Raw genomic sequence first — 57,671 nt, 5'->3', positions numbered from 1 at the left:
CTGCTCCTCGGTCCCGAAGCGGTAGACCGGCATGGCGCCGAGTGAGACACCGGCCTCCAGGGTGATCGCCACGGAGGAGTCGACCCGGGCCAGCTCCTCCAGGGCGATCCCGAGGGCGAGATAGTCGCCGCCCATGCCGCCGTACTCCTCCGGGAAGGGCAGGCCGAACAGGCCCATCCGTCCCATCTCCCGCACGATCTCGTACGGGAACTCGTGGCGTTCGTAGAAGTCGCCGATCTTCGGGGCGATCACCTCGTGAGCGAACTCCTCGACGGTGCGGCGCAGTTCCTCATGCTCGGCGGTCAGCCGGTGGTCAAGGGACATGGGTGCTTCACTCCTTGTGGGACAGCGCGCGGACGGTACGGGAGGGGCTCGGACGGCCCAGCTGTTCGGCCATCCACACGCTCGTGGCGGTGAGTGCGCCGAGATCGACCCCGGTGTCGACACCGAGGCCGTCGAGCATCCACACGAGATCCTCGGTGGCGAGATTTCCGGTCGCGCTCTTCGCGTACGGGCAGCCGCCGAGGCCTCCCGCCGAGGCGTCCACCGTCGTCACACCGTGCTGGAGCGCGGCCAGGGTGTTGGAGAGCGCCTGACCGTACGTGTCGTGGAAGTGCACCCCGATCGCGCCGGTGGCGACCCCGGCCTCGTTCAGCGCGGCCAGCAGCGCCGTCACGTGGCCCGGGGTGGCCACGCCGATCGTGTCGCCGAGGGAGAGTTCGTCGCAGCCGAGGCCCATGAGCGCCTTCGCGACCCCGACGACCTGCGGGACGGGCACGGCGCCCTCCCACGGGTCACCGAAGCACATCGACAGATAGCCGCGCACGTGGACCCCGCCGCCCTTGGCCCGGGCCACGACCGGCTCGAACATGGCGAGCGACTCGGCCACCGTGCGGTTGAGGTTGCGGGCGGCGAACGTCTCGGTGGCCGAGCCGAACACGGCGATCCCGCGGGCGCCGAGCGCGAGTGCCCGGTCCAGGCCGCGCTCGTTCGGCACGAGGACGGGCAGTGCCACGTCCCCGACATCCGCGATGTCCCCGAGCATCGGGAACAGCTGCTCGGCGTCGGCCAGTTGAGGAACCCACCTCGGGGGCACGAAGCTTGTCGCCTCGATCGTGGAGAGCCCGGCCTCCGCGAGCCGGCGCACGAACTCCGCCTTCACCTCGGTCGGAACGACGGTCTTCTCGTTCTGCAGTCCGTCGCGGGCGCCGACCTCATGGATACGGACCCGGGCGGGCAGCCCCCGCGCGGGCACCGTCATGGGCAGACCGGTATCGGTCACGACTCCTCCCTCGGGGCCACCACGGCCAGAATCTGGTCCATGGCGACCGTGGCACCGGCGGTGACGTCCAGCTCGGTGACGAATCCGGCGTGCGGGGCGGAGATGACGTGCTCCATCTTCATCGCCTCGACGACCAGCAGGCTCTGCCCGGCCACGACCTCGTCGCCGACCGCCACCTTCACCACCGTGACGGTCCCGGGCATCGGCGCGGCGAGCGTGTCCGCACCCGAACGTGAGGCGCTGCTGAGCGAGGCCTCCACCGGGTCGTGGTTCTGGACGTGCCAGGCGTCGCCGTCCCGGCCGAACCAGACCCCGTCCGGGGACGACGCCCTGCTGAACGTGTGGGTAAGCCCGTCGAGTTCGACGACGACGCGCCGCCCGGACGCTTCGACGAGCCGGGACCGCTCCGCTCCCGGCAGGGACGGCACCGGGCCGCACGCGTCCGCGGGTTCCTCGCGGTCCCCGGCGTGGCCGAACGTCAGCGCGGCCGTGCCCGCCACCCCCGGACGCAGCCCCACACGCACCGGGTCGTGGCCCGGGACACGGAAGTGGTGGAAGGTCTCGGCGGGGGTCCCGCCCAGCCGCCAGCCGCTGGGCACCGAGAACGGGTCGACCCAGCCGGCGGCGCGTTCGGGGGGCGACTGCCGCAGCAGTGCCGCCGCCGCGTACACCTCGACCGGCACCCCGTCCGGCACCAGGCCGTCCGCCTCGCGCTCCACCAGACCGGTGTCCAGGGCGCCCGCGGCCACCGCCGGATGGGCCAGCAGTCGGCGCAGGAAGCCCGCATTGGTCAAAACGCCCAGGACCACCGTGTCCGCGAGCGCCGCGCGGAGCCGGCGCAGCGCCGTGGGCCGGTCGGGGCCGTACGCGATGACCTTCGAGAGCATCGGGTCGTACGTACTGCCGACCGCCACGCCCTCGCTGAGCCCCGAATCCGTTCGTACCCCGTCGCCCTGCGGCTCGTGCAGCGCCAGCACCGTGCCGCCGGACGGCAGGAAGCCGCGGGCCGGGTCCTCCGCGCACACCCGGGCCTCGACGGCGTGCCCGGTGAGCGTGATGTCCGCCTGTGCACGGAGCAGTTGCTCACCCGATGCGATCCGGAGCTGCCACTCCACCAGGTCGAGGCCGGTGACCAGCTCCGTGACCGGGTGCTCGACCTGGAGGCGGGTGTTCATCTCCATGAAGTAGTACGAGGAGGGGTCGCCGCCCGGGACGATGAATTCGACCGTCCCCGCGCCGGCATACCCGCAGGACCGGGCGGCCTGCACGGCCGCCTCACCCATCGCCGCACGAATCCGCCCGTCGAGCAGGACCGAGGGCGCCTCTTCGATGATCTTCTGGTGGCGGCGCTGGAGCGAGCACTCGCGCTCGCCGAGGTGCACGACATTGCCGTGGCCGTCGGCCAGGACCTGGATCTCGATGTGGCGCGGGCGGTCGATCCACCGCTCCACGAGGAGGGTCTCGTCGCCGAACGAGGCGCGCGCCTCGCGCCGGGCCGCCGCGATCTCGTCTGCCAGCAGCGCCTCCTCGCGCACCAGCCGCATGCCCTTGCCGCCACCGCCCGCCGACGGCTTCAACAGGACGGGCATTCCGATCTCCCGGGCGGCCGCGCCCAGCTGGGCGTCGGTGAGCCCGCTCCCGGAGGAACCGGGCACTACCGGAACCCCGGCCGCGGCGACGGTCTCCTTGGCGCGGATCTTGTCGCCCATCAGGGAGATCGCCGAAGCGGGCGGGCCGATGAAGACCAGCCCCGCCTCCGCGCACGCCTGGGCGAAGCCCGCGTTCTCGGCGAGGAAGCCGTATCCGGGGTGGACCGCCTCGGCGCCCGTGCGGCGGGCGGCCTCCAGCAGCCGCTCCACCGACAGATAGCTCTCGGCGGCGGGCGCGGGCCCGATCCGTACCGCCGTATCGGCCTCCCGTACGTGCCGGGCGTCCGCGTCGGCGTCGCTGAAGACGGCGACCGACCGTACGCCGAGCTCGCGCAGGGTGCGGATGACCCGGACCGCGATCTCGCCACGGTTGGCGACCAGAACAGTGCTGAACATGGAAGTCCTCACATCACATCCGGAAAACGCCGAAACTGGGCTCGCCCAGCGGGGCGTTGGCACACGCGGTCAGGGCGAGCCCCAGCACCTGCCGGGTCTCCATCGGGTCGATCACACCGTCGTCCCAGAGCCGGGCGGTGGCGTAATAGGCGTTGCCCTGCTGCTCGTACTGCGCGCGGACCGGATCCTTGAAGGCCTCTTCGTCCTCGGTGGGCCATTCCTCGCCGCGCCCCTCGATCTGGTCGCGCTTGACGGTGGCCAGCACGGAGGCGGCCTGCTCGCCGCCCATGACCGAGATCTTGGCGTTCGGCCACATCCACAGGAAGCGCGGCCCGTACGCCCGGCCGCACATGGAGTAGTTACCGGCGCCGTACGACCCGCCGACCACGACCGTCAGCTTCGGCACCCTGGTGCACGCCACGGCCGTCACCATCTTGGCACCGTGCTTGGCGATACCCCCCGCCTCGTAGTCCCGGCCGACCATGAAGCCGGAGATGTTCTGCAGGAAGAGGAGCGGGATGCCGCGCTGGTCGCACAGCTCGATGAAGTGCGCGCCCTTCTGGGCGGACTCCGAGAACAGGATCCCGTTGTTGGCGACGACGCCCACGGGATGGCCGTGGATGCGGGCGAAGCCGGTGATCAGCGTCTGGCCGTACTCCGCCTTGAACTCGGCGAAGCGTGAGCCGTCCACCACCCGGGCGATGACCTCGCGCACGTCGTAGGGCGTGCGCGAATCGACGGGCACGGCGCCGTACAGCCCGGCGGGATCCGCCTTCGGCTCCTCGGCGGACTCCACGGACCAGGGGAGCGGGGCGCGCTCAGGGAGTGTCGCGACGATGTTCCGCACGATCCGCAGCGCGTGCGCGTCGTCCTCGGCGAGGTGGTCGGTGACCCCGGACGTACGGGAGTGCACCTCGCCGCCGCCCAGCTCCTCCGCGGTGACGACCTCACCGGTGGCGGCCTTCACGAGCGGGGGCCCGCCCAGGAAGATCGTGCCCTGGTTCCGGACGATGACGGCCTCGTCGCTCATGGCCGGGACATACGCCCCGCCTGCCGTGCAGGAACCGAGGACCGCGGCGATCTGCGGGATACCTGCGCCCGACATCCGGGCCTGGTTGTAGAAGATCCGCCCGAAGTGGTCCCGGTCGGGGAACACCTCGTCCTGCATCGGGAGGAAGGCGCCCCCCGAATCCACGAGATACAGGCACGGCAGCCTGTTCTCCAGGGCCACCTCCTGGGCGCGGAGGTGTTTCTTCACCGTCATCGGGTAGTACGTGCCGCCCTTGACGGTCGCGTCATTGGCGACGATCACGCACTCCCGGCCGCTGACCCGCCCGATCCCGGCGATCACTCCGGCCGCCGGCGCCGCGCCCCCGTAGAGCCCCTCGGCCGCGAGCGGCGCCAGCTCCAGGAAGGGCGAGCCCGGATCGAGCAGTGTGTCCACCCGCTCACGGGGCAGCAGCTTGCCGCGCGCCACATGCCTGGCGCGAGCCTTCTCACCCCCGCCGAGCCGTGCCGTGGCGAGCCGCGTGCGCAGCTCCTCGGCGAGCGCGTGATGCGCCGCCTCGTTGACCTGCCAGGCCTCCGAGGCGGGATCGGCCGCGCTCACCAGGACCGGTGCCTGCTGCATCCTGTCGAGCCCCCTTGCCCGTAACGCGTCAGTCCGATGAAAGTTAATGGGCGTTAACGCCGGTACTCAGGTTAACGAGCGCTAACCCCCCTGTCTAGAATGAATCCCCATGAGCACCCATGCCGCCGCCCGTGTCGCGGCTCCCACCCGCCGCGAGCAGATCCTCAGAGAGGCAGCCCGCCTCTTCGCCGAGCGCGGCTTCCACGGTGTCGGGGTCGACGAGATAGGGGCGGCGGTCGGTATCAGCGGCCCGGGCCTCTACCGTCACTTCCCCGGCAAGGACGCGATGCTCGCGGAGCTGCTCGTCGGCATCAGCGAGCGCCTGCTGGCCGGCGGCAGGCTGCGCGTCGCTGAGGACGGCGCCTCCCGGGACGGTTCCCCGGCGGCCCTCCTGGACGCGCTCATCGAGGGCCACATCGACTTCGCCCTCGACGACCGCCCCCTGATCACCCTCCACGACCGCGAACTGGACCGCCTGCGCGACACCGACCGCAAGCGGGTGCGCCAGCTCCAGCGGCAGTACGTGGAGGTCTGGGTCGAGGTCGTCCGCGGCCTCTACCCGTCCCTCGCCGAGAACGAGGCCCGGGTCACCGTCCACGCGGTGTTCGGCCTGCTCAACTCCACCCCCCACCTGACCCGCCCCGAAGCCCTCCCCGACCGCACGGCCACGGCGGCGCTGCTCCACCGGCTGGCACGGGGAGCCTTCGAGGCGGCGTCCGGCTGAGGCGGCCCCGCCCCGCCCGGTGCTGTCCCGCCTCCGCACCTGGGATACTCCGCCGACGACTTGGCAGCGGTGTGCGCGGGGGATGCGGGATGACGCAACAGGAGATACCGGGCACGGGCGGACTCACCCGCCCGACGGGCCGCCACCGGATCCTGGAGGTCGACGCGCTGCGCGGATTCGCGCTCGGCGGGATCTTCCTCTCCAACGTCCTGGTGATGGCCGGGATCGACGGACAGCGGGCGGGCGGCCCGCAGACAAGTGGCATCGACCTCGTAGCCGTATGGCTGGTCACCGTGCTGGTGCAGTCGAAGTTCTACCTGCTCTTCTCCTTCCTCTTCGGATACAGCTTCACGCTGCAGATGACGTCGGCGGCGCGCGCCGGTGCCCGCTTCGCCCCGAGGATGCTGCGCAGGCTGCTGGGCCTGTTCGTGCTGGGGCTCCTGCACGCCGCGCTGCTCTACACGGGCGACATCCTGACGACGTACGCCGTGCTGGGCCTGGTCCTCCTCGCCTGCCGGAACACCGCCCCCGAACGCGCCCTGCGCGCCGCCCTCGGGGTGTACGGGGTCGTCGCCGTGCTGTTCCTGCTGCTCGGGGCGGCCGGGGCGATGTTCCCGGCCACCGACGGCGAGCTGCAGGCGCAGACAGCGGATCTCACCGCCGCGTACCACGGGGACGCCGCCGACGCGATCACAGCCAACATCGCGGCCTGGCCGGACGTCATCGGCGGCCTCTTCGTAGGCGGCGGGCCCGTGGTCGTCGCGTTCCTGACCGGCTTCGCCGCAGGGAAACGGAACCTGGTCGCAGACGTGGCCCGGCGTCCCGGCCTGCTGCGCAAGCTCTGCGTGTACGGCTTCGCCATCGGCCTGCCCGGTTCCCTCTTCATGGCGGCCGGCCTCCTCGGGCCGCTGTCGCACCGCTGGGAGACGCTGGGCCTCGTCGTCGGCATACTGACCGCGCCTGCGCTGTCCGCCGCGTACGTGAGCGGGCTCCTGCTGTGGTTCGGCCGGGAGCGCGGCGCCGCGACCGCCGCCCGGCTCGCACCCGCCGGGCGCGTAGCGCTCACCCACTACCTGCTGCAGTCCCTCGCCATGGCGCTGGTCTTCACCGGCTACGGACTACGGCTGTACGGGCACCCCGGAGCCGCCGCCGTACTGGGCGGAGCCCTGGCCCTCTACGCGCTCCAGATCGCCGTCAGCGCCCCGTTCCTGCGGCGGTTCCGGGCCGGTCCCGCCGAGTGGCTGCTGCGCGCGCTGACCGTGGCCGGCGGGCCGGCGGCGGCAGCCGTGGCCGACGGGGCGTCCGTCGTACAGGACACCCGGCACGCTGCGGGTCCCTGACGGCACAATGGGTGCATGCCGATACCCAGCCGCGCCGCCCTCATCGAGCACCTCGTCCGTACCCGTATCGCGGGAGACGTCGCAACTCCCCGGGACAACAACCTCTCCCACTACCGCCAGCTCGCCAACGGCAACCGCCATTTCTGGCTGGGGCTGGAGCTCGGCGACCGCTGGAGTGACGAGCAGGACGTGCTGGCCGTGATGGCCGAGAGATGCGGGGTCAACGACGACCCGGAGCACCGGGTGGGGCAGGACACCATCGACCCCGAGCTGACGGTCGACGCCCTGGACCGGATGGCCGCCCGGCTGCGGAAGGCCGCGGCGGACGGCGAGCGGGTTCTGTTCGCGACCGGCCACCCGGGCGGGCTGCTGGATGTGCACCGGCAGACCGCGAACGCCCTGCGGGCCGCCGGATGCGAGATCGTACGGATCCCCGGCGGCCTGATGGCCGACGAGGGCATGGTCTTCCAGTTCGCCGACGTCGCGGTGCTGGAGCGCGGGGCGACCCTGTGGCACACCCACTCCCCGGTCCCGATGGCCGCCATCCTGGACGGCTTGGAGCGCGAGGGACGGCCGCGGCCCGACCTGGTGGTGGCCGACCACGGCTGGGCCGGGTGCGCGGGGCAGCGCGGGATCGACTCCATCGGCTACGCGGACTGCAACGACCCCGCGCTGTTCCTGGGCGAGGCGGAGGGCACCCTCCAGGTCACCGTGCCGCTGGACGACCACGTCGTGGACCCGCGCTACTACGACCCGATGACCGACTACCTGCTGGACGCGGCGGGGCTGCTCCCCGCCGTCGGCCAGGGGTAGCGCACCGTCAGTGCCTGGGGCGCAGGCGTACGGGCAGTGACCGGTGGCCGTTGCTGATCAGCGAGGCCACCGGCCGCAGGTCCCCTCCCCCGGGCGCGAGTTCGGCGTCCGGGAAACGTGCGAAGAAGGCGCTCAGCGCGGCCTCCGCCTCCATCCTGGCCAGCGCCGCGCCGAGGCAGAAGTGGATCCCGTGGCCGAAGGCGAGGTGGTCCTTGGTGATCCGGGTGACGTCGAAGGTGTGCGGGTCGTCGTGCCAGCCGGGGTGCCGGTTGGCCGCCGCGTAGGAAGCGAGGATGGCCTCCCCCTTGGCGATGGTCCGCCCGTCGGGCAGCGGGATGTCCGTCACGGCGAACCGCAGCGGGAGGTGCTTGACCGGAGGGGAGTGACGCAGGGTCTCCTCCACGACGTCCAGCCACGACGCACGGCCCTCCCGGATGTGGGCGAGCTGGTCCGGACCGGTGAGCAGGGCCGTGATGGCCTGGTCGATCAGGTTGCCGGTGGTCTCGTAGCCGGCGTTGATCATCAGGAGCAGCGTGTCGCGCAGTTCCTCCTCCGCCAGCCCCTCCCCGTCGACGCCCTCCTCGCCCAGGGCGATCAGCACGGACGCCGTGTCCTCACCCGGCTCGGCCCGCTTGGCGGCGATGAGGGCGTCGAGCATGCCGTACAGCCGCGCGGTGTTGGCGGCGGCCTCGTCGGGAGACAGGGTGGTGGCGAACACATCGTTGACGAGGACACGGAACTCGCCGGCCCGGTCCGCGGGGACACCCAGCAGCCCGCCGATGACCGCGATGGGCAGCGGGTAGGCGAACAGGTCGCGGAGGTCGACGACTTCCCCGGGAGGCGTGGCCTCCAGGGCATCCAGGAGCCCTTCCACGATGCCGTCGACGGTCGGCTCCAGTGCCGCGATGCGCCGGGCGCTGAACGCCGGGGCGACGATGCGGCGCAGGCGGCGGTGATCGCCCCCGTAGGCGGTGAACATGTTCGTGGCGGCGACCCACAGGGCCAGCGGCCAGGTCTGCAACGCCTCCTCGAATCCGGGCCAGTGCCGGCGCGGGTCCTTGGACACGTCCGGGCTGGTCAGCAGCTCCTTGAGCAGGGCCGGGTCGGACACCGACCAGGCCTCCACCCCGAGGATGTCGATACGCGTCGCGGGGCCCCGGGCGCGTAGAAGCTCGTGCTCGGCGTCCGCGTCGTGGGCGACGGGGTCCAGGACGATGGGGGTGGGGTGCTCGGTCACGGCCGGTTCTCCTCGCTGGGGAAAGAGATCGGCGGAGTTCTACCCGTCCCCAGGAGGCCGCGACCCGGCCTTCGGTAGCACTCCCCGCGTTCCGGCGTGCGACCGGCTCACGCGTGACCGTCCGCGCGCGGCTCAGCGGCCGGCGCGCGCTGCCAGCCCCTGTGCGCGCCCCGGTGTCGGGTCCAGGTACACCCGCTGGATCGACGGGTAGCGCTCCCGCAGCTGCTGCTCCGCCTCCTCGCACGCCCACTCGATCTGCGCGGCCGTCGACGCGTCCCGGAAGTCGATCTTCGCGGCGACCAGCAGCTCCGAAGGGCCCTGGATCAGCGTGGTCAGCTCCACCACCTCCAGGATGTGCGGCACGGACAGCAGCTCCTCACGCACCCCGGACCGCATCCCGGCCGGGAGCGGGCGGCCGATCAGCAGCTGGGCGTTGGACCGGCAGAGCACCCACGCCACGTACACCAGCAGGACGCCGATGAGGACCGAGGCGATGCCGTCCCAGACCCCGGATCCGGTGAGCTGCCCGCCGAGCAGGCCACCGGCCGCCAGCAGCAGCCCGGCCAGCGCCGCCGAGTCCTCCATCACCACGGCCTTGACCGCCGTGTCCGGGGTCCGGCGCAGATAGTACGGCGCGGGCATCCGGAGCCGGGCGGCCTCACCGCGCACCTGCCGGAGCCCCGTGCGCAGCGAGAAGCCCTCCAGCAGGAACGCGACCGCGAGCACGAGGTACGAGACGAGCGGATCGCCGAGCTCCTCGCCGCGCAGCAGGGTGTGGATACCGTCGTACAGGGAGAACACCGCCCCGCCGACGAACGTCGCGACGGCGGCCAGCATCGCCCAGATGTAGCGCTCGGGGCCGTAGCCCAGCGGATGGTCCTCGTCGGCGGGTCTCCCGCTGCGCCTGAGCGCGGTGAGGAGCATGACCTCGGTGACCGTGTCGGCGACCGAGTGGGCGGCCTCCGAGAGCATCGCGCTCGAACCGCTGATCAGCCCCGCCACCAGCTTCGCCACCGCGATACCCAGGTTGGCGGCCGCCGCGACGACGACGGTGGACGTGGACTCGCCGCCACCGGTCTGCTCGTCATTCCTGGCGTCACTCGTGGCGTCACTCATGAGGGGCAGTATGTCCGAATGTGCGGCTTCAGTCCCTCGGGACGCGGACCAGGCCCTCCTGGATGACCGTGATGGCAAGCTTCCCGTCCGCCGTGTAGATCCTGGCCTGGCCGAGACCGCGCCCGCCGGACGCGGAGGGCGACTCCTGGTCGTACAGCAGCCACTCGTCCGCCCGGAAGGGGCGGTGGAACCACATCGCGTGGTCCAGGCTGGCGCCCACCACGTCGCCGACCGACCAGCCGCCGCGCCCGTGCGCGAGCAGCACCGAGTCGAGCAGCGTCATGTCGGAGACGTACGTCGCCATGCAGACGTGCAGCAACGGGTCGTCGGCCAGCTTGCCGTGCGTGCGGAACCAGACCTGGGAGCGCGGCTCGCGCGGTTCACCCGCCGTGGCGAACGGCGGGGCGTCGACATAGCGCAGGTCGACCGCGGCCCGGGCCTCCAGCAGCCGGTCCACCATGCGCGGGTCGGTGAAGCGGTCCGCGTACCGGGGCAGCATCTGGGCGGCCGTCGGCAGGGCCTCCGGATCCGGGGCCGAGGGCATGGCCGCCTGATGGTCCAAGCCGTCCTCGTGTACCTGGAACGAAGCCGACAGGTGGAAGATCGGCTTGCCGTGCTGGACGGCGACGACCCGGCGGGTGGTGAAGGACCGCCCGTCGCGGATCCGGTCCACGCTGTAGACGATCGGCGCGCCCGGGTCACCGGGGCGCAGGAAGTACGCGTGCAGGGAGTGCGCGCCCCGGTCGTCGGGGACCGTACGTCCGGCGGCGACCAGGGCCTGAGCCGCGACCTGGCCGCCGAAGACGCGGGGCACGACCGCCGAACGGCTCGTGCCCCGGAAGATGTCCTGCTCGATCTGCTCCAGGTCGAGCAGATCGAGCAGGGAGTCGAGTGCTGCGCTCATGGAAGAGAAACGTAGCCGTTCTCAGAGGCCCATGGACTTGGCGATGATCGACTTCATGACCTCGCTGGTGCCGCCGTAGATGCGGTTGACCCGGTTGTCCGTGTACAGGCGGGCGATCGGGTACTCGTTCATGAAGCCGTAGCCGCCGTGCAGCTGGAGGCAGCGGTCGATCACGCGGTGCGCGACCTCGGTGCAGAACAGCTTCGCCGAGGCGGCCTCGGCAGCGGTCAGCTCACCGGCGTCGAGGGCCTCGATCGCGCGGTCGCAGACGGCCTCGGCCGCGTCGACCTCGGCCTTGCAGGCGGCCAGTTCGAACTTCGTGTTCTGGAAGGACGCGACGGTCTTGCCGAAGACGGTGCGGTCCTGCGTGTACTGCTGGGCGAACCGCACGGCGGCGGCTGCCTGCGCGTACGCGCCGACGGCGATGCCCAGACGCTCCTGGGGCAGGTTCTGGCCGAGGTAGGAGAAGCCCTTGTTCTCCTCGCCCAGCAGGTCCTCGACCGGCACCTTGACGTCCACGAAGGCCAGTTCGGCGGTGTCGGAGACCTTCAGGCCCAGTTTGTCGAGCTTGCGGCCGACCGAGTAGCCCTCGGACTTGGTGTCGACCACCAGGAGCGAGATGCCGTGGCGGCGGTCGTCGGCCTTGGGGGCGTCCGTGCGGGCGCAGACGATGACCTTGTCGGCGTGCACACCACCGGTGATGAAGGTCTTGGCGCCGTTGAGGACGTAGTGCGTGCCGTCCTCGGAGAGCTTGGCGGTCGTCTTCATGCCGGCCAGGTCGGAACCGGTGCCCGGCTCGGTCATGGCTATCGCGTACATGGACTTGCCGGAGACGAAGTCCGGCAGCCAGCGCTTCTTCTGCTCCTCGGTGGCGTACGCCTTGAGGTACGGCAGGCAGAGCAGGACGTGCACCCCGGAGCCGCCGAAGGAGATGCCCGCGCGGGCGGTCTCCTCGTACAGGACCGCCTCGAACTTGAAGGACTCCTCGCCCGCGCCGCCGTACTCCTCGGGCACCTCGATGCCGAAGATGCCGAGCTCGGCGAGCTTGTAGTAGAAGTCGCGAGGCGCCTGACCCGCCGCGAACCACTCGTCGTAGACGGGAACGACCTCGGCCTCGATGAAGGCGCGGATGGTCTCCCGGAACGCGTCGTGGTCCTCGTTGTAAACCGTACGGCGCACGGGGTGCCTCCTGGTGTCAGCTTCAGCTTAGGTCGCAGTGGCTAAGCGCTTGCTCAGTCCTGGTCAAAAGTTACCCGGCGGTCACGGTGGCTGTCCAGGGTGATGCTGAGCACGCCTGGCCTTCCGCTCCCGCCCGCGCTGTCAGTGGCGTGGTGCAGGATCGGAACGAACGATCACCGAGCGGACGGGGGATCGCCGTGGCGATCACGAATGAGCGCATCACGCAGTACGTGTTCCTGCGTGGGCTGTACGAGGACGGTTACTACCCCGACCACGTGGTCGACAAGGGCAGGGCCGTGCTGATCCGGCTCTGCGAGCGGATCGAGGCGGAACAGCCGGCGGACCTGTCCGCGCTGTACGCGCTGACCGAGGTGGCGACGGAGGAGTTCAACGCGCTGGAGGTGGAGTTCGAGGAGGCGGGCAGCGAGATCGAGACCATCGCCCGCGAGGAGATAGCCGAGAGCTTCTGGTTCGTCGCATCGGCGTACGGGTTCGAGGAAGCGGACGTGGAGGAGCTGGTCGCGGCCCGGGAGTGGTGACGGCGCACGTCCTGCCGCCTCGGGCCCCGTGACGGTGAGTGGCGGCTCGGAGCGCTGCGTTCACTCCGATGGCGGTCGGCGGCGGGCAGGCGCACAGTGAAACGAGGAGCCGGCGAGGGACGAGTCGCCTCGTCGCAACGACCCTCTGTGAGGCAATCATGGCTGATGTCGACTCCCTGGGCGGGAGTTCCACGACAGGCAGGAACGCGGAACGGACCGGACGCGGTACGACCACCATCGCCGACGGCGTCGTGGCCACCATCGCCGGAATCGCCATCCGGGAAACCGAAGGCGTGCATTCGGTGGGCCGAGGTGCGTCGAAGGCCTTGGGGGCCGTCGCGGGACGGGTGTCCAAATCCGGCGGTGAGGGACGCGGCGTGAAGGTGGAGGTGGGGGAGAAGCAGGCCGCGATCGACGTCGACATCGAGGTGGAATACGGCATCCCGATCCATGAGCTCGCCGACCGGATCAGGACGAACGTGACGGACGCGGTGGAGACGATGACGGGTCTGGAAGTCGTCGAGACCAACATCAACGTCTTCGACGTCCATGTCCCGGGCGACGACGAGGACGACGAAGGGGGCCGCTCCGGCGGCAGCACGGCCGCGCGCGTGCGGTGAACACCTCGTCCGCCGTTCCCGCGCCGAGTCCCTCGGGTCACGTGGTGTTCCGGCGGTCCCGACGGTACGTCCGGAGCAGCGACGACGTGCCCCGGGCGGAGTCCTACGGCGACGACCCGGGGCCGGAACTGTGATGCCCGGGGCGCGGCCATGGCGCGCGCGGCGCGCCCCGGTGTGGCCGGACCTCGGGCCGGTCGCGGCGGACACAGTCCGGAGATGCCGGCAAGCGCCCCTCCCGTTCGCCGGCAGGTGAAGGACCGCCCGCCCAGGAGCGCGACCTGGGCGGGCGGTCCCTGCTTGCGGGCGAGGCGGGCGAGGCGGGCGAGGCGGGCGAGGCGGCAGGGGCTACTGCGGCTTGAACGAGCGGATCTGGTAGCTCCCCTGGAGGTTGCCGCCCTGTCCGGCGAGGGTGGAGCCGACCCGTGATTTGAAGTTCGTGTTGGTGTAGTACTGCACGCGGTGCTCGGTCTTGTTCCACACCGAGCGGACGTTCTTTCCGTCCCGGATGAACGAGCAGTTGTCGGCGGTGTTCTTCATCTTGGCGGCCGACCACTGGCAGCGAGTTCCCTCGCCGTTCCAGCCGTCGAAGGCGCAGAAGTAACCATGGGAGCACCGGGCGAACGCGGCGCTCGGGGCGGCGGCTTCACGGACGGCGGGCTTGCCGGCATCAGTGGCGGAGACGGGCGCCGTGCCCAGTCCGAAGGCCAGGACGACTGCGGCGGCGGCGAGTGCGGTGATGCGGTTCACGGTGAAGACCTTTCGCTGTTCGTCGGCCGGGCGATGCCCGTGATCAATAGCAGCGTGGCACCCGGTGACCTGCGCAGACAGCCCCGAACGGGGGGCGCCCGAGGCCCTTTCGGCGATGCGGGGCGCGCCTGCGCGCACCGGCGTGAACGTGGCGGCCGGCTCAGGCCGGAGGGCTGTGCTCCTCACCGCGCCAGCGGCCCCTGTTTGACCTTGACACGGTGACAGGGACTTCACTGCAGGCCGAGGAGGTGGTCACGATGACGATCACGAGAAAGGACATGGACGCGATGCGAGCGCTCCAATGGCTGGAGGACGGCCGTTCGTCCGTGCGACTGCGGGCCGCTCTGGCGGTCGGCACGACGCCTGATCCGCGCTTCGTCGACAAGCTCGTCGAGCGATGCGCGATCGAGCCCGAGTTCTTCGTCCGCGACATGCTGACCTGGGCGCTCACCCGCCACCCGGTGTCCCTGACGCTTCCAGGGCTGGTCCGTGAAGTCCGCTCGGAGCGTGCGCAGGCACGGAGCCAGGCGCTGCACACGCTGTCCAAGATCGGGGACCGGCAGGCGTGGCCGGCGATCACACGGCCGTTGTTGGCCGACGCCGACGACGAAGTGGCGCGGAGCGCCTGGCGGGCCGCGGTCGTCCTCGTGCCGGAAGGCGAGGAGTCCGCCTTGGCCGCGGTGCTGGCGACGCAACTCGGGCGCGGGGAGCGGGAGACCCAGCTGAGTCTCAGCCGGGCACTGGTCGCGCTCGGTGAAGTGATCGTGCCGGCTCTGCGTGCTGCGACGACGGCCCCCGACCCGCACGTGCGCGCGCACGCGCTCGCCACGCAACGGCTGCTACGCGACCCGGACGCCGGATTCGAGTTCGCCATCAAGGAGGCGAAGCGCGTGGTGGCCCTCGGTGGCTCCGGACACGAGGGACAATAGGGCGTGTTGATCGGTGAGGTGTCGAGACGTTCCGGGGTCAGCGCCCGCATGCTCAGGCATTACGAGTCGCTCGGTCTGGTCCGGCCCGCCTGTCGTACGGGCTCCGGCTACCGGGAGTACTCAGGGGAGGACATCCGGCGGATCTTCCACATCGAGAGCCTGCGGTCGCTGGGGCTTTCGCTGCGGGAGGTCGGGCGCGCGCTCGACGATCCCGGCTTCACACCCTCCGCACTCGTCGGCGACCTCATCGGCCGGACACGCGAACGCATCGCGGCTGAGACCGAGCTGCTCACGCGGCTGTGCCGGATCGATGCCGCGGACCCCGCCGGCTGGGAGGACGTATTACAGGCCGTCGTGCTCCTCCAGGCACTGGGCTCGAAGAGCGCCGATGTGCGCCAGCGCGCGGCCCTCTCCTCTGCCGACGAGGTGCCGGTGCCGGTGGAGGCCCTGGTCGAGGCGGCCCTGAGCGAGACGGAGCCGAACGTCGCCGGAGCCCTTCGATGGGCGCTGGCACGGTCGGGCGAGGGCGGCTCGGCGCTGCTGGCGGAGGGCCTCGGCTCACCGGTGGCGGCGGTGCGGGAACGTGCCGTTCGGTCCCTCGCCGAGATGCCCGGCGGCGAGGCTGCCGCGCAGCTGCGGCAGGCGCTCGCGAACCCCGACGTCGTGGTCCGCGGGTATGCCGCCCTGGCGCTCGGAACACGGGGAGCGGCCGAGGCGATCCCGGTGCTCATCGACATGATCGTAGGAGGAAGGAACGACACCGACGCAGCCGATGCGCTGGGCGTGCTGGCGAGCGACACCGCTGCGGCGGATCAGATCGCGACCGGGCTCGTCGGCCGCCTCGCCCACCACACCACCGGAGCGCCTGCACGCAGACGGCTGACTCAGGCGCTGGCAGCCGTCCCGGGGACGAAGGCATCCAGTGCCCTCGTGGAGCTGACGCACGACGAGGACCGTCCCGTCGCGCTGACTGCCAAATACCTTCTTCGGCTGCGCGACTCGCGGTGACGTACTTCTCCCGGGTGATGCGGCCGGCTCAGGCCTGGCCGGCCGGAGGCGTCACGATGAGCCCGGCCGCGTGGGTGCGCTGCGACGACGGCCCCGTCTCGATCGCGAACTCGCCCGGTTCCACGGCCCATTCCCCCGCGTACGTGAACGAGGCCAGGGCCTGCGCGTCCACCGGGAAGGTGACCTCGGTGCTCTCGCCCGGTGCCAGCTCCACCTGGGCGAAGCCGCGCAGTTCGCGGACCCGGGGCCACGCGGTCCCGCCGAGCACCCGGCGTACGTAGAGCTGCACGGTCTCCCGCACCGGCCGGCCACCCGTGTTGGCGACGCGGACCGTGCAGCTCACCGGCGCCGCCCCGTCGCACCGGTCCGCTGCCACGGACGCCTCGGACAGCCGGGGCGTGCCGTATTCGACCGTCGTGTAGGACAGCCCGTGGCCAAAGGGATGACGCGGGGTGGCGGGCTGGTCGACGTAGCCCCGGTACCCGTGGTCCTTGCCGTTGTAGAACACCGGCAGCTGCGCCGCCGAACGGGGCACGGAGACGGGCAGCCGCCCCTGTGGTCCGGCCGCACCGAACAGCACGTCCGCGACCGCCCTTCCGCCCCACGGTCCGGGGTACCAGGCGCTCAGCACCGCCGCCGTGCCGGAGAGGTCCGGCAGGGCGTGAGGACGGCCCTGGACCAGCACCACGACCACCGGGGTCCCGGTCGCGGCGACGGCGTCCAGCAGGGCCGACTGGGCTTCTGGAAGGGAGAGTTCTGCCAGGTCCACGCCCTCCCCGCAGGTCATCTCCACCGGGTTCCCGGTGGCGACGACGGCCGCCCCGTTGGCGTCGAAACGGGTACCGGACGCGCGTGCGCTCGATCCACCGAGGACGAGCACAGCCACATCGGCAAAGGAGGCGAGCGCCACCGCCTCGGGCAGGTCCGACCGATTCCCTCCGATGAGGCCGCATCCCCGGGCGTACGTGACGTCGGTGCCCACGGGCGCCGCCGCCCGGATGCCGGCGAGCACACTGCCGCCCGTCCCGGGCCGTTGCGGCGCGGTGTAGTCGCCGATCTGCTGCGGCACGGAATCGGCGTTCGGCCCGATGACCGCGACGGACCCGATACGGCGGCCGGCGAGCGGCAGCGTCACCCCGTCGTGTTCGAGGAGGGTGACGGACGCACGGGCGACGCGCTCGCTCAGCCGCTCCAGGCGCGCAGGCTCCGGCCCGTCGACGGAGGGCGACCCGACGGCGTACGGACGCTCGAAGAGGCCGAGGCGGAACTTCAGCGCGAGGACGCGCCCTGCAGCCGTGTCGAGCGTGGCCTCCTCGACCAGTCCCCGCCGGACCGCCTCCGCCAGCCTCGGGTAGCAGTCGTCCCACAGGCTCAGGTCCGTCCCCGCCCGCAGCGCCATCGCACCGGCCGCCACCGGATCACCCGCCATCCGCGTCAGGCGGTCGATCGCGAGCCCGTCGGCCATCACCAGGCCGCCGAAACCCCACTGCTCCCGGAGGATCCCGGTCAGCAGGTGGTGGCTCGCCGCACACGGGACGCCGTCGAACTCGTTGTACGCGGCCATGAGGCCCGCCGCTCCGGCCCGTACGCCCGCCAGCGCCGCCACGAGATGGATCTCGTGCAGCTCCCTCGCACCCAGCTCGGTGGCCGCACTGTTGCGGCCGCCGACCGTGGCCCCCTGCCCGGCGAAGTGCTTGAGGACGACGGCCGCCCGGTCCGGCCCGATGCGCTCCCCGGCCGGACCCTGCACACCGCGCACCAGCGCCTCGGTGAACCTCGCCGCCAGATACGGGTCCTCGCCGAAGCACTCCTCCGCACGGCCCCAGCGCGGATCCCGCACCAGGTCGAGCGCGGAGACCAGCGCGACATGGCCGCCACGGGCCCGGAGCTGCGCGGCCGCGAGGGCCGCCGCCTCCTCGTACAGCTCCGGGTCCCAGGTGGCGCCGACCGCCAGGTTCACCGGCAGCACGGTTCCGTCCAGCGCCTGGATGCCGTGCGGCATCTCCTCGACGAGCAGGACCGGGATGCCCAGCCGGGTGTTCTCGACGACGTGCCGCTGCACGGCGTCGGAGACCCGCGCCCCGTCCGCAGCGCCGATCCCCGTCTCCGCCGTCACGCCGGACCACGGGTCGGCGCGCTGGAGTCCGTACAGCGCGCCCATCCCGTCGTAGGCCGCCACCTGCGCACGGAACGCGTCCGTCAGCCGGTGGCCCGACGGAGTGCGCTCGTATACGTGCCAGCCGTACATCCGTTGGTTGACCTGGCCCACCTTCTCGGTGAGCGTCATCCGCGACAGCAGGTCGCGTACCCGCTCGGCGACGGGCGCGGCGGGGTCGCGGAACAGTGGCTCGGACATGGGGTGCCTCACCTCAAGGGTCGGGAAGGGCGGACGGTCAGCGCACTTCGAGCACGCGCACCCCGTACGGGGCGAGGGTCACGTCCCGCACGGGTCCGCCGCCGGTCAGCTCGTGCAGTTCCCCGTCCGCCGACGGGCGCACGGTCAGCTCCTCGCCGGACTGGCTCACCAGCCACACGAAACGCGCGCCGTCCTCGCGGACCAGCGTGTCGGCACTGACGTACGGGGTCTCGACCGTCACCGGCCTCACGGCACCGGCGAGTTCGGCGAGGGCCGCGTACAGCCGGTGGGTCCGCTCGGGATTGGCACGGGCCGTACGTGCGGCCATGTGCTCCAGCGGATACGTGGCCAGAACGGTGCGGCCCGCGCCCGTCTCGTAGCGCAGGAGCGCCGGGCGGCCGTGCGCGTCGGTGGCGACGACCCGTGCGCCGTCCGGGACGACCGGCAGATAGGCGCGGCTGTCCTCGTTGCCCGCGACCGGGAAGGTCAGCACCTCGCCCGCGGCTATCGAACCGAAGTCCTCGGTGAACGTCATCTCCAGTACGTCGTCCTCGATCGGCTCGGCGACACCGTAGGACAGTTGGAGCTCCACCCCGAACAGCCCGTCGAGGTCGTGGAACCACGGACCACGGGTCGTCGGGTGCTCACCCGAGCAGAACGACAGGTAGACCGTGGCCCCCTCCCTCGCCCGGCGCTCCAGCGCACGGCGGGTGCGGGTGGTCAGCTGACGGGTCGACGGCAGCAGATACAGCGAGGCGTCGTCCGGCAGCCCGTCCGCCTCCCGGGCGAAAGCCACCGGCAGGTCCGCGCCGCGCGCCGCCACGTAGCCCTGGTGCAGTGAGGTGAAGATCAGCGGCCGGTCGGCGGGACGGCTGTAGGGGTAACCCCGCTCCAGGAAGGCCGGCACGACGAGGGCCGCGTCCGCGTCGGTACGGCGGCAGCGCGGGAAGTCGACCTGTTTCAGGACCTGTGCGAAGGCGGCCAGTTCACGCAGCGGCTCCTTCGGGCGACCGGCACTGTCGGTGATCCCGAAGTGCATCTCGAAGGGGTGGTGGTCGTACGGGGACTGCTCCCACAGGTCGTCGTAATCCGTGTTGTTCCAGGCCATCCAGCCGGTGGCCCCGCCCAGCAGCGAGTTGTGCAGGGTCTGCCGGTAGAAGATCCCGGCGTTCGCGGCCGAGACCGTGTCGGTGGAGAGCCCGAACTCCTCCAGGACGACCGGCTGACCCGTGACGGCGGCGAGTTCGCACTCGAACGCGGCCCGGTAGTGCTGGCGCGGCCGGTCCGTGTCGGAGCGGTAGACGTGCGGCCCGACGAAATCGACGTACTCGGCGGTCTCCCGCAGCGAGAAGCCGTTGTCCCGGCCGGTCACCTCGATGCCCCAGGCGCCGTCGCCCAGCGACACCGGCTGGGTGCCGCCCGCCGCGCGCACCGCGTCGCACATGAACTGCGCCCAGGCGGTGACGACATCGCTCGACGGCGGGTCGACCTGGTAGATCCGGCCGTAGCCGGGCATCTCGTTGGTGATCAGCCAGCCCGTGACCGCCGGGTGGTCCTTGAAGCGCCGGGTCATCTGGGAGACGAACCACGCCTGCCGGCCGACGAGCCACACGTCCTCGTACAGATCCCGGTCACCGCGCCACGCCGGGTCCCAGTTCTCGCCCGACATGTGGCCGACGATGAACGTGGGGACCGTACCCATCCCCAGCTCGTGGTGGGCGTCCAGGAAGTCACGGAAGCGGTCGCAGAGTTCCTCGTCGATCCGCCCCGGCTCCGGGTGGAAGTCGGGCCAGTAGAAGAACGACCTGGTCATGTTCAGACCGTGCTCCCGGAGCACGGCCAGCTCCTCGCGGACCGTCTTCGGCTCGTAGTTCCGCCACATCAGCGGACCGCCGGTGCGGGACCAGAAGTTGGTGCCGAGCCACGGGAGGACGGCGGAGTCGTGGGTGAGCTGGGCGCTGTGGCGTCGCATGGTGTTTCTGGTCCTCTTCGATGTGCGGGGGGTGCCGGGACGGTGCGGCGGTTCAGGTCGGGGAGGTCAGCGGGCCCGTCGATTCCCGTACGACGAGGCGGGGGCGGCCGTCGAGCACCGGCGGGGGCACCTCCTCCCCGCAGCCGGCGAGCAGGGTGAGGGCGGCGGCCGCACCGACGCGCTGGACCTGCTGGTCGACGGTGGTGAGCCGGGGGTGGACCCAGCGGCCCAGCGAGAGGTTGTCGTAACCGATGACCGACAGGTCGTCGGGCACCCGGAGCCCGGCGCGCTGCGCCGTGCCGATGCCGCAGACGGCCATGGAGTCGTTGGGGAACACGAGGGCAGTCGGCCGGTCGGGCAGGGAGAGCAGCTCCTCGGTGACGGCGACGGCGGCCCGCTCGGTGAAGTCGCTGTGCCGCACGGCGACGGGGCGCAGGCCGGAATCGGCCAGGGCCTCCCCGAAGGCGTGCAACCGCAGCCGCGTGTGGAGCAGTTCGGCCGGCCCCGCGATGTAGGCGACGCGGCGGTGGCCGAGCTCCAGCAGATGGGCCACGGCCTCGCGGACACCGGCACCCTGCTGCCCGAGACCCACGCGGGGCACCGGCGAGGCGGTGTCCGGGGCGCCCAGCAGGACGGCGGGCAGCCCGAGGCCCCGCAGCAGGTCCGGGCGCGGGTCGTCGGCGCGGGCGTCGGTCAGCACGGCGCCGTCTATACGGCCCTCGGCGACCAGACGCTCGTACAGCGCGTTCTCCTGCGCCATGTCGGCGACCAGGTGGAGCAGCAGACCGTAGCCACGCGGCGCGAGTTCGCCCTCCAGACCGGTGATCAGCTCACCGAAGTGCGGGTCGGAGCCCAGCACATCGGTGGGCCGCCGGACGACGAGCGCGATCGTACGTGTACGGGACCGGCGCAGCGCCGTCGCGGAGGCGCTCGGGGACCAGCCCAGTTCGGTGGCCGCGTCCAGGACCCGCCGGCGGGTCGCCTCCGAGATCCGGCCGGTGCCGTTGACAGCCTGGGAGACCGCGGCGGTGGACACCCCCGCCGCCGCGGCGACGGCCTTGATGGTGGGGCGTACGGCGGTACGCCCCTCGAGTCGCTTGTTCACATCTTGACCGCCCCACTGACGAGAGCCTGCTGCATCCGCTTCTGGAGCACGGTGTAGACCACCCAGACCGGGACCAGGGTCAGCACCGTGCCCGCCGTAAGGATGCCGTAGTCCGTACCCGTCAGGGACTTGAGCGTGGGCAGGGCGACCTGCACGGTCCGCAGGTCCGGGTCGGGGCCGATGATGACGAGCGAGTAGAGGTACTCGTTCCAGAAGGTCAGGAAGTTCAGCAGCAGGATGGTCGCGATTCCCGGCATGCACATCGGTGTGTAGACGTGCCGCAGGACGGCGAAGGTCGACGCGCCGTCCATGCGCGCCGCCTCCTCCATCTCGCGCGGGATGGTCCGCATGAACTGCACCAGGATGACGACGGACAGGGGCATCGCCGTGGCCGGCAGGAACAGCACCATGAACGCGCGGGTGTGGAACAGCCCGGTGGCGGCGGCGAGCAGGAACGTCGGGAAGAGCGCGGCGAACGTGGGGATCAGGAACCCCAGCGAGAACACCCGCTCGACCAGCGCTCCCAGCCGCCCCTCGGCACGGGCGATGGCGAAGGCGGCCGGTATCGCGAGCCCGAGGGTGAGGGCCAGCGCCAGCACGGTGACGAGCATCGAGTTGAGGACGGCCGGTCCGAGGTGCGCCGAGGTGAACGACTCGGTGAAGTTGGCGGTGGAGAGGGAGGTGGGGAGGGAGAACGGGCTCCCGAAGATCTGGTCGTTCGTCTTGAACGCCGAGACCAGAAGGTAGTAGAGGGGGACGACCAGCAGCACCATGTACAGCCACGCGAAGATGTGCGCCGGCAGCCAGGACCTTCCGAATTTCATGGAACCGCTCCGATCAGTAGTTCTGGCGGAAGACGCGACGGATGGTCAGCAGCCCGGCGAGACCGACCAGGAAGAGGACCACACCGACGGTCTGGCTGTAGCCGAGGTCGGCAGCGATGAACGCCTTCTGGTAGACCAGGAAGGACAACGTCGTCGATGAGCTCCCCGGGCCGCCCTGGGTCAGCAGCAGCACGTTCTGAGCGGAGCCGAACAGGGTCCAGAGGAACTGGAGCATCGTCACGACGCCCACGAAGTCGCGGATGACGGGGAAGTGGATGCGCCACATGGCGCGCCAGTGCCCGGCACCGTCGAGCTGCGCGGCCTCACCGATCTCGTCCGGGACGCTGCCGAGCCGGGCCGCGAACAGCACGGCGGTGAATCCGATGCCGCTCCACACGTCGAGGAGGATGAGGGAGCCGAGCGCTGTGGAGGGCGAGGCGAGCCAGGCGTCGGTCATCGAGCCGAGGCCGACCTTGTCCAGGGCGCCGTTGAGCAGGCCGTCCGGCGAGAGGACCGCGTAGAACACCATCGCCTTGGCGGGGGTGGAGATCAGTCCGGGGATGAAGAGCAGGTACCGCAGGACGCGGTGCCCCGGCGGTTTCTGCGCGACGTAGTACCCGAGCATGTACGCCCCGATGATCATCAGGGGTACGGCCACGACGAGCTGTGCGGCGGTGTTGCGCACCGCGTCCCAGAACACCGGGTCGTCGAGGACGGCGCTGACGTTGCCGGTGCCGGCGAACGAGACCGGCTGGAGCATGCCGGGCCAGTGCAGGGCGGCGATCACGAAGATGGCGACCAGTGGGCCGACCATGAAGACCAGGTACCAGACCAGCGCGGGCACGGCGAGGATGACCCCGCCCTGTGTACGGCGCTTCGTGGTGGAGGCGGACGGCGGGGGAGGGACCGGTCCGCGGACCGAGGCGCCGCCCGGGGCGGACGAGAGCATCGTCATGGGAGGACTCGCAAAGGCTCGGGCGCGCGGATCAGGCCGTGCGGTAGGCGGATTCCAGGGCGGAGCGCACGGAGGCCGCGCTCGTGCCCCGGGTGAAGGCGGTGCTGGTGGCGGTGATCAGCGGCTGGGTGGCGGTCGGCGGGACGTACAGGTCGGGCAGGAGCGCCTGGCCTACGCGGTCGCCGAGCCGCTGTGCCTCGGCGACCAGCGGGAAGTCCTTGCTGACCGTGTCGGTCACGAGCGCCATGTCCCGGCCGCTCTCGGTGATGAAGCGCGACACGACGTCGGGCCGGTACATGAAGCGGAGGAACTTCTCGACGGAGGACAGCTTCTTGACCCCGTTGGGACTGATCCAGAAGCCGATCAGGGTGTACGAGCGCAGGATGGTCGGCTTCTCGTGAGCGGCCCCCGGCGCGAGCGGCCAGCCGCCGATCTCGGTGTGACCGGCCGCCTTCGCCGGGACCTTCGCCAGCGCGGAGGACATCGCGGACTGGATGGCCGCGGCCTCCGTGTTGTACTGCGTGGTCATCGTGTCGGAGGTCAGCCCCTGCGCCTTGTCGGCGAAGACACCGGCGTCCCGGAGGGTCACGAAGTAGTCGATGCCCTCGCGTGCTCCCCGGCTGCCGCTGAAGTCGCCGGTCGTGTAGACCTTCCGGGCCTCCTCGGGGGTGAGGAAGGTCTGGATGATCTGGGCGAGCAGCTTCTGCCCGGTCCAGTCGTTGCCGCCGACGGTGACCGGCGCGATGTCCTTGGCCCGCAGTCTCCGGGCGGCGCCGATGAGCTGGTCCCCGGTGGTGGGGACGGAGCCGACGCCGGCCCGGTCGAGCAGGTGGGTGTTGTAGGCGACGGGCCAGTTGGTGGCGAAGTACGGGAAGGCGCGGAGCCTGCCCTCGTCGTCGGTCCACTCCGCCAGGGCGGCGGGCAGGACACGCTCGCGCAGCCCCCAGCCGTCGAGGTGGTCCTTGACGTCGACGGTGGCGCCGACATCGGTCCAGGCGAGGGTCTTGTCGTAGAGGTTGACCATGACCACGTCCGGCTCCTTACGGGCCAGCCGCGAGGTCTCGTAGACCTGGGGGAGGTCGTCGCCGTTGACGAGGTTCTTGACCCGGAGGCCCGGGTTCTCCTTCTCGAAGGCCTTCACGACGGCGGTGTACGTGGCGGAGCCCGGCGCGGTGGTGCCGAGCTGGGTGTGGACGACGAGCGTGCCGGGGTCGGAATCGGCCGAGGCGAGCGTGGAACAGCCGGACATTGCGGGCAGCGCGGTAGCGGCGGCGAGGCCGGAACCAGCGGCAAGGAAACCGCGCCGACTCAGGGGTGAGCGCACAGCGGGATGTCTCCAACCAGGACGTTAACCGGAGTGGTTAATCGATGTACCAGCGGGTTGCGAGAAACTTAGGGGCGAGAGAAGAGATGGTCAACCCCTGGTTGCACATGCTGGAAGAGCGGACATTCCGGGCGGAGGTGAGGGGGCGAGGGCGGTGTCAGGCCCCGGTGCCGGTCGCCCCGCTCCGGATGGCGATTGCGGCTCGGACGGCCACGAGGCGCACGTGGGCCCCGCAGGGTTTCGTCATGTTGCCGAGGTCCGACCGGGTTCATCTCGCCCAGCCGTTCCAGGGCGTGTTGCTCGGAGGAGACCCGGGGCCCGGCGGAGACCGGGGCGACGACGGCATCGGCATTGCTCCGGAGATCGTTCTGTTGGAAGGTGAGGCATGCAGAAACAGTCGACATTCGTCCTTGTCCACGGGGCCTTCGCGAATTCGTTCTCGTTCGCACCGCTGCAGGCCGAGCTCGCCCTGCTGGGGCACCGCTCGGTCGCGGTCGACCTTCCGGGGCACGGATTCGAGGCCACCTTCCCCGCGCACTACCAGGCTCCTCAGGATCTCGACGCCCTCTCCGCGGAACCGGGGAGCATCAAGGGAGTCACGCTCGCGGACAACGTCGCCCGCGTGATCGACGTGCTCGAACGGGCCAAGCGGAACGGGCCCACGATCCTCGTCGCCCACAGCAGGGGCGGCAACACGAGCACCGCCGTCGCCAACGCCCGGCCCGAGCTGGTCGACCGGATCGTCTACGTCTCCGCCTGGTGCCCCGTCGATCTGGACGTGAACGACTACTACGCGGAGCCGGAGATGGCGGACGTCGACGCGGGAGCCCTGGCTGTCGCGCTCGTCGGGAACCCGGCCGAACTAGGCCTTCTCCGGGTCAACTTCCGCACCGCCGACCCGACGGCGCTCGCCGCGTTCAAGGAGGCGTTCGCCGCCGACCTCACCGATGACGAGTTCCGCACCTTCCTGAACACCTTCCAGCCCGATGAGAACCTCGACGTCGGGACATCGGCCGACCGGGCCCAGGCCGCGACCTGGGGCCGGATACCCAAGACCTACGTACGCCTGGCCGCCGATGCCAGCCTTCCGCCCGCCGTGCAGGACCGCATGATCCGCGAAGGCGACGCGCTCACACCGGACAACCCCTTCGACGTCCGGACACTTCAGGGCAGTCACCTGCGCTGGCTCGTGCATCCGAAGCCTGCCGCCGAGCTGCTCGCGAGCCTCGTACCGCGCTGACGATGCCCGTGGCCGGCCGGATGCTCGTCGCGAGTGTCTGGCCGCTCAGGCGCGGAAGTGTCCGGCCTTGACGGCGGAGACGAATGACGACCAGCCTGCCGCCGGTATCAACAGGGCAGGCCCCCGCGGTTCCGTGCGCCGGACGGTCGCGGGGCCGCCGTCTCGCCTTCGCGGATGGCCGTGCGGCGCATCTCGTCTGCCACATACGCGGCAGCGCACGACCTTGAACTGATGAATTCAGAAAGGTTCAGAATTGAATAATCCCTCCTTGATCGGCTGCTTTCGGAGCGCGGTGCGTCCGAGTTGCGGGATCTGATGAGGGGGCCAAAAGTGGGTTATGACTTTCGCGCGCGCCCGTTGAGCTGCGGATCTCCTGTGAACTCGGACCGAGACACGCAGATCCAGGACAGAACAGCACGTCCCGAGAGTATCTGGAGCCATCATGGCCAAAGCCCCTCGACGGCACATCTCCCGCCTGGTCGGCGCGTCCTGCTTGGCTGCCGCATGTGCGCTGCCAGGTGTGACCACTGCTGCGGCAGCGCCCGATGCCTTCGCGGGTGCCACGACCGCAGCACGGGCCGAACCCACACCACCACCACCACCTCCGCCGCCGGAGGACTCACCACCACCCCCTCCGCCGCCGGAGGACCCGCCACCCGGAACTACGCAGCCGGCTACGCCGCCCTCTGCCGACACGCCGACATCAGCGGACACTCCGCCGCCTCCGGACGCGTCGCCGCGTCCGGAGGAACCTGAGGAACTGAAGGAGGAGGTGGAGGTTCGGACAGCGCAAGCGCCGGAGGAGGTGAAGGAGAAGGTGAAAGCGGTGCTGACCGAGATGCTGGCCCTCATCGCGGATCCGGATGTGACGCCGGAGGAGCGGGCCGCGTACATGAACATTCTGGGAGGGATCACTTCGACACTGAAAGCGATCCAGGATCCGGATATGACGCCGGAGGAACGGGCGGCGTGCATAAGGTCCGTGAAGGCGATGACCGCAGCCCTCGACCCGCCGCAGCCTCCGTCGGGGTCGGCGGCTCCGCAGGATCGGCCCTCGTGGTTCGTGAGGACAGCGGGGGACGCCGGCGCTGGGATGGAGGCGTCCCATTCGTCGAAGTCAGCGCCGGAGGACCCGGAGGATCGCAAGGAGATTCAGAAGCGCATCGAGGAAGCCTGCAACGCGCTGCGGACGTACCAGGATCCGAAAGCTTCCACAGAAGAGCGGAAAGAGGCACTCAGGAAGGTGAAGCAGCGGATCGAAGCGCTCAGCAATTCTCAGTACCTGGAGTTGCTGAAGGAGATCAAGCGTTACAAGCCGTCGGCGACATGTGTCGAGACGGTCGAGAACCGAACGCGTCAGGTCGGTTGGTCGGACGGATCTCTCTGGGGCCTTTCGGATCCGTCGTGCGCTGCGGCATTGGCTGCGGGTGCCAGTCAGGAAAACACCCGATGGCAGGCGCTGTTGCTGTGCGTGCAACGAAACCCGTTCTCCTCATGTGTGGACGACATACCCGAGGACTGACTGGGTGAGGCTCTGCGGCAGACTTTCCCTGACGCGGCCCCTTGAGCAGGCCGGCCTCGGCGGCTGTGGCCGCAGACAGCGACGGCGGCGCTCGTGGGCGCATGGCTCTGCCTCGGGACCGAACCGGCCCCAGGTCCCGTCGTCTGCATCGGACCGCACATCTCTCCAAGGGAGCCCAGCCCGCACACGGTCGAGCGTGGGCTCAGCGCGGCGATGGCGGCAGCCCACGGGCTCCCTTCAGTTTCGCGCCTGTGAGGCGCGCGCCGGTCAGTGCCGCGCCGGTCAGGTTCGCGCCGGTCAGGTCAGCCTTGCTCAGGTCAGCCCTGGTCAGGTCCGTGTAGGTCAGGTCCGCGTAGGTCAGATGCGCTCCGGTCAGGTCTGCGTCGGTCAGGTTCGCGAGGGTCAGCTTCGCGCCGTTGAGATCCGCGCCACGGAAGGTGGTGCGCTCGAGGATCGCGCCGTTCAGGATGGCCCCGTTCAGTTTCGCGCCCGTGAGGCGCGCGTCAGTCAGTGCCGCGCCGGCCAGATCAGCCTTGTCCAGGTCCGCGTTGTTCAGGTCCGCGTCTGCCAGGGAAGCGCCCGACAGGCGTGCGCCGATCAGACTTGAGGCGCGGAGGATGGCGTTGGTCAGGTTCGCACCGGTCAGGTTCGCGCCGTTCAGGTCTGCGCCGGTCAGGTCTGCCTCCTGAAAAACCATCGCAGCGAATTTACTGCCGCCTTGCCCGGATCTCAGTCCTCTCAGATCGGTACGACTCACATCCGGTCCGAATACCTCGTCGACGTCGAGCGGCCGTTTGGCCAGCACGTTCATCACCGCCTCGATATCGGTCGGCGGGACAACCTCTGACGACGTGGGCTGCTGCTTCTTGGCGGCGGCTCCTGGAAGGGGGGCATGCCGCCGTACGTACGCGGTCAGGACGGATACGACCGTGGGGTGGTCGCGGACGGAGTCCTGCATGATGCGCTCCAGACCGTAGATACCCCCCAGGCGCACATCCACGGAATCCGAGCCCAGGTTGGTGACCGCCGCGTTGAACCGGTTGGTGATCTGTCCCTGCTCACTGATCCGCAGCTCCTTGCTGGCCTGCCCCACCTGCATCCAGGTGAACAGCAGCGCGGCCAGCGCCGCCAGTCCCGGCAAGCTGACCACAACCAGCCCGAACCAGTCCATCTGGCTGCGGCCCCTGGGGCCGCTCGCCTCGGATCCGCGTTTCGCTTGCCGACGGCGTCGCTTCACGGCGCGCCGATGTGCCATCCGGCGGAGTTGTCCGACGCCAATGTTTTTCGTCACCATCCCCATGGCACGCCATGGAGCCGAAGCAACTACGAAGCCACACCGCCGGGGCACACGAACGGGCGCGCACCAACCCTGACGTACGGCATGCACCACGAAGCACTGCGGGAACCACCGACTCGACGACGGCCCTTGCGAGGGCCGTCGTCACCCCGGAGAGGCAACGCCGACGAAGCCTGACGCAATGAGTTGATCTGCCCGTGGGTGATGAGGCAGCAGGCGAGTTGGCCAGGGGGCGAGCCGCGCGGCGAACGTGCCCGCGAGCTGCTCGGGCTCCCCGGCACCGGTGAGGGCACGGGGCCCCGTCCACCTCGGGTATGCGGGTGGTGAGGGCGATGGCGGCCTCGGTCAGGTGGTCGGTCCGGTCCTCAGCTGTGTGGCTGCCGGGTGCTGTCCGGGCGTGTACACCGTCTGGATCAGGCGGTTCGACTCGCCTTTGCGGATGAGCACGCCTCGCCCCGCCGGCTGCGGACTCGCGTACACCCCGGGGAACAGCTGGCCCTCGCTGTGGTCGCCGGCCATGAGGACGGCGGCTGCTCCCGACTCGCGCAGACTGTGGACCAGCGGCTCGTACATGCCCCACGACGCGCCCGCTACCTGGCGCGACAGGACGAAGTGGAGGCCGATGTCCACCGCCGAGTGGATGTACGGCACGAACGGGTCGAGCGGTGAATGGCGGTCCGTCATCAGTAGGTCGTAGTCGTCGACGAGCACCACGATCCGTGGACCGGTGCCCCAGTCGCCCGGCTCCAGGTTCTCGTGGGGGGTGCTGTCGTCGGGCAGCCGCTTCTCCAGCTCGATGGCGATTTCGGCGGCGAGACCCTCGCACAGTCTGGCGTTGTAGGCGTATCCGCCGTCGAACTCCTCAGGGATCACGCCGCGCAGACCCTGCTTCGGGTCCATGACAGCGAAGATCAGCTCGTCCTCGCTGTAGCGGTCGATGAGGCCGTGGACGACGGTCCTGAGGAGATTCGTCTTGCCGCACTCGCTGTCGCCCAGGACCAGCAGGTGCTGGTCCTGGCGGAAGAGATCGAGCAGAACGGGAGCGAGTGCATCCTGGTCCAGGCCGATCGGCACCTGTCGGGGCTCGGCGGCCCGGCCGGGGAGCGCGTGCGGTTCCAGGAGGCGTGGCAGCACCAGGACAGGCTGGGCGACCTCACCGCTCCAGGCGGCGCGGACCGTACGAACCGTGCGGTCGAGGACCTCCTCCAGATCGGTGGCGTCGGCGAGCCCGTCCGTACGCGGGAGCGCGGTGTGAGCGAAGAGTCCGCCGTCGGTCAGGGCGCGGCCGGGTTCGTCGGGTGACAGAGTCTCGGCGAGCGTGCGATCGATGCCGGATTCACCGGGGTCGTCCGGACACAGCTCGACCCGGGTGCCGAACGACGCCTGGGTGGCTGTACGCACGTCGTTCCAGCCGAGCATCCCGGCGACGATGTGGATGCCGTGACCGCCGCCCCGCTCCAGGATGTCGACGACCATGTCGTCCAGCTCGTCGAAGCCGTCGCGCAGTGCGTCGAAACCGTCGATGACCAGCACGATCTCCGCAGACGCCAGCTGGGGCAGCCGACCCGTCCGGTGCAGGGTGCGCAGGTGCTCGACGGATTCGATGCCGTGCTCGCGGAAGAGGTCCTCGCGCGCTCCGAGCATGCTCCGCACCATCTCGACCGTGCGTACCGCGCGTTCGCGTTCGGTGCGCCCCGCGATGCCGCCGACGTGCGGCAGCCCGGCGAGGACCTGGAGCTCGTCGCCGATCAGGTCGAGGCCGTACACGCCGACCTCCTGCGGGGTGTGGGTGAGCGCGAGCGACAGGACCAGCGTGCGCAGGAGCGTCGTCTTCCCGGACTCCGGACCACCGATGACGGCGGCGTGGCCACCGGCCACCGTGAGGTCCAGGTACCACTGTCCCTGCCACTGTCCGGTCGGATCGTCGAGCAGGCCGAGCGGAACCCGGAGCGGGCTCCGCCGCCCGGCCAGCTGCATTCCACGCGGGCCGGCTTCCAGCGGACCGGCGGCCTTGTCGAGGGCGAGCGCGGCGGGCAGCGGTGGCAGCCAGATGCCTCGTACCGCTGCGGCGGCGTCCTCCAGCTGTTCGACCACGACTTCGAGCTCGGTCGGCCCGGTCTCGTGGCGCCCGGACGCTGGTTCCCCCCAGCCCGCATCGGCCGGTGCGGACGTGCTGTTGAAGGCCGCGTACTCCAGTGCGAGAGGCCCGCTCCTCGTCTCGACCGCCCGCTGTGCGGGCCCCTGGTGGTCGCCGGAGACATGGCAGGTCTTGAAGCGCTCGTAATGACCGGTATCGGCCTTGAGGTATCCGAAGCCCGGCAGCGGCGGCAGATGGAAGGCGTCCGTGGTGTCCAGGACCGTGCGCGAGTCGTCGGCGGAGGAGGTACGCAGACCGATCCGGTACGAGAGACAGGCGTCCAGGCCCTTGAGACCGACGCCCTCGATCCGTTGGCCGGCCAGGAGCAGATGCACACCGAGGGAGCCGCCGACCCGGCCGATGGACAGGAGCAGGTCGATGAAGTCGGGCTTGGCGGACAGGAGCTCGCCGAACTCGTCGATGACGACGAACAGGTGCGGCAGCGGCTCCAGTTCGGGCCGTTCCCCGGAGCGCAGCAGGGCGTACTCACCGATGTCGGCGACGTCACCCGCGTCCTCGAGGGCCTGTCGGCGGCGGTTCACCTCACCGGCGAGGGCGGCGTCGACGCGCTCGACGAGGCCTGCCTCGTTCTCCAGGTCGGTGATGACACCGGCGACGTGGGGAAGCATCGAAAACGGCGCAAAGGTCGCACCGTCCTCGTAGTCGATGAGGAGCAGGGCGAGGTCCTCGGGCGGGTGCCTGGTCACCAGGGCGAGGATCAGAGAGCGCAGCAGCTCGGACCTTCCCGAGCCGGTGGCGCCGACACACAGTCCGTGCGGGCCCATACCGAGCTCCGCGGAGTCCTTGAGGTCGAGCAGCACCGGCTCGTGCGTGTCGCTGATGCCGATGGGCACGCGCAGGAAGGCGCCTTCGTCGCGTGGGGCCCACAGCCGGGACAGGTCGAGGCGCGCCAGGTCGTCGATCCCGAGGAGGCCGGCGAGGTCGACCGTGCCCGGCAGCGGGGCGTCCACCAGCGCATCGGCGGACAGCCGCAGCGGCGCCAGCATCCGGGCCAGGCCTTCGGCGGAGGAGATGCCGACCTCGTCGACGGTGCCGTGGGCGCTGGCGGGTTCGGGCTCGCGCAGATCCTCTATGACCACCCGGGTGCCCTCGACGGTGACCCGGATGCCGACGTGTCCCGGCTCCTGGATGCGTTGTTCGAGCAGGTGCAGGACGGTGACGCCCATGTCACGCAGGCCGACCGTGTCGTCGGGGAGGGGCAGATCGACGGCATTCCCGCCGTGTCCGTCGGTGACGACGAGGAGGCGGGAGGTCATGGACAGGGCATCGCGCCCGGCCAGGCCCCGGCGCACCTCCGCCGCGTAGGAAGCGCGGCGGCCCAGGTCGGCGCCGAGCTGGCGCGCGAGGTGGGGGGCCGACGGGGCGATACGCCGGGCGGCGACCGGACCGTCGAGCTGTTCGACGTCCAGGAGGTGCGGCAGCCACTTCGCCCACTCCCAGTCGGCGATCCGGTCGCCGGGCACGGCGAGCGCCATCGCCACGTCTTCGGGGGCATGTGTCGCGGCGGTCTGGACGAGCAGGGCGCGGGCCACCCGCAGGCAGTCCTCGCGGGGACCGACGACGCTGATGTCGCCGACCCGGTCGAGCGGGACGGTGAGCGGTAGTTCGGCGCCGGTGCGGAAGCGGGTCAGCAGCGCCGACGCCTCGTTGAGCATGAAGGGGTCCGGTGGAGTGAGGACGGAGGAGCCCTCGTCGGCGATCGTCAGGTCGCAGACAGGCATCTCTCCGATGCCGACCCGCACACGCAGGAAGTCCGTGTCGCCGCGGCGGCGTTCCCACCGGCGGGCGGGGTCCCGCACGATGTCGTACAGGGCATACGGCGGCGGATCGAGCACGTCGGCGAGCTCCCGGCGCGCGCGCTCCTCCGCGGAGAGCTCCTCGCGCAGGTCCTCGACGTAGGCGAGGTAGGCCTCCCGTCGGGTGCGGCGGGTACGCCGGGCCCTGCCGTGAGAGGAGAGGTGGAGCGAGAGGGAGCCGATGACGGTCACGACGAGGATGATCGTGCCCAGCGCGGCGAACCGGCTGTCGTGTGCGACGGTCATCATCACGACGGACGACGTGACCCCGGTGACGGGAAGCAGAGGCATCACGACGCCGTCCGCCCTCCCCTCGGGGAGGTTGGGCGGGGCCTCGATGGTGCGTGACGGCGCGGCGGCCGGGGGCCGGACGGTCCTGGCCGGGCGGTGTATCAGTCGGGTACTCATGATCGTCCGTCACTCACGGTGGGGCTCGGGCTCGGCATGGGTCAGCGACGCTTCTGCGAGAGCTGGAAGACGTCCGCGGCGAGACGGGTGGTGGCTCGTCTCGTCGAGCGGGCGAGCAGCTCCGTACGAATGGCACCGCCGGCGGCCAGGTGCCGGTCGTACGGGAGGACCTGGACGCTCGCGCCGGTGGCTTCGAGCTTCTGGGCCGCCTTGCCGGGGTCGATCCCGGATCGGGGCGTCTGCTCGGTGAGGACGACGACTGTGCCCTCGATCACATGGCGGGGCAGTCTCGTCATCCACTCGAGCACGTTGTACGTGCTCATGACGCCTTCCAGGGTCGCCGGGGCGGTCAGCACGCGCGCCTGGGAGGCCGAGAGCGCCACCCGCGCGACCTCGGCGGGCAGCGTCTCGCAGTCGACGACCGTCACGCCGAAGTAGCGTCTCAGGGACACCATGACCCGTTCGTACGTCCTGGTGTCCAGCATCGCGCCGATCCGGCCCTGGCTGCCCGGCAGGAGCCAGGCGTTGTCCGGGAGTTGGACGAGGTAACCGGTGACGTCGAGCAGGGACATCTGCGGTTCGACGATGTTCGCGACGTCGCCGGTGGTCCAGCGCAGGGACTGCGAGCCGAGCCGCAGCGGCAGGGAGCCGAGCGCCGGATCGGCCTCGACGAGGAGGACCGGGTCCTGCCGGTAGTGGGCGTACGTGGTGCCGAGCAGCGCGGCGACGGTCGACTTGCCCGCGCCACCCCGGATGGAGGTGACGGCGATCTGCCGGCCCGTCGTCACGGGCTGCTGGAGCCGTTCGGCGGTGCGGGTGAGTTCGGCGACCTCGCGCGCCGCCGATGAGGAGACGACGCGGCGCACGGCGTGCGCGGCACGCGCCGCGAAGGGCTCGCCGTGCCGCGGCCTGCGTACCGCATCGGCCAGGCTGTCGTCCATCACGGGCCGGGAGTCGGGGGCGGCGCCGGGCGGCCTGCTGCCGGGAGCGTAGGACGCGAAAGGCGGCTGTTCCCGGCCCTGCCGGCCTGCGTGCCCGGGCGCAGCGACCGTACGGGCTGCGGCCGGCGGCGGGCTGCCGGGCGGGTACGGGCCAGGCCCCGGCGCGGGGGTGCCGGTGCCCTGTGCCGGGCCGGTGTCGCTCCGCCCGGTGGGCGCGGCAGCGCCTCCCGGGTCGCGCAGCACATCGCCCCGCCCGTTGTCCGTGTTCGGCATGTCTGCCCTTCCCTCCACCGCGCCGCCTCGGGCGAAGCGTCCGCACCTTGACTCAGAACTTGTCGAGCAGCTGTCCGAACACTCCGAACACACCTACAGCGAGCGGGAAGAGCGCCACCATGCAGACGGACTCGACCAGATCCCCGGTGCGGCGCAGCCGGACCCGCACATGCTCCGGCGGCTCCACCGCCAGCACCAGCAGCGGTAGCAGCGCTGCCGCACCGAGCACGGCGATCGCCCCTGCGCCCCCGGCATGCTGCATCCACAGCATCATCAGGCGTACGAGGAGGACCCCGGCGGCGGCGACGAGCGCCACCACCTCCACGACCAGGGGGAACGCTCGTGCCCCCGACAGGAGCATCACGGCGACGACCGAGGCCAGCACCACCGTCCACGCGGTCGGCTGCTCGGCCGACGCGAGCAGCCAGCCCGCCGCAGCCGCGGAGACCGCGGTGACCAGGGTCGCAAGGGCCAGCCCCCGGTGCGTGGCTGCGAGAGCGTTGCCCACCTCGTGACGGCTGACGGAGACGCCTCCGGAGCGGCGGTCATCGAGCGCGGTGAGTCCGGACGCCATCAGGGCGATCCTCGGCAGCAGACCGAGCAGCACGACGGAGAAGACCGCCATGGCGGCTCCGAGCCGGGCCGGGTCCTGCTGGACGGCGGCAACGCATTCCCACACCGCGGTGATCGAAGCGGTCGCCGCGGCGCCGATCAGCCCGCCGCGGCCGAGAGGTGAGAAGTGTCCGAGCAGCACCAGCGTCAGGACCAGCGAGCCCGCGACGGCGCCCAGACGGAGGGGTACCGCCCAGTCGTACGCATCGGCCGCGGTCCACGCGGTGAGCATGCCGAGACCGCCGGAGGCGGACAGCAGCGCGGTCGCGAGCCCGCGGTCGCCCTGCTGGGCCTTGGCGGCGAGCGCACCCGCCGCCAGGAGAGCGATCGTGACCAGGGCCAGCACGCCGGCGAGGGCGCCGAGCGGGAATTCCCGGCGAGCGAGCAGTGCGGCAATTACCGCGAGGACGGTGGTCGCCACGCCCGCAACGGTCCGGCGCGCGACGGGACGCCGGCGCCAGGACCGCAGATCGAGGTCGTCGGCCACCTGGTCCGCGACGTCGTGCACGACGGGGGCGGGAAGCGCGGCACGGGACCTGACGAGCCGGAGAACGGCGCCGTCGGATATCCCGGCCGATGCCAGAGTGCTGTCGTGCGGCAGTGCCGAGCCGTCGGACGTCAGCAACTGCCGTGTCAACGGGCGCGCTGCGAGTTGATCGTCGAGCAACTGGAGAATCTCCGGCAGCAATTGCCCGATCGGTGTATCGGAGGGCAGGACGACGTCGGCCCGACGCCGCTCGCCGACCAGGGTCACCCGGCTCAGTTCCGAACGGGATGTCATCGCTGTGCTCGCCACTTGCGGAAACCTATCATCGCGATTCGGGGAGATTCCGGGCCAACTGCGCATAGCTGTACGGTCGGCCTTGAGTTATTCCGTGAGCGGGCCTGCCGCGCGCACGGGGAACCGGGTTCCCCTCCCGGCCTGCTGGTGGAATAGCCCTCGGCCAGGGCTATTCCACCGGTTCCGCTACCGTGGCGGGCCGCCCGTCCTCCTGGGCCTGCCGCTGCTGCCCGTGCTGCTCCGTCTGTCGTTCCGCCAGGGTGTGCTGGAGAAAGGACCACCCCACGCATCCCGCGCAGAGGACGGCCGCGACAGCGATCCCCGCGAATGCCTTCCCGAGCCGTTCGTCCGCCGTCCGCCGTGCCTGCTGCGCACCGAACAGGAGCGCGTCCCGCATCCGCCGACGGCGTACCTCCACCGATTCCGGCAGTTGGCTGTCGTATTCCCGTGCCATGCGTCGTCCGCGCCCCAGCCGTCCGTATCGTCAGTCGTGCTCGCTCCGAAACATAAGGCACGGGTGAGCGGGAGTACATGCTGGGAGCCAGGGGTGTGTGGTGCAGCCGCATACGGATGGCCTCGCCACTCGTCGACCGGGCGTTGCCGCCCCTGATCCGGTCACCGTCCGCCCGTCGAGTCAGGGTCGATTCGACCCCTGACACACTGAACAACGTATGAACGCCCACAAGGCGTGCACGGTCAACGAAAGGCACTCGCACCCATGAGCAGCAGCAGCAACGCAGCACCGCGCGGCCCCGTCGACTCCTCCCGCGTCCCGCGGTACGCCGGACCCGCGACGTTCGCGCGGCTGCCCCGGCTCGACGAGGTCGGCTCCGCCGATGTCGCCGTCGTCGGCGTGCCCTTCGACAGCGGGGTCTCCTACCGCCCCGGCGCCCGCTTCGGCGGCAACGCCATCCGGGAGGCGTCCCGCCTCCTGCGCCCCTACAACCCGGCGCAGGACGCCTCGCCCTTCGCGCTCGCCCAGGTCGCCGACGCGGGTGACATCGCCGTGAACCCCTTCGACATCAACGAGGCCGTCGAGACCGTCGAGGCCGCCGCCGACGGCCTGCTCTCCACCGGCGCCCGGCTGATGACGCTCGGCGGCGACCACACCATCGCGCTGCCCCTGCTGCGGTCCGTCGCCAAGAAGCACGGCCCCGTCGCCCTGCTCCACTTCGACGCCCACCTGGACACCTGGGACACCTACTTCGGTGCCGAATACACCCACGGCACCCCGTTCCGCCGGGCCGTGGAAGAAGGCATCCTCGACACGGAGGCCCTGTCGCACGTCGGCACCCGCGGCCCGCTGTACGGCAGGCAGGACCTCACCGACGACGCCAAGATGGGCTTCGGCATCGTGACCTCCGCCGACGTCATGCGGCGCGGCGTCGACGAGATCGCCGACCAGCTGCGGCAGCGCATCGGGGACCGGCCGCTCTACATCTCCATCGACATCGACGTCCTGGACCCGGCGCACGCCCCCGGCACCGGCACCCCCGAGGCCGGCGGCCTCACCTCGCGTGAGCTCCTGGAGATCCTGCGCGGCCTCTCCTCCTGCCACCTCGTCTCGGCCGACCTGGTCGAGGTGGCCCCCGCGTACGATCACGCGGAGATCACGTCCGTCGCCGCCTCGCACACGGCGTACGAGCTGACGACGATCATGTCCCGCCAGATCGCGGAGGGCCGCAACCGGTGAGTCACGACCACGACGACCGGCCGTAGCTCACGGCCGCACAGGCCGAGGCGGCCCGGAACCCTTTCCCAAGCTCTCCACTCCGTTCGAGCAGGGGGCCCCATCCCCGGACGCACCGGCGGCGACCTCGTGATCGAGACCTCCGGGGCCGCGGCGCCACCACCGTCTTCGGGCTGCCGGCCGGCACGTGCTCGGCATGTTCGACGCGCTGCGCCGCTCCTCACTCTCGTACGTCGGACTGCGCGTCGAGAGCAACGCGGGCTTCGCCGCCGACGCCTACGGCCGGATTACCGGTGAGTCACGCGGTGGATTGCTAGGCGATCGCTCAGACGGGTGACCTCGTCCAGTGCTGTTGACCGACCCCCGTCCCAGGACCATCCGCCCTCGCCTCCGCCCATGGGCCGAGAATTGTTGCGGAAGGATGAAATCCGCAGCTGACCGCGTTGGACACAGGCGGTAGGACCAGGCGGGGCAACGGGGCGAAACAGGAGGCACGGGTGGGCGCGGAGAAAAAGGGCGCGGAGTACCAGGGCGCGGAAGCGCAGGGTTGGGGCCGACGGCTGACCGGGTACGCCTGGCGCTACCGGCGCAATGTCGTGCTGGCACTGGGCTCGTCCCTCGCGGGCATGGCCGTGATGGCGCTCGTCCCCCTCATCACCAAGGTGATCATCGACGACGTGGTCGGCAGCCACACCCGCTCCCTCGGCGTGTGGACGGGCCTCCTCATCGGCGCGGCCGTCCTCGTCTACATCGCCACCTTCATCCGCCGCTACTACGGCGGCCGCCTCGCCCTCGACGTACAGCACGATCTGCGGACCGACATGTACGGCACCCTCACCCGTCTCGACGGGAAGCGGCAGGACGAGCTCTCCACCGGGCAGGTCGTCGGGCGGGCCACCAGCGACCTGCAGCTGATCCAGGGGCTCCTCTTCATGCTCCCGATGACCATCGGGAACATCCTGCTCTTCCTCATCTCCCTGGTGATCATGGCGTGGCTCTCGCTGCCCCTGACCCTCGTCGCCCTCGCCGTCGCCCCCGCGCTGTGGTTCATCGCCCGCCGCTCCAGGACCCGCCTGTTCCCCGCCACCTGGTACGCCCAGAGCCAGGCCGCAGCCGTCGCGGGCGTGGTCGACGGCGCCGTCTCGGGGGTCCGGGTCGTCAAGGGATTCGGCCAGGAGGAGCAGGAGACCGGCAAACTCCGTGCGGTCAGCCGCAGGCTCTTCGCGGGCCGGCTGCGCACGATCCGGCTGAACTCCCGCTACACCCCGGCGCTCCAGGCCGTCCCCGCGCTAGGCCAGGTCGCGATGCTGGCCCTGGGCGGCTGGCTCGCCACCCGGGGAGAGATCACCCTCGGCACCTTCGTCGCCTTCTCCACCTATCTCGCCCAGCTCGTCGGCCCGGTCCGGATGCTCGCCATGGTCCTCACCGTCGGCCAGCAGGCCCGGGCCGGTGTGGAGCGTGTCCTGGAGCTGATCGACACCGAGCCGTCCATGGAGGACGGCACCAAGGAGCTCCCCGCCGACGCCCCCGCACGCGTCGAGTTCGACGACGTCCGCTTCGGCTACGACGAGGACCGTCCGGTCCTGGACGGCTTCTCCCTCACCATCGAGCCCGGCGAGACCGTCGCCGTCGTCGGTGCCTCCGGAAGCGGCAAGTCCACCGTCTCGCTCCTGCTGCCCCGCTTCTACGACGTGTCGCACGGTGCCGTCCTGGTCGGCGGTCACGACGTCCGTGAGCTGACCCAGGACTCGCTGCGGGCCGCCATCGGGCTCGTACCGGAAGACAGCTTCCTCTTCTCCGAGTCCGTCGGCGCCAACATCGCGTACGGATATCCGGGCGCCACCCAGGAACAGATCGAGCGGGCCGCGAGCGCCGCCCAGGCGCACGGCTTCATCTCGGAGCTGCCCGAGGGGTACGACACCAAGGTCGGCGAGCACGGGCTCACCCTCTCGGGCGGCCAGCGCCAGCGCGTCGCACTCGCCCGCGCCATCCTCACCGACCCCCGCCTGCTGCTCCTCGACGACGCCACCTCCGCCGTCGACGCCCGGGTCGAACACGAGATCCACGAGGTCCTGGCTCAGGTCATGGAGGGCCGTACGACCCTGCTGATAGCCCACCGCCGGTCCACCCTCGGCCTCGCCGACCGCATCGCCGTACTCGACCAGGGGCGGCTCGCCGACATAGGCACGCACGCGGAGCTGGAACGCCGCTCGGCGCTCTACCGCCGGCTGCTCACCGACCCGGACGAGCTGGGCGGCACCTCGCCCGGACACCAGCCGGCAGCGGTCGCGGTACCCGAGGTCGACCGCGCGCTCCAGGACGAGCTGGACGCCGAGTTCGACGCCGAACGCGGTGTCACCCCCGGACTGTGGATCCGCAAGGAGGAGCAGCGCGACGCGGCGGCCGCCGGTATGCCCGCCACCCCCGAGCTGCTCGCCCAGGTCGAGGCCCTGCCGCCCGCCACGGATGCCCCCGGCATCGACGAGGCGAGCGCGGTGCGCCCGGAGAAGTCGTACGGCCTGCGCAGGCTGCTGCACGGTTTCGGAGCTCCGCTCCTGGTGAGCCTGGCGCTGGTCGCCGTCGACGCGGGCATGGGCCTGCTGCTGCCCGTGCTGATCCGGCACGGCATCGACGACGGCGTCACGAAGATGGCGCTCGGCGCGGTCTGGGCGGCGGCCGGATTCGGTCTGCTCGCCGTCCTCGTGCAGTGGGCCGCGCAGATCGGCGAGACCCGCATGACGGGCCGCACCGGCGAACGCGTGCTGTACTCCCTGCGCCTCAAGATCTTCGCGCAGCTCCAGCGGCTCGGCCTCGACTACTACGAGCGCGAGCTGACCGGCCGGATCATGACCCGGATGACGACGGACGTGGACGCGCTGTCCACGTTCCTGCAGACGGGCCTGGTCACCGCCTTCGTCTCCCTCGTCACCTTCTTCGGCATCACGGTCGTCCTGCTCGTCCTGGACATCCAGCTGGCGCTGGTCGTCTTCGCGACTCTGCCGGTGCTGATCGTCGGCACGTTCTTCTTCCGCCGTAAGAGCGTGAAGGCCTACGAGCTCGCCCGGACACGCATCAGCGTCGTCAACGCCGACCTCCAGGAGTCCGTGTCCGGGCTCCGCATCGTCCAGGCGTTCCGGCGCGAGCGTGACGGCGCCGAGCGGTTCGCTGCTCGCAGCGACCACTACCGCCAGGCCAGGGTGCGGGGCCAGTGGCTGATCTCCGTCTACTTCCCGTTCGTGCAGCTGCTGGCCTCGATCGCGGCGGCCGCCGTACTGATCGTCGGTGCGGGCCGTGTCGACAACGGGACGCTGACGACGGGCGCCCTGGTCGCCTATCTGCTGTACATCGACCTGTTCTTCGCCCCCGTGCAGCAGCTGTCCCAGGTCTTCGACGGCTACCAGCAGGCCAGCGTCTCCCTCGGCCGGATCCAGGAACTCCTGCGGGAGCCGACCTCCACGGCCGACCACGACGAACCGCAGGACGTGACGTCGCTGCGCGGCGAAATCGCCTTCGAGGACGTGTCGTTCGCGTACGCCGGCGAGGACGAGGCCCTCACCGGTATCGATCTGCGGATCCCGGCGGGGCAGACGGTCGCCTTCGTCGGCGAGACGGGGGCGGGCAAGTCCACGCTGGTCAAGCTCGTCGCCCGCTTCTACGACCCGACGCACGGGCGGGTCACGGCGGACGGTACGGATCTGCGCAGGCTCGACAGGACGGCGTACCGGCATCGGCTCGGTGTCGTACCGCAGGAGGCCTACCTCTTCGAGGGCACTGTCCGTGATGCCATCGCGTACGGGCTGCCGGAGGCTTCCGACGCCCAGGTGGAGGCGGCGGCCCGGGCGGTCGGCGCGCACGACATGATCGCCACCCTGGAGGACGGCTATCTGCACGAGGTCGCCGAGCGGGGCCGTAACCTCTCCGCCGGACAGCGCCAGCTGATCGCGCTCGCCCGCGCCGAACTGGTCGACCCCGACATCCTGCTGCTCGACGAGGCGACCGCCTCCCTCGACCTCGCCAGTGAGGCGCAGGTCAACCAGGCCACCGAACGGCTGGCCGGCAGGCGTACCACCCTGGTGGTCGCCCACCGGCTGACGACGGCCGCCCGTGCCGACCGGGTCGTGGTGATGGACCGGGGCAGGGTCGCGGAGGACGGCACGCATGACGAGCTGCTGGCCAGGGGAGGCGCGTACGCCCGGCTGTGGCGCACCTTCATAGGCGAGGGCATAGGCGAGGACGCCACGGCAGGCGTGTGACCTCCCTCCGCAACCTCAAGGCCCTCCTCCCGCGTCGTACCCCCATACGTATGTGTGTCCGATGGGGGTCAGTGTGTGCGATGGGGTGGACTGGGTGGACGGTGTGGCGGGACGACCGAGGCGGTCGTCGGGGCAGCCGGGGCGGCAGGGGCTGACGGCAGGCCGGCGCCTCGCGGCGGTGCTCCTCGTCCTGCCGCTCATCGGGGCCTTCGGCCTGGTGCTGGGGCCCGCCGGATCGGCCCCGGCGCAGGCCGCGTCGGCCTGCTCCGGACGGCTGGTCAAGACGGTGACGTTCTCCACCGGTTCCCTGCGTGTCTACAAGAGCCGCGCCTACGCGTGCGCCGTCACCGTGGCCAAGAAGCCGGGTGCGCGCCGGGCGATGCGGGTGTCGCTGCAGCCGCGCGGTGGCCGGGCCGTCGTCGACAGCGGCGCGTTCACCAAGCTGGCCGGCCTGGTGAAGGTGCACGCGCTCAACCGCTGCGTCCGCGCCTCGGGTTCGATCGGGGGGTCCTCCGGATCGACGGGGTGGATCATGTGCTGACGTGCGCGTGGGTCTGGCGTGCCAGGTGTCACCCCCGCTAAGTTCGCGGCGACTGTCGTGAATCAAGGGGAGGGTGCATGCGCAAGGCGCTCAGAGGCGTTCTGTCGCTCGCGGTGCTCATAGGCACAGTGAGTGCGACCGGGGCCTCGGCCGGTGCGGCCACCGCCGCGGAACCGGCCGTGAAGCAGAGCAGCGGCTTCACCACCAGCAGCGGTGAGAGCAGCAGCGAGGACATCAAGGACCGCATCCTGGCCATCCCGGGAATGAGCCTGATCGAGGAGAAGCCGTACCCTGGTTACCGTTTCTTCGTCCTCGACTACACCCAGCCGGTCGACCACAAGAACCCGTCCAAGGGCAGCTTCCAGCAGCGGATCACCCTGCTGCACAAGGACACGACCCGGCCCACGGTCTTCTTCACCAGCGGCTACAACGTCTCGACCAACCCCAGCCGCAGCGAGCCCACACAGATCATCGACGGCAACCAGGTCTCCCTGGAGTACCGGTACTTCACCCCGTCCCGCCCGGCACCCGCCGACTGGTCGAAGCTCGACATCTGGCAGGCCGCCAGCGACCAGCACCGGGTCTTCAAGGCGCTGAAGAAGATCTATTCCAAGAACTGGCTCGCCACCGGCGGTTCCAAGGGCGGCATGACCGCCACCTACTTCGAGCGCTTCTACCCGAAGGACATGGACGGCGTCGTCGCCTATGTCGCACCCAACGACGTGGTCGACAAGGAGGATTCGGCGTATGACCGGTTCTTCGCACGCGTCGGCACCGAGGAGTGCCGGGACCGGCTGAGCGGTGTCCAGCGCGAGGCCCTCGTCCGTCGGGAGCCGCTGGAGAAGAAGTTCGAGGCGTTCGCCGCCGAGAACGGCCTGACCTTCGACACCGTCGGCACGCTCGACAAGGCGTACGAGGCCGTCGTCATGGACTACGTCTGGGCGTTCTGGCAGTACAGCCTGCTCGCCGACTGCGCGTCCATCCCTGCCGACGCCCCGAACGCCACCGACCAGGAGATCTGGGACTCCATCGACGGCATCTCGGGCTTCGCCGCCTACGCCGATCAGGGCCTCAGCACCTACACGCCGTACTACTACCAGGCCGGCACCCAGCTCGGTTCTCCCGACATCGCGCAGCCCTGGCTGGGGAATCTGAGCCGCTACGGCTACCAGCCGCCGCGCAACTTCGTGCCGCGCTCCATCCCGATGAAGTTCCAGCCCTCGGTCATGCGTGACGTGGACCGCTGGGTCAGGAACAACGCCAGGCAGATGATGTACGTCTACGGCGAGAACGACCCGTGGGGCGCCGAGCCCTTCCACCTCGGCGAGGGCGCCCGGGACAGCTACGTCTACACCGTGCCGGGCGGTAACCACGGCTCCAAGGTCGCCGGCCTCGTCGCCGACGAGAAGGCCAGGGCCACCGCCGCCATCCTGCGCTGGGCCGGGGTCGCGCCCGCGGCCGTCGAGGCCGATCCGGCGAAGGCGAAGCCCCTCGCGAAGTTCGACGCGCGCCTGGACGTGCGGGACGCCGAACTCCAGCGGGACCGGGGGACGCTGCGGCCGTAGTACACACCGCGCCGGTCCAAAGCGGGCTGTGTCCACCGGGTGTTGCTCACACCCGGTGGACACAGGGTGTTGCTCACACCCGGTGGACACAGCCCACCGGCTTGTCCCCGCCCAGCTGCACGAACAGATCCGTCGAGTCGGGGCACAGCGCGCGCCGCGCCACCGCCGACCCGATCTCGAACTGCGGTGGACGCTCGCCCGATCCGTCGCAGGCGGTCTCCCTGACCTCGCCCTCGCGGAAGTTGTAGACACAGTCCCCGACGACCGTCAGCGGGCCGCCGCCCTGCCCGGGATCGCCGGGGTGAGGGGACTCCAGGTTGCGCATGCAGGCGTACCCACGGGGCGCGGGGGCGGGGCCGCTCGGCGACGGGGAGATGTGCAGGAGGAAGTCCGTCGCGGGCGGGCATGCCGGCCCGTCCGATGGCACCCCTGTGTAGCGGGCCAGCACCCGCGCCGCGGCCTTCTCGCTGCCGCACGACACCTCACGGACGGCCTCTCCTCGCGAGCTGCAGTCGGCCGGTCCGAGGAACTCCACCCCGTACCCCGAGGGTGCCGCGCTGCCCTGCGGCCCGCCGGCCGGAATGTCCGACGCGCTGCCCGCCGGCTGCCGACAGGCGCTCAGACAGAGCACCGCGACAACGGGCAGGAGGACGCGCAGCACCCCCGCGGCACGGCTCTCTTCCATGATCGACCCCCCGGTACGCCCGCCAGGGCGTGCACCCAGCGTGACCCGCCGGAGCGGGGACACGCCAGGCGCACGGGGTGTTTTAGCTCTTCGGGGTGATTACGGCGAGGGTGTGGCGTAGGCGCGGTACGACAGTCCGTAGCCGACGGGGTACAGCGCCTGGGCGGGGGCGTCCGCCCGTTGCACCGGGACCGGCAGCCTGCCCTCCGGCCGGGCCCGCCCCGCGATCACGCGGGCGGCGGCCCGTAGTTCGACGTCCGTCCAGGAGTACGCGGCGAGGCTCGCGGCGTAGCCCGTCCCGGTCAGCTGGGCGATGTCGTACGGATTGCGGATCGCCAGTGTGATCACCGGGACGCCGGTCGCCGCGAGGGCGCTGACCAGGGTGCGCTGGGAGCTGGTCGCGGTGACGTTGTACGTGCCCACGACCACCGCGTCCTTGCCCTCCGCCGCCGCCACGGCCTCGGCGATCTTCGCCTGGGAGGGTGCCGTGCCGGTGGACAGAACGGTCGCCGCGAATCCCAGCTCCTCGAAGGCCGTGCCGAGCGTGGTGGTAGGGGGGCCGGTCGTGCCGGAGGGCGAGGCCGGATCGGCGCCGACCACGAGGAGGTTCTTGTGGGACCGGCGGGAGAGGGGCAGCAGCGAACCGGCATTGGACAGCAGCGTGGTCGTCCGCTCGGCGATCCGGTCGGCCGCGGCGAGATGCGCCGGGATGCCGACGGTGCGATCGACACCCCGGCGGGTGACGTACGGGTCGCGGAACAGCCCGAGTTTCGTCTTCAGCCGCAGGATGCGCAGGATCGACTCCTCGATGCGGGCCTCGCTGATCTCGCCGCTCTTCACGGCGTTGAGGACGGCGTTCCACGCCACCTCGAGATGCGGCGGGTTGAGCAGCTGGTCGACCCCGGCCAGCAGCGCGAGGACGGGGACGCGCTCGTCGCCGTACTTCGTGCGGACCCCCTCCATCCCCAGGGCGTCGGTGACCACGACACCGTCGTAGCCGAGCTCCTCGCGCAGGATGCCGGTGAGGATCGGGCGGGACAGGGTGGCCGGGTCCTCCGACGGGTCCAGAGCCGGCACCACGATGTGCGCCGTCATGATCGAGTCGATACCGGCGGCGACGGCCGCCCGGAACGGCGGGGCGTCCAGTTCGGCCCACTGCTCCCGGGTGTGGTGGATGACGGGAAGGCCGGTGTGGCTGTCGGTGCTGGTGTCCCCGTGGCCGGGGAAGTGCTTCGCGGTGGAGGCGATCCCGGCGCCCTGATACCCCTTCACCTGCGCGGTGACCAGCTCGGCGACCGATTCCGGATCGGAACCGAAGGAGCGTACGCCGATGACGGGGTTGGCCGGGTTGACGTTGACGTCCGCGTCCGGCGCGTAGTTCTGGTTGATGCCCAGCGCCGCCAGCTCGGCACCGGCGATCCTGCCCGCCCGGCGCGCGTCGGAGCGTGAGCCGCCCGCGCCCAGGGCCATCGCGCCCGGCAGCAGCGTCGCGGGTTCACCGACGCGGCACACGATGCCGTGTTCCTGGTCGGTGGAGACGAGGAGCGGCAGCGGAGTGGGCCCGGCGAGCCCGGCCCGCTGGATGCCGTTGGAGAGCTCGGCGATCTGGTGCGGGTCACGGGTGTTGTGCGCCCAGGCGAAGTAGATGATGCCGCCGACGTGATACGTCGAGATCAGCTCGGCCGCGTCCCGGACCCCGATCTCGTCGAGGTTGGCGTCGATGTCCGCCTGGTCCGGCTCGGTGGCCGAGTGCCCGTACACCCGCATCACGAAGAGCTGGCCGACCTTCTCCTCCAGGCTCATCCGGGCGATGAGCCGCTTGAGGCGGTTGTCCGGAGAGGCGGCCGAGGTGGCTGCCTGTGCGGCGCCGGGAAGAGCGGCGACGCCGGTCGCCGCGGCCACGGCCGTTGCTGCGGTGGCGGTGAGGAGGGTGCGTCTGGAGGTGCGGTGGTGCACGTGAGCCCCTTCCGGTGCTGAAGGAAACTTCCAAGAAGGTACGGATATATGGAAAGTAACTGTCAGTCAAGGGGGCGGCCCGAGAACGGACGGGACACACGGAAGGACGGGTGGTGTCTTGGAGTGATGGCGTCAGGGCGGGCCGGCACCTCAGGTGAGCAGGAGAGAACGTGATCACCCGTAAGGCCGCCCCGCCCGATGCCCTCAACTTCATGGTCTGGGTGTCGACCGTGCCCGTACTGCCGCTCCTCGCGCTGTCCCTGCTCTTCGAGGGCTGGGACCGTGACGTGGCAGCCCTGGCCGCGCTCGACCGGAGCGGCGTCGGCATCATCGTCTACGTCGCCTGGATCTCCACCGTCTTCGGCTTCGGGGCCTGGGGCTTCCTGCTCCGCCACCACCCGGCCTCGTCCGTGGCGCCGTTCACCCTGCTCGTGCCCGTCTTCGGGATGTCCTCGGCCGCGCTCTTCCTCGGCGAGCCGGTCAGCCCTCTGCGCTGGTGCGCGGCGGCGCTCCTGGTCGGCGGAGTGGCCCTGACCTCCCTGGCCAGGCCCCGCCCCGTCGCCGCCCCACCGCTGCCGGAGCCCCAGGAGGCGCGGGCCTGAAGGTCTACTGCTTCGGCGCGCCGAGCCGCAGGACGTGCTCCCGGCCCGCTGCCAGCAGACCCGGCAGATCGGCGGCTTCGGCGTACCAGCGCTTCTCGTACTCCCAGCAGACCCAGCCGTCCGTGTCCAAGGTGTCCAGGCATGCCTTCAGCGGCAGGACCCCCGCGCCGAGGGCCAGCGGCTTGGTGTCCTCGGCGGAGGCGATGTCCTTCACCTGTACGTATCCCAGGTGCGGGGCCAGCACCGCGTGGCTGGCCGCGGGCTCCTCGCCGGCCAGCCAGGTGTGCATGACGTCCCAGATCGCGCCGATCTGCTTGTGCCCGACGGTCCCGACCACGCGGGCCACGTCGGCCCCAGCGCGGTGCGAGTCGTGGGTCTCCAGGAGGATCCTCACCCCCTGGTCGGCGGCGTGCGGGGCGGCGGCCCCCAGGCGCCGCGCGGCGATCGCGTCGGCCTCCGCCGGGTCCTGGTCCCCGCCGCCCGGGAACACCCGGACATACGCCGCGCCCAGGTCGCGGGCCAGCTCCACCAACCGGGCGAGCTCGGCGAGCACCGGCTCGTCCTCGCCCTCGGCGGCGACCCGCACATACCCGGCGACGGTGAGGATCTCCACGCCGCCCCGCTCGAACTCGTCGGCGACGCCGGCCCGTTCGGACGGGGTGAGGCCGAGGTGGACCGGCTCCTCGGGGTGGGCGCGCAGCTCCACCCCCTGGTAGCCGTTCCCGGCGGCGAGCCGCACCACGTCCGCCACGGGCATCCCCGGAACGCCGAGGGTCGAGAAAGCGAGCTTCACGGTGTTTTTCCTTTCATCGGTGCGGTCCTGACCCGTACCCGTGTTCGCGGGGGAGATTCCTCAGCTCTGCCGCGGCGGCGCCGTCGATCCCCGCTCCATGAGCTCCGCGGCGATCGTCGCCGTACCTCCCGGCGGGGGTGTCTCCTTGCCCATCGCCAGCCGGCCGGCCCGCGCTCCCGCCTCGAACAGGGGCAGCCGTACGGTCGTCAGGGCCGGTACGGCGTCCACCGAGAACGGCAGGTCGTCGAAGCCGGCCACCGAGACGTCCTCGGGGATGCGGAGCCCGAGGTCCCGGACGGCTGCGCAGGCACCCAGTGCCACGGTGTCGTTGGCGGCGACCACGGCCGTCACGCCGGGCTCGCGGCGCAGGAGTTCGAGCGTGGCGTCGTAGCCGGAGCTCCGGTCGTACGGGCCGTGCACGGTGACGCTCTCCTCGTCTCCGTACAGCCCCGCCGCCTTCATGGCCTCACGGTGGCCCTCCAGCCGGTGCCGTGTCGTGGTGCGTTCCATGGGGCCGGCGACGTAGCCGATCCGGCTGTGTCCCAGGGCGATCAGATGCTCGGTGAGGCGCCTGGCGCCGCCTCGGTTGTCGAAGGCCAGCGCGGCGACCACCGCGTCGGTGTCCGCCAGCGGGGGCCGTCCGCAGAGGACGATCCGGGTGCCGGCGTCCACGAGTCTGGCCAGCTTCACGGCCATCGCGGCCTGGTGGGCCGGGTCCTCCAGCGCGCCGCCGGTGAGGACGACGGCCGCGGCGCGCTGCCGCTGGAGCAGGGTGAGGTAGGTGAGTTCACGCTCGGGGGAGCCACCGGTGTTGCAGACGACGGCGAGCTTCTCGCCGCCCCCGCGGCCGGATCCGTCGCCCGGCCCGCCGATCTCGCTCTGCGCCGCTCCGGCCATGATGCCGAAGAACGGGTCGGCGATGTCGTTGACCAGGATGCCCACCAGATCGGACGTGGCGGCGGCGAGCGAGCTGGCCGGGCCGTTCAGTACGTAGTCCAGGTCGTCCACCGCTCGCAGGACCCGTTCCCGGGTGGACGAGGCCACCGGGTAGTTGCCGTTCAGGACACGGGACACGGTGGCCGGGGACACCCGGGCGCGGGCCGCAACATCCGCCAGGGTGACTGTCATCGCTCTCCTCCGAGGAGTTCTGGAGCGGCCCCCCTTGTCCGGGCCGCTGTCGGCAGGCTAGCGTCATACCGCATAGAAAGCGCTTGCTACGGCTGTATGGAGGGAACTTTCGTGACACGCAGGACAGTGCGCATCGCCATGAACGGCGTCACGGGACGCATGGGGTACCGGCAGCACCTGGTGCGCTCGATCCTCGCGATCCGCGAGCAGGGCGGCCTCGACCTCGGTGACGGCGATGTGCTGTGGCCGGAACCCGTGCTCGTCGGCCGCCGCGCCCACGCGCTGGAGGCGCTCGCCGAGCAGCACGGCCTGACCGAGTGGTCGACCGACCTGGACGCGGTGCTCGCCGACGAATCGATCGACATCTACTTCGACGCCCAGGTCACCTCGGCCCGCGTCGAGGCGATCAAGAAGGCGATCGCCGCGGGCAAGCACATCTACACCGAGAAGCCCACCGCCACCGACGTCGAGGGTGCGCTCGAACTGGCCCGCCTCGCCCGCGACGCCGGCATCAAGCACGGCGTCGTCCAGGACAAGATCTTCCTCCCGGGCCTGCTCAAGCTGAAGCGCCTCATCGACGGCGGCTTCTTCGGCGAGATCCTCTCCGTGCGCGGCGAGTTCGGCTACTGGGTCTTCGAGGGTGACTGGCAGGACGCCCAGCGTCCGTCGTGGAACTACCGCTCGGAGGACGGCGGCGGCATCGTCGTCGACATGTTCCCGCACTGGGAGTACGTCCTGCACGAGCTGTTCGGCCAGGTCACAAGCGTCTCGGCGCATGTGCAGACCCACATCCCGCAGCGCTGGGACGAGCAGGGCAAGCCTTACGCCGCCACCGCCGACGACGCCGCGTACGGCACCTTCCAGCTGGCGGGCGGCGCCGTCGCCCAGATCAACTCCTCCTGGGCCGTGCGCGTCAACCGTGACGAGCTCGTCGAGTTCCAGGTCGACGGCACCCACGGATCCGCCGTCGCGGGCCTGCGCAACTGCCGTGTCCAGCACCGCTCGGCCACTCCCAAGCCGGTCTGGAACCCGGACCTCCCGGTCACCGAGCCGTTCCGCGACCAGTGGCAGGAAGTCCCCGACAACGCCGAGTTCGACAACGGCTTCAAAGCCCAGTGGGAGCTCTTCCTGCGCCACATCGTCCTCGACGAGCCCTACACCTGGGACCTGATGGCCGGCGCCCGCGGCGTCCAGCTCGCCGAGCTCGGCCTCAAGTCCTCGGCCGAGGGCCGCCGCTTCGACGTACCGGAGCTGAGCCTGTGACCATCCATCTCCCGCAGGGCTCGTACGAACCCCGCACCGCCCCGCTCGACCTGGCACCGTCCGGGGCGCCGCTCGCCTCCCGTACGGTCTTCTCCGCCGCCCACGTCGTCGCCGACCCGTACGCCGACATCAGCCCCGACGACCCCGTCGCCGTCGACTGGGACGCCACCCTCGCCTTCCGCCGTCACCTCTGGTCGCACGGCCTGGGCGTCGCCGAGGCCATGGACACCGCACAGCGCGGCATGGGCCTGGACTGGGCGGGCGCGGCGGAGCTGATCCGCCGCTCGGCCGCCGAGGCGAAGTCCGTGGGCGGCGCGATCGCCTGCGGCGTCGGCACCGACCAGCTCACCGGTCCGGCCACGCCGGCCGAGGTGCGCGCCGCGTACGAGGAGCAGCTCGCCCTGGTCGAGGAGAGCGGCGCGCAGGCCATCCTCATGGCCTCCCGCGCGCTGGCCGCGGCGGCGAACGGCCCCGAGGACTACCTGGAGCTGTACGCCCACCTCCTGCGCCAGGCCACGGAGCCGGTCGTCCTGCACTGGCTCGGCCCCATGTTCGACCCGGCCCTGGAGGGCTACTGGGGCAGCTCGGACCTCGACGCCGCCACGGACACCTTCCTGAAGGTCATCGCGGAACACCCGGACAAGGTCGACGGCATCAAGATCTCGCTCCTGGACGCCGAGCGCGAGATCGACGTACGGCGCCGTCTTCCCAGTGGGGTGCGCTGCTACACCGGCGACGACTTCAACTACCCCGAACTGATCGCGGGTGACGACCGGGGCTTCAGTCACGCACTGCTCGGCATCTTCGACCCGCTGGGCCCGCTGGCCGCCCACGCGGTACGGCTCCTGGACACCGGGGACGTCGAGGGCTTCCGCGCCCTCCTGGACCCGACGGTCGAGCTCTCGCGCCATCTGTTCAAGGCTCCGACCCGCTTCTACAAGACGGGCGTCGTCTTCCTCGCCTGGCTGGCGGGCCACCAGGACCACTTCACGATGGTCGGCGGCCTGCAGTCCGCCCGTTCGCTGCCGCACCTGGCGAAGGCGTACGAACTGGCCGACCGGCTGGGCCTGTTCCCGGACCCCGAGCTGGCCGAGACGCGTATGCGCGCCCTGCTGTCCGTTCACGGAGGAAGCCGATGAGCACCGATCTGTCCCGCCTGTCCATCAACCAGGAGACGGTCCGGCAGCTGTCGCTGCCGGAGCTGGTCGAGGGCTGCGCCAAGGCGGGCATCGGCAAGGTCGGCCTGTGGCGCGCGCCGGTGCAGGGGTACGGCGTCGAGCGCGCGGGGCAGCTGATGAAGGACGCCGGCCTCACCGTCACCAGCCTCTGCCGCGGCGGCTTCCTCACCGCGACCGACCCCGCCGAACGCGCCCGCGCGCTGGACGACAACCGAGCGGCGGTCGACGAGGCGGCCGGGGTGTACACCGACACGCTGGTCCTGGTCTCCGGCGGGCTCCCCGAGGGCGAGAAGGACCTGTACGCCGCCCGGGAGCGCATCGCCGACGCGCTGGCGGAGCTCGCCCCGTACGCCGCCGAGCGCGGCATCCGGCTCGCGATCGAGCCGCTGCACCCGATGTTCGCGTCGGACCGCTGCGTCGTCTCCACCCTGTCGCAGGCCCTGGACCTCGCGGAGCGCTTTCCCGCCGAGCAGGTCGGAGTGGTCGTGGACGCGTACCACATCTGGTGGGACGACCAGGTGCCCGCGCAGATCGCGAGGGCCGGAGCGGGCGGCCGGATCCACTCCTTCCAGCTGGCCGACTGGATCACTCCGCTTCCAGCGGGAGTTCTGGTGGGCCGGGGCCAACTGGGCGACGGGAGCGTGGACTTCCGAGCGATGCGCCGTCAGGTCGAGGCGACAGGCTTCGACGGGCCGATCGAGGTGGAGATCTTCAACGAGGGCCTCTGGGCACGTGACGGCGCCGAAGTGATCGCCGAAGTCGCCGCCCGGTACCTGGAACATGCCTGCTGAGAGCCGGTCCGGCACGCAAAGGTAAAGAGATCGTCAAGGCGTGCAACCTTTGCGTACCTTGCCCGGTCGTACTCAGCGTCGGGACTTCCGGGGAGGGGTCCGGGGGGATCGGGAAGCCCGACGGGGGGGGAGAGCGAGGGGGGTCCGGCCTGTGGGCCGGGCCCCATTCCGCTTTCCGGGGGGCGGGCGGTGTGCTTGCGGCCGTCAGGCGTTGAAGCGGCGGCGGGACGACTCGATGTGCCCGAGGTGCTGGTGGGTCCAGTCGCACATCGCCTCGACCGTCTTCATGAGAGCTCGGCCCGGCTCCGTGAGGGTGTAGTCGACCCGAGGGGGCACCGTGGGGTACACGGTCCGCTCGACCAGGCCGTTCTGCTCCAGCATGCGCAGGTTCTGGGTGAGCATCTTGTGGCTGATGCCCTCGATCCCCTTCCGCAGCTCACTGAAGCGCATGGTGCGCTCCTCCAGGATGCCGACGATCATGAGGGCCCACTTGTTCGCGAGGTCGGAAAAGATCTCCCGCGCCAAGGAGTCCGCGCGCATCACGTCCGCTTCGTCCTCGAGTGAGCCGCTGAACTGCTTGGTCACCATCAGGTTCCCCAGTCACTTAAAAGTGCGTTCTTCCATGTCAGACGTCACTCTCCTACGGTTCTTGAGTAACCACAAGAGAGCACGCGGGGGCCGTCGGGCCCTCGCGACAAGGAGGCGTACCACCATGGCCATCACTCTGGTCAACCCCACCGGCCTGCCCGAGATCGACATCTACCACCAGGTGTCGGTCGCGACCGGAACGAAGCTGGTCTCGATCGCCGGCCAGGTCGCCTGGAATTCCGACGGCGACCTCGCCGTCCAGGTCGAGCAGGCCTACCTCGGCGTCGGCACCGCGCTGGCCGGCGTCGGCGGCACCTTCGACGACGTGACGCGACTGACCGTGTACGTCGTCGACTGGACCCCCGACAAGATGCCCCTGCTCCTCGCGGGCATCGCCCGGGCCAAGGAGAAGCTGGGGACCACCGCTGCGCCGCCGGCCTCACTCCTGGGGGTCGCGGCGCTGGACATCCCCGCACACCTGGTGGAGATCGAGGCCACGGCGATGCTCGACTGACCGTGCCAGCGTCCGTGGCGACGCCACGGGCGGGCCCGGCTCACGCGAGCAGCGGTGGCGAGGGCAGCCCGAAGTGGTCGGCGATGATCCGGAGCGTGAGCGTTCCGCCGGCGTTGAACCCGGGATCGGCTGCGTACGCCGGTGTGTCCCGGCCGACGATCCCGGCATCGAGCAGCTCGCGCACCAACAGGTCCCCGATCCGCCGAGACTCGCGGCGGTCGCCCATGTTGAAGTACGTCTCCTGGAACCCGCCTCGGCTGTGGACGAACTGGAACGGATGGGCGTCACAGTGCGGGACCATGTAGTTCTGTCCGTGCTCGCACGCGCAGGCGGGTGTGGACGCCAGGAACACGGTTTCCAGCGGCTCCGGGAGGTCCGCTCGGTCCGCGTAGCGGAAGCCGGTGACGTAGGACGCCAGATCGCTGACGGAGAACCCGTCCGACTCCGACAGCGGTTCCGAGCGCGCGTCATGTGTCACCCAGGTCCAGCCGGCCGACCGACCGCCGTCGGCCATGGGGTGCCCGGCCTCGGCGAAGACGGTGGACAGCGTGGGCAGGCTCATGCCCTTGCAGAAGGTGGCGTACGTGTGGGGGGCGAGCTGGGTCACTGGGCCGCCACCTCCGTCGACAGCGGGGGAGAGGGCAGCCGGAAGTAGTCAGCGATCGTCCGCACGAGGCGGTCCTCGTCGTCGGTGTCGTGATCGAAGCAGTCGTGGTCGCCGGTCTCCTCCTCCGCGCAGAAGGAGCCGGGTCCTATCAGGTTCGCGGCCAGCAGCTCGGCGGAGAGGTAATCCGGGTTCTCGCCCACCCGGGCTCCCACGTCCTCGAAGCTGAAGTGGAGGATCGTGCGGCCGTCACGGAAGTACGAGAAGTCCGGGCCGTGCGCCTTCCCGCTGCACGGCTCGGTCACGAAGACGACGATCTCTCCGCCGTCCCGGCAGATGCCGTTGTAATCGACCAGGTCGTAGCCGTCGGCCTCCGGGTTCATCATGTCGTGTACGGCCCAGGCCCATCCGCTCGCTTCGCCGTCGGCGAGGGGCTCGCGGAGCCCACCGCGCAACCGCTCCGCAAGGGCGCCGGTGGTCATCCCCCGGGCGAAGACGAGGTTCACCTCGTGGCCGGGGAAGGCGTGGGCCGTCCAGCCTGTCATTGCACTCATGCAGATGACCCTAGGTCCGGGCACCGACAGTCGACTCGGGCGCGGTTGACGGGACGTCATTCGTCAGGAGGGGGGTCGGAAGGCGGCCGAGGTCACCGCCCGGGACCGGCGGCGCCCGGGAGCGGGGTGCGGACATCCGGTTCCACTGCGCAGACGTCTCCGCCGATTACGGGCCGGCGTCACGCGCACCGGATCGTGGCTTCCTACCAGGATTGAATGCCCCTGGCAGGCCTTGGTCCGATCCGCCTTCCGGGCGTGGACGAGGATGCCGCGCCCGAGGATCCGCCGAGTGGGTGTGCCCCGAGTGGGCGCGGTGCCGCCGCCGTTGGGGGCGGTTCGTGGAGTCCCGGGCGGCCCCGAGGTCGTTCGCGACGCAACGATCACCGCCCGGTGCGCGTCTCACCGAGCATGATGGATCTTCCTGGGAACCCCGCCGCCCCCGATGGCGAGGACGAGCACGTGCGGTCCGGCCCGTTCAGGCGCCACGCGTTGTGGGTCGTGGCCGTCACCGCCGCCGGAGTGGCGCTGGGGTGGGTGGGCGCCCTGTTCCGGATCGGACCGGAGGAGTTCGGTCTGCCGCCCGCCGCTCCGGGAGCACTCTGGCCCTATCTGCTCGCCTGGACCGTGATCGGCCTGGGGCTGGCCGCCGTCCTGCGGTTCGTGGCGGCCAAGGTGCCGGTCTACTCCCCTTCGGAGGTCGCGCTAGGCGTCGTCATGATCGGCACCCGCCTTTCCCTGGGCTGGCGGCCGGAGCCCCTCGAAGTCGCCGGCCTCGCCGCGGCCGGGCTGATGCTGGTGGCCCTCTGGTGCGCCGTCGCGTTGCGCGGGGCTGCCGTCGTACGGCGGTCCGAGGGCGCCCCCGAGGCCGGCCACGCGGATGACCGGGCGGCCTGAACGAACACGCCTGCGTGAGGCGTTCCTCTCGCGTGCCTGAGTGGGACCACGACCGGTGCGGTCAGGGGGCCTGCATCACACTGCCAAGGCTCCCGACGAGCGCGTGGACATCGCGCTCTGCGGGGTGCTTCGGCAGGGGCGGCCGGTGCGGTGGCGGCGGAGGATGGTCACAGCCAGGACCTGTGCCTCGTAAAGCGTGGCGGCGTATGCCCTGATGTCACCGGTGTCGGAGGTGAGCACGCTGCCTCCGCCGTGTACAGCCGCGATGAAGACAGCCAGGGCAGCCCGCCGAGATCCGTGACCGGATCAGGGAGCACGCCGCAGACGCCGGCCTCGCTCGGCCGCACTGGCCCCCGAGAAGCGCCCCGACCCGGGTTCGGTGTGCGCGGGCTGTCGGCACGACCGCGGCTGGGCGCTTCCGGACTTCGTCTTGAGACCACTGGTGTCGGGTCATGGTGCTGGGCCCCGTCAAGGGCGTTCCCCGGACTGTCAGCCCCACCCGGTACCGTCTGCTCCATGTCCAACACCGCCGTGCTCGAAGGCGTCCTGGAGCGGATCACCTACGCCAACGAGGAGAACGGGTACACGGTCGCCCGCGTCGACACCGGGCGAGGGGCGGGCGATCTGCTCACCGTCGTCGGCTCGCTGCTCGGTGCGCAGCCCGGTGAGTCGCTGCGCATGGAAGGCCGTTGGGGTTCCCACCCGCAGTTCGGCAAGCAGTTCACCGTCGAGAACTACACGACGATTCTCCCCGCCACCATCCAGGGCATCCGGCGCTATCTCGGCTCCGGCCTGATCAAGGGCATCGGGCCGGTCATGGCCGACCGGATCACCACCCACTTCGGGGTGGACACCCTGGACATCATCGAGCAGCAGCCCAAGCGGCTCGTCGAGGTGCCCGGGCTCGGGCCGAAGCGGACGAAGATGATCGCCGCGGCCTGGGAGGAGCAGAAGGCGATCAAGGAGGTGATGGTCTTCCTCCAGAGCGTCGGCGTCTCCACCTCCATCGCCGTCCGTATCTACAAGAAGTACGAGGACGCCTCGATCTCCGTGGTGAAGAACCAGCCCTACCGGCTGGCCGCCGACGTCTGGGGCATCGGATTCCTCACCGCCGACCGCATCGCCCAGGCCGTCGGCATCCCGCACGACAGTCCGGAGCGGGTCAAGGCCGGGCTGCAGTACGCCCTGTCGCAGTCCACGGACCAGGGGCACTGCTTCCTCCCGGAGGAGCGGCTGATCGCCGACGGGGTGAAGCTGCTCCAGGTCGACACCGGGCTCGTCATCGACTGCCTGGCCGAGCTCGCGGAGGATCCGGAGGGCGTCGTACGGGAGAAGGTGCCGGGTCCCGAGGACGGGCAGCCGGTCACCGCCGTGTATCTCGTCCCCTTCCACCGGGCGGAGATCTCACTCGCCGCGCAGGTGCAGCGTCTGCTGCGTACGCCGGAGGACCGGATGCCGGCCTTCCAGGACGTCGACTGGGACAAGGCACTGGCCTGGCTCGCGCGGCGCACGGGGGCGACGCTGGCCCCCGAGCAGGAGGCAGCCGTCCGGCTCGCGCTGAGCCGGAAGGTCGCCGTCCTCACGGGCGGTCCCGGCTGCGGGAAGTCCTTCACCGTCCGCTCCGTGGTCGAGCTGGCCCGCGCGAGGAACGCGAAGGTGGTGCTGGCCGCGCCGACCGGGCGGGCCGCGAAGCGGCTCTCGGAGCTGACCGGCGCCGAGGCTTCCACCGTGCACCGGCTGCTGGAACTGAAGCCCGGCGGGGACGCGGCGTACGACCGTGACCGGCCGCTGGACGCCGACCTGGTCGTCGTCGACGAGGCGTCGATGCTCGATCTGCTCCTCGCCAACAAGCTGGTCAAGGCGGTGGCACCCGGTGCCCATCTGCTGCTGGTCGGGGATGTGGACCAGTTGCCCTCGGTCGGCGCCGGGGAGGTGCTGCGGGATCTGCTCGCCGAGGGCGGACCGGTCCCGGCGGTCCGGCTGACCACCATCTTCCGGCAGGCCCAGAAGTCCGGCGTCGTCACCAACGCCCACCGGATCAACTCCGGAGTGCCGCCGCTGACCCAGGGGCTGGACGACTTCTTCCTGTTCGTGGAGGACGAGACGGAGGACGCCGGGGTGCTCGCCGTGGATGTGGCGGCTCGTCGCATTCCCGCCAAATTCGGCCTGAACCCCCGCCGTGACGTGCAGGTCCTCGCCCCGATGCACCGTGGTCCGGCAGGTGCCGGCCATCTCAACGGACTGCTCCAGCAGGCCATCACCCCGAGCCGCCCCGACCTGCCCGAGAAGCGGTTCGGCGGCCGGGTCTTCCGGGTCGGCGACAAGGTGACCCAGATCCGGAACAACTATGACAAGGGGGAGAACGGTGTCTTCAACGGCACGGTCGGTGTCGTCA

At 70.9% G+C, this 57,671-nt stretch carries 46 protein-coding genes and 2 pseudogenes (2 of these 48 running past the window's edge); 21 read left to right on the top strand and 27 right to left on the bottom strand.

Annotation, left to right across the window (positions count from 1 at the left end):
- The 4 genes in view from ACWD04_RS04390 to ACWD04_RS04375 are tightly spaced (at most 13 nt apart) and all read right to left on the bottom strand, a layout consistent with a single transcriptional unit that may run on beyond the window.
- Positions 1-324: the beginning of an acyl-CoA dehydrogenase family protein gene (locus tag ACWD04_RS04390; RefSeq protein WP_451127970.1), read on the bottom strand. 843 nt of this gene lie to the left of the window's left edge; only the first 324 of its 1,167 coding nucleotides appear in the window; the start codon lies at positions 322-324; its stop codon lies beyond the left edge, outside the window.
- 7 nt (positions 325-331) lie between these two features.
- The gene (locus ACWD04_RS04385; protein WP_451127968.1) at positions 332-1,282 is read right to left on the bottom strand and encodes a hydroxymethylglutaryl-CoA lyase; all 951 of its coding nucleotides are present in this window, start codon (positions 1,280-1,282) and stop codon (positions 332-334) included.
- The gene (locus ACWD04_RS04380; RefSeq protein ID WP_451127966.1) at positions 1,279-3,327 is read right to left on the bottom strand and encodes an ATP-binding protein; all 2,049 of its coding nucleotides are present in this window, start codon (positions 3,325-3,327) and stop codon (positions 1,279-1,281) included. Before ACWD04_RS04380 ends, ACWD04_RS04385 begins: the two co-directional genes overlap by 4 nt.
- A gap of 13 nt (positions 3,328-3,340) precedes the next feature.
- Positions 3,341-4,957: a carboxyl transferase domain-containing protein gene (locus ACWD04_RS04375; protein ID WP_451127964.1), complete on the bottom strand. Its 1,617-nt coding sequence runs from the start codon at positions 4,955-4,957 to the stop codon at positions 3,341-3,343.
- Between the two features lie 109 nt (positions 4,958-5,066).
- On the opposite strand from ACWD04_RS04375, the gene ACWD04_RS04370 reads away from it, so the two are divergent.
- The 3 genes from ACWD04_RS04370 to ACWD04_RS04360 all read left to right on the top strand — a co-directional run bounded on the left by ACWD04_RS04370 (position 5,067) and on the right by ACWD04_RS04360 (position 7,834).
- Positions 5,067-5,681 carry an SACE_7040 family transcriptional regulator gene (locus tag ACWD04_RS04370; protein WP_451127962.1) on the top strand — a complete coding sequence of 205 codons (615 nt, stop codon included), beginning with the start codon at positions 5,067-5,069 and terminating at the stop codon, positions 5,679-5,681.
- A gap of 89 nt (positions 5,682-5,770) precedes the next feature.
- The gene (locus ACWD04_RS04365) at positions 5,771-7,021 is read left to right on the top strand and encodes a DUF418 domain-containing protein (RefSeq protein WP_451127960.1); all 1,251 of its coding nucleotides are present in this window, start codon (positions 5,771-5,773) and stop codon (positions 7,019-7,021) included.
- A 15-nt stretch (positions 7,022-7,036) separates the two neighbouring features.
- The gene (locus tag ACWD04_RS04360) at positions 7,037-7,834 is read left to right on the top strand and encodes a phosphatase (protein ID WP_451127958.1); all 798 of its coding nucleotides are present in this window, start codon (positions 7,037-7,039) and stop codon (positions 7,832-7,834) included.
- Between the two features lie 7 nt (positions 7,835-7,841).
- Here ACWD04_RS04360 and ACWD04_RS04355 read toward each other — a convergent pair whose 3' ends face one another.
- The 4 genes from ACWD04_RS04355 to ACWD04_RS04340 form a co-directional block, all read right to left on the bottom strand.
- Entirely contained in the window at positions 7,842-9,071 is a 1,230-nt protein-coding gene (locus ACWD04_RS04355; RefSeq protein ID WP_451127956.1) for a cytochrome P450 family protein, read from the bottom strand.
- Between the two features lie 132 nt (positions 9,072-9,203).
- A complete protein-coding gene (locus ACWD04_RS04350; RefSeq protein WP_451127954.1) occupies positions 9,204-10,187 on the bottom strand; it encodes a cation diffusion facilitator family transporter in 984 nt (327 codons plus the stop codon).
- A gap of 28 nt (positions 10,188-10,215) precedes the next feature.
- Positions 10,216-11,091 (bottom strand): acyl-CoA thioesterase II, encoded by an 876-nt coding sequence (gene tesB, locus ACWD04_RS04345; protein WP_451127952.1) that lies wholly within the window; start codon positions 11,089-11,091, stop codon positions 10,216-10,218.
- 21 nt (positions 11,092-11,112) lie between these two features.
- The gene (locus tag ACWD04_RS04340) at positions 11,113-12,270 is read right to left on the bottom strand and encodes an acyl-CoA dehydrogenase family protein (RefSeq protein ID WP_389195090.1); all 1,158 of its coding nucleotides are present in this window, start codon (positions 12,268-12,270) and stop codon (positions 11,113-11,115) included.
- Between the two features lie 197 nt (positions 12,271-12,467).
- Between ACWD04_RS04340 and ACWD04_RS04335 the strand changes: the two genes are divergently transcribed.
- Entirely contained in the window at positions 12,468-12,809 is a 342-nt protein-coding gene (locus ACWD04_RS04335; RefSeq protein WP_451127950.1) for a DUF5713 family protein, read from the top strand.
- A 158-nt stretch (positions 12,810-12,967) separates the two neighbouring features.
- Positions 12,968-13,429, top strand: a complete 462-nt coding sequence (locus tag ACWD04_RS04330; RefSeq protein ID WP_451127948.1) for an Asp23/Gls24 family envelope stress response protein — start codon at positions 12,968-12,970, stop codon at positions 13,427-13,429.
- Between the two features lie 345 nt (positions 13,430-13,774).
- Here ACWD04_RS04330 and ACWD04_RS04325 read toward each other — a convergent pair whose 3' ends face one another.
- Complete coding sequence (locus tag ACWD04_RS04325) at positions 13,775-14,176, bottom strand: peptidase inhibitor family I36 protein (protein ID WP_451127946.1); 402 nt, start codon at positions 14,174-14,176, stop codon at positions 13,775-13,777.
- 257 nt (positions 14,177-14,433) lie between these two features.
- Here ACWD04_RS04325 and ACWD04_RS04320 point away from each other — a divergent pair, with 257 nt between their 5' ends.
- Complete coding sequence (locus tag ACWD04_RS04320) at positions 14,434-15,105, top strand: HEAT repeat domain-containing protein (protein ID WP_451127944.1); 672 nt, start codon at positions 14,434-14,436, stop codon at positions 15,103-15,105.
- A 3-nt stretch (positions 15,106-15,108) separates the two neighbouring features.
- Positions 15,109-16,113: a MerR family transcriptional regulator gene (locus ACWD04_RS04315; RefSeq protein WP_451127942.1), complete on the top strand. Its 1,005-nt coding sequence runs from the start codon at positions 15,109-15,111 to the stop codon at positions 16,111-16,113.
- 28 nt (positions 16,114-16,141) lie between these two features.
- On the opposite strand, the gene ACWD04_RS04310 is transcribed toward ACWD04_RS04315, so the two are convergent.
- From ACWD04_RS04310 to ACWD04_RS04285, 6 genes are read right to left on the bottom strand one after another with little or no spacing between them, the layout of a single operon-like run.
- Complete coding sequence (locus ACWD04_RS04310; protein WP_451127940.1) at positions 16,142-18,469, bottom strand: glycoside hydrolase family 3 N-terminal domain-containing protein; 2,328 nt, start codon at positions 18,467-18,469, stop codon at positions 16,142-16,144.
- Positions 18,470-18,506: 37 nt separating this feature from the next.
- On the bottom strand, positions 18,507-20,441 hold the full coding sequence (locus ACWD04_RS04305; protein ID WP_451127938.1) for a glycoside hydrolase 5 family protein: 1,935 nt from the start codon (positions 20,439-20,441) through the stop codon (positions 18,507-18,509).
- Positions 20,442-20,493: 52 nt separating this feature from the next.
- Positions 20,494-21,546, bottom strand: a complete 1,053-nt coding sequence (locus tag ACWD04_RS04300; RefSeq protein ID WP_451127936.1) for a LacI family DNA-binding transcriptional regulator — start codon at positions 21,544-21,546, stop codon at positions 20,494-20,496.
- Entirely contained in the window at positions 21,543-22,370 is an 828-nt protein-coding gene (locus tag ACWD04_RS04295) for a carbohydrate ABC transporter permease (RefSeq protein WP_451127934.1), read from the bottom strand. Before ACWD04_RS04295 ends, ACWD04_RS04300 begins: the two co-directional genes overlap by 4 nt.
- Positions 22,371-22,383: 13 nt before the next feature.
- Entirely contained in the window at positions 22,384-23,325 is a 942-nt protein-coding gene (locus tag ACWD04_RS04290; protein ID WP_451127932.1) for a carbohydrate ABC transporter permease, read from the bottom strand.
- Between the two features lie 31 nt (positions 23,326-23,356).
- On the bottom strand, positions 23,357-24,649 hold the full coding sequence (locus ACWD04_RS04285) for an ABC transporter substrate-binding protein (protein WP_451127930.1): 1,293 nt from the start codon (positions 24,647-24,649) through the stop codon (positions 23,357-23,359).
- Between the two features lie 385 nt (positions 24,650-25,034).
- On the opposite strand from ACWD04_RS04285, the gene ACWD04_RS04280 reads away from it, so the two are divergent.
- On the top strand, positions 25,035-25,889 hold the full coding sequence (locus ACWD04_RS04280; protein WP_451127928.1) for an alpha/beta fold hydrolase: 855 nt from the start codon (positions 25,035-25,037) through the stop codon (positions 25,887-25,889).
- Positions 25,890-26,409: 520 nt separating this feature from the next.
- Positions 26,410-27,411, top strand: coding sequence for a hypothetical protein (locus ACWD04_RS04275; protein ID WP_451127926.1), 1,002 nt, complete (start codon positions 26,410-26,412; stop codon positions 27,409-27,411).
- 202 nt (positions 27,412-27,613) lie between these two features.
- Here the strand turns inward: ACWD04_RS04275 and ACWD04_RS04270 are convergent, their stop codons facing one another.
- The 5 genes from ACWD04_RS04270 to ACWD04_RS04250 form a co-directional block, all read right to left on the bottom strand.
- Positions 27,614-28,582 (bottom strand): pentapeptide repeat-containing protein, encoded by a 969-nt coding sequence (locus ACWD04_RS04270; protein ID WP_451127924.1) that lies wholly within the window; start codon positions 28,580-28,582, stop codon positions 27,614-27,616.
- 471 nt (positions 28,583-29,053) lie between these two features.
- Positions 29,054-33,070 (bottom strand): type VII secretion protein EccCa, encoded by a 4,017-nt coding sequence (eccCa, locus tag ACWD04_RS04265; protein ID WP_451127922.1) that lies wholly within the window; start codon positions 33,068-33,070, stop codon positions 29,054-29,056.
- A 41-nt stretch (positions 33,071-33,111) separates the two neighbouring features.
- On the bottom strand, positions 33,112-34,284 hold the full coding sequence (locus tag ACWD04_RS04260) for a MinD/ParA family ATP-binding protein (protein ID WP_451127920.1): 1,173 nt from the start codon (positions 34,282-34,284) through the stop codon (positions 33,112-33,114).
- A 52-nt stretch (positions 34,285-34,336) separates the two neighbouring features.
- Entirely contained in the window at positions 34,337-35,677 is a 1,341-nt protein-coding gene (eccD, locus tag ACWD04_RS04255; protein WP_451127918.1) for a type VII secretion integral membrane protein EccD, read from the bottom strand.
- 169 nt (positions 35,678-35,846) lie between these two features.
- A complete protein-coding gene (locus tag ACWD04_RS04250; RefSeq protein WP_451127916.1) occupies positions 35,847-36,131 on the bottom strand; it encodes a hypothetical protein in 285 nt (94 codons plus the stop codon).
- 264 nt (positions 36,132-36,395) lie between these two features.
- On the opposite strand from ACWD04_RS04250, the gene speB reads away from it, so the two are divergent.
- The 5 genes and pseudogenes from speB to ACWD04_RS04225 all read left to right on the top strand — a co-directional run bounded on the left by speB (position 36,396) and on the right by ACWD04_RS04225 (position 43,726).
- Positions 36,396-37,370 carry an agmatinase gene (gene speB / locus ACWD04_RS04245; RefSeq protein ID WP_451127914.1) on the top strand — a complete coding sequence of 325 codons (975 nt, stop codon included), beginning with the start codon at positions 36,396-36,398 and terminating at the stop codon, positions 37,368-37,370.
- A pseudogene (locus ACWD04_RS04240) lies at positions 37,367-37,683 on the top strand (thiamine pyrophosphate-binding protein); the annotation flags it as partial. The gene speB and the pseudogene ACWD04_RS04240, both read left to right, overlap by 4 nt.
- 181 nt (positions 37,684-37,864) lie before the next feature.
- Positions 37,865-41,620: an ABC transporter ATP-binding protein gene (locus tag ACWD04_RS04235; RefSeq protein WP_451127912.1), complete on the top strand. Its 3,756-nt coding sequence runs from the start codon at positions 37,865-37,867 to the stop codon at positions 41,618-41,620.
- Between the two features lie 61 nt (positions 41,621-41,681).
- Positions 41,682-42,161, top strand: a complete 480-nt coding sequence (locus ACWD04_RS04230) for a hypothetical protein (RefSeq protein WP_451127911.1) — start codon at positions 41,682-41,684, stop codon at positions 42,159-42,161.
- A 77-nt stretch (positions 42,162-42,238) separates the two neighbouring features.
- On the top strand, positions 42,239-43,726 hold the full coding sequence (locus ACWD04_RS04225) for a S28 family serine protease (protein WP_451127909.1): 1,488 nt from the start codon (positions 42,239-42,241) through the stop codon (positions 43,724-43,726).
- Positions 43,727-43,799: 73 nt separating this feature from the next.
- Here the strand turns inward: ACWD04_RS04225 and ACWD04_RS04220 are convergent, their stop codons facing one another.
- Positions 43,800-44,411, bottom strand: a complete 612-nt coding sequence (locus ACWD04_RS04220) for a hypothetical protein (RefSeq protein ID WP_451127907.1) — start codon at positions 44,409-44,411, stop codon at positions 43,800-43,802.
- A 99-nt stretch (positions 44,412-44,510) separates the two neighbouring features.
- Positions 44,511-46,367: a glycoside hydrolase family 3 protein gene (locus tag ACWD04_RS04215; protein ID WP_451127906.1), complete on the bottom strand. Its 1,857-nt coding sequence runs from the start codon at positions 46,365-46,367 to the stop codon at positions 44,511-44,513.
- A gap of 167 nt (positions 46,368-46,534) precedes the next feature.
- Here ACWD04_RS04215 and ACWD04_RS04210 point away from each other — a divergent pair.
- Positions 46,535-46,969, top strand: a pseudogene (locus ACWD04_RS04210) (EamA family transporter); the annotation flags it as partial.
- Between the two features lie 4 nt (positions 46,970-46,973).
- Here ACWD04_RS04210 and ACWD04_RS04205 read toward each other — a convergent pair.
- Together ACWD04_RS04205 and ACWD04_RS04200 are read right to left on the bottom strand one after the other, a co-directional pair.
- Positions 46,974-47,762, bottom strand: a complete 789-nt coding sequence (locus tag ACWD04_RS04205; RefSeq protein ID WP_451127904.1) for a sugar phosphate isomerase/epimerase family protein — start codon at positions 47,760-47,762, stop codon at positions 46,974-46,976.
- A gap of 60 nt (positions 47,763-47,822) precedes the next feature.
- A complete protein-coding gene (locus tag ACWD04_RS04200; protein ID WP_451127902.1) occupies positions 47,823-48,890 on the bottom strand; it encodes a LacI family DNA-binding transcriptional regulator in 1,068 nt (355 codons plus the stop codon).
- 111 nt (positions 48,891-49,001) lie between these two features.
- On the opposite strand from ACWD04_RS04200, the gene ACWD04_RS04195 reads away from it, so the two are divergent.
- From ACWD04_RS04195 to ACWD04_RS04185, 3 genes are read left to right on the top strand one after another with little or no spacing between them, the layout of a single operon-like run.
- Complete coding sequence (locus ACWD04_RS04195) at positions 49,002-50,153, top strand: Gfo/Idh/MocA family protein (protein WP_451127900.1); 1,152 nt, start codon at positions 49,002-49,004, stop codon at positions 50,151-50,153.
- Positions 50,150-51,292 (top strand): dihydrodipicolinate synthase family protein, encoded by a 1,143-nt coding sequence (locus ACWD04_RS04190; protein WP_451127898.1) that lies wholly within the window; start codon positions 50,150-50,152, stop codon positions 51,290-51,292. The genes ACWD04_RS04195 and ACWD04_RS04190 overlap by 4 nt, the downstream gene beginning before the upstream one ends.
- The gene (locus tag ACWD04_RS04185) at positions 51,289-52,122 is read left to right on the top strand and encodes a sugar phosphate isomerase/epimerase family protein (protein WP_451127896.1); all 834 of its coding nucleotides are present in this window, start codon (positions 51,289-51,291) and stop codon (positions 52,120-52,122) included. The genes ACWD04_RS04190 and ACWD04_RS04185 overlap by 4 nt, the downstream gene beginning before the upstream one ends.
- 204 nt (positions 52,123-52,326) lie before the next feature.
- Here the strand turns inward: ACWD04_RS04185 and ACWD04_RS04180 are convergent, their stop codons facing one another.
- Entirely contained in the window at positions 52,327-52,710 is a 384-nt protein-coding gene (locus ACWD04_RS04180; protein ID WP_451127894.1) for a winged helix-turn-helix transcriptional regulator, read from the bottom strand.
- Positions 52,711-52,834: 124 nt separating this feature from the next.
- Here ACWD04_RS04180 and ACWD04_RS04175 point away from each other — a divergent pair, with 124 nt between their 5' ends.
- Positions 52,835-53,224 (top strand): RidA family protein, encoded by a 390-nt coding sequence (locus tag ACWD04_RS04175; protein WP_451127892.1) that lies wholly within the window; start codon positions 52,835-52,837, stop codon positions 53,222-53,224.
- A 40-nt stretch (positions 53,225-53,264) separates the two neighbouring features.
- Here the strand turns inward: ACWD04_RS04175 and ACWD04_RS04170 are convergent, their stop codons facing one another.
- Positions 53,265-53,831 carry a hypothetical protein gene (locus ACWD04_RS04170; RefSeq protein WP_451127890.1) on the bottom strand — a complete coding sequence of 189 codons (567 nt, stop codon included), beginning with the start codon at positions 53,829-53,831 and terminating at the stop codon, positions 53,265-53,267.
- Positions 53,828-54,382: a hypothetical protein gene (locus ACWD04_RS04165; RefSeq protein WP_451127888.1), complete on the bottom strand. Its 555-nt coding sequence runs from the start codon at positions 54,380-54,382 to the stop codon at positions 53,828-53,830. The genes ACWD04_RS04170 and ACWD04_RS04165 overlap by 4 nt, the downstream gene beginning before the upstream one ends.
- Positions 54,383-54,790: 408 nt before the next feature.
- On the opposite strand from ACWD04_RS04165, the gene ACWD04_RS04160 reads away from it, so the two are divergent.
- Together ACWD04_RS04160 and recD2 are read left to right on the top strand one after the other, a co-directional pair.
- Positions 54,791-55,276, top strand: a complete 486-nt coding sequence (locus tag ACWD04_RS04160) for a hypothetical protein (RefSeq protein ID WP_451127886.1) — start codon at positions 54,791-54,793, stop codon at positions 55,274-55,276.
- A gap of 516 nt (positions 55,277-55,792) precedes the next feature.
- Positions 55,793-57,671, top strand: partial view of an SF1B family DNA helicase RecD2 gene (recD2, locus tag ACWD04_RS04155; RefSeq protein ID WP_451127884.1) — the 5' portion only. It continues 353 nt past the right edge of the window; the window shows 1,879 of its 2,232 coding nt (coding positions 1-1,879); the start codon lies at positions 55,793-55,795; its stop codon lies beyond the right edge, outside the window.

Source organism: Streptomyces sp. NPDC002911 (genome assembly GCF_053591835.1).
Note: the sequence above shows the minus strand (reverse complement) of the source record. Positions and strands in the feature narration are given on the sequence as shown.

Coding starts and splice junctions, on each gene's coding strand:
- ACWD04_RS04380 (WP_451127966.1), bottom strand. CDS start 3,327: ATGTTCAGCACTGTTCTGGTCGCCAACCGTGGCGAGATCGCGGTCCGG.
- ACWD04_RS04375 (WP_451127964.1), bottom strand. CDS start 4,957: ATGCAGCAGGCACCGGTCCTGGTGAGCGCGGCCGATCCCGCCTCGGAG.
- ACWD04_RS04370 (WP_451127962.1), top strand. CDS start 5,067: ATGAGCACCCATGCCGCCGCCCGTGTCGCGGCTCCCACCCGCCGCGAG.
- ACWD04_RS04365 (WP_451127960.1), top strand. CDS start 5,771: ATGACGCAACAGGAGATACCGGGCACGGGCGGACTCACCCGCCCGACG.
- ACWD04_RS04360 (WP_451127958.1), top strand. CDS start 7,037: ATGCCGATACCCAGCCGCGCCGCCCTCATCGAGCACCTCGTCCGTACC.
- ACWD04_RS04350 (WP_451127954.1), bottom strand. CDS start 10,187: ATGAGTGACGCCACGAGTGACGCCAGGAATGACGAGCAGACCGGTGGC.
- tesB (WP_451127952.1), bottom strand. CDS start 11,091: ATGAGCGCAGCACTCGACTCCCTGCTCGATCTGCTCGACCTGGAGCAG.
- ACWD04_RS04330 (WP_451127948.1), top strand. CDS start 12,968: ATGGCTGATGTCGACTCCCTGGGCGGGAGTTCCACGACAGGCAGGAAC.
- ACWD04_RS04320 (WP_451127944.1), top strand. CDS start 14,434: ATGACGATCACGAGAAAGGACATGGACGCGATGCGAGCGCTCCAATGG.
- ACWD04_RS04310 (WP_451127940.1), bottom strand. CDS start 18,469: ATGTCCGAGCCACTGTTCCGCGACCCCGCCGCGCCCGTCGCCGAGCGG.
- ACWD04_RS04305 (WP_451127938.1), bottom strand. CDS start 20,441: ATGCGACGCCACAGCGCCCAGCTCACCCACGACTCCGCCGTCCTCCCG.
- ACWD04_RS04295 (WP_451127934.1), bottom strand. CDS start 22,370: ATGAAATTCGGAAGGTCCTGGCTGCCGGCGCACATCTTCGCGTGGCTG.
- ACWD04_RS04290 (WP_451127932.1), bottom strand. CDS start 23,325: ATGACGATGCTCTCGTCCGCCCCGGGCGGCGCCTCGGTCCGCGGACCG.
- ACWD04_RS04280 (WP_451127928.1), top strand. CDS start 25,035: ATGCAGAAACAGTCGACATTCGTCCTTGTCCACGGGGCCTTCGCGAAT.
- ACWD04_RS04270 (WP_451127924.1), bottom strand. CDS start 28,582: ATGGACTGGTTCGGGCTGGTTGTGGTCAGCTTGCCGGGACTGGCGGCG.
- eccCa (WP_451127922.1), bottom strand. CDS start 33,070: ATGAGTACCCGACTGATACACCGCCCGGCCAGGACCGTCCGGCCCCCG.
- ACWD04_RS04260 (WP_451127920.1), bottom strand. CDS start 34,284: ATGCCGAACACGGACAACGGGCGGGGCGATGTGCTGCGCGACCCGGGA.
- eccD (WP_451127918.1), bottom strand. CDS start 35,677: ATGACATCCCGTTCGGAACTGAGCCGGGTGACCCTGGTCGGCGAGCGG.
- ACWD04_RS04250 (WP_451127916.1), bottom strand. CDS start 36,131: ATGGCACGGGAATACGACAGCCAACTGCCGGAATCGGTGGAGGTACGC.
- speB (WP_451127914.1), top strand. CDS start 36,396: ATGAGCAGCAGCAGCAACGCAGCACCGCGCGGCCCCGTCGACTCCTCC.
- ACWD04_RS04230 (WP_451127911.1), top strand. CDS start 41,682: ATGGGGGTCAGTGTGTGCGATGGGGTGGACTGGGTGGACGGTGTGGCG.
- ACWD04_RS04225 (WP_451127909.1), top strand. CDS start 42,239: ATGCGCAAGGCGCTCAGAGGCGTTCTGTCGCTCGCGGTGCTCATAGGC.
- ACWD04_RS04220 (WP_451127907.1), bottom strand. CDS start 44,411: ATGGAAGAGAGCCGTGCCGCGGGGGTGCTGCGCGTCCTCCTGCCCGTT.
- ACWD04_RS04200 (WP_451127902.1), bottom strand. CDS start 48,890: ATGACAGTCACCCTGGCGGATGTTGCGGCCCGCGCCCGGGTGTCCCCG.
- ACWD04_RS04185 (WP_451127896.1), top strand. CDS start 51,289: ATGAGCACCGATCTGTCCCGCCTGTCCATCAACCAGGAGACGGTCCGG.
- ACWD04_RS04180 (WP_451127894.1), bottom strand. CDS start 52,710: ATGGTGACCAAGCAGTTCAGCGGCTCACTCGAGGACGAAGCGGACGTG.
- ACWD04_RS04175 (WP_451127892.1), top strand. CDS start 52,835: ATGGCCATCACTCTGGTCAACCCCACCGGCCTGCCCGAGATCGACATC.
- ACWD04_RS04165 (WP_451127888.1), bottom strand. CDS start 54,382: ATGAGTGCAATGACAGGCTGGACGGCCCACGCCTTCCCCGGCCACGAG.
- ACWD04_RS04160 (WP_451127886.1), top strand. CDS start 54,791: ATGATGGATCTTCCTGGGAACCCCGCCGCCCCCGATGGCGAGGACGAG.